This is a genomic window from Sagittula sp. NFXS13 (assembly GCF_040148795.1).
In the GTDB taxonomy this organism is placed as follows: Bacteria; Pseudomonadota; Alphaproteobacteria; order Rhodobacterales; family Rhodobacteraceae; genus Sagittula; species Sagittula marina.
In genome coordinates this window covers 55461-112353 of the sequence record NZ_JAGEMH010000007.1, presented here as the reverse complement: position 1 = coordinate 112353, position 56893 = coordinate 55461, and the positions used below count along the sequence as shown (strand labels likewise).

The following is a 56893-nucleotide window of genomic DNA, read 5'->3' as shown; positions in this document are numbered from 1 at the left end:
GTCATGCAGGAATTCGGCGTCGAGCATTATGTTGGCGTCTTCGATGCGCGCATGGTCCGCATCTACAAGCGGATCGGGTCCTCCCCTGAGATTCTGGGCCAAGAGGGCGAGGGTCGGTCCATGATCGCCGTGGGCCTTTGGGAGTTCACTGCCGAAGCGCAGGCGAAAGTGTCCAAAGCGGCCGGGATTTCCCCTGAACTGTCCAAGCGCTGGTTTGAACGCTCCTTCGGAGATATCATCGACGAGGCCGGTCTGGTCGCCGCCTGATCCGACCCGCAACCTGAACAAAAGCGCGCGATGCCGCCGTCGCGCGCTTTTTCGCATCTGGTCGCCGCCGGGCCGTGCAGATAGGGTGCGCGCCATGTCGAGCACAGCAATCACCTTCTCCGAAGATCAGGCCGAAGCCCATGACCGCGTGACGGACATGCTGCGCAAGGCGGGGGTCGATCTGGACAGCGGCGTCTGCCTGCCTGCCAAGGACAGCGACGCCCGTGTCATGGCCCTGATGGGCAAAGCGGGCTCCGGCAAGACCTTGCTTTTGTCGGAACTGGTGAAGGCACTGGAGGGCGTCGGAATCGAGATCGTCTCCGGCGATTACGAAAGCCGCAAGGCATCCGACTCGCGCACACTGGCCGTGCTCGCCCCCACGAACAAGGCGGCCTCTGTCCTGCGGATGCGCGGCGTGCCAGCCACCACCATTCACCGCATCATCTACAAACCGGTTTACGATCCGGAATACGAGAAGGTCGCGGACTGGCTGACAGGCGAGGGCGACGCGCCAGAGCTGCAAGACCTCACCGAGGAGGCACTGGCCCGCGCGCTGGCCTCTTACGAGATCCACAAATCCATTCCCGCCGCTCTGGCTGCGGCCGGTCTGCGGGGGTCGGATTTCATCACCGGATGGAAACGTCGGGATGAACCGCTCGACATCGGTTTCGTCGATGAATCCTCCATGCTGGATGCAAAGCAATTCGAAGATCTGCAAGAGATCTTTCCCAACCTGATCCTGTTCGGCGATCCCGCGCAGCTTGCCCCGGTGGGCCAGTCGGGACAGATGGTGTTCGACGGCATCCCGGAAAAGCACAAGCTGGAGCTGAAGCGCGTGCACCGGCAGGAGGCGGACAACCCGATCCTCGATCTTGCCCATGCGCTCGCCGATCCGCAGATGGGCTTCGAAGATTTCGAGAACATGGTGGAAGACATCTCTCGCCGCGATGATCGTGTGGTTTACGCGCAGCGGGTGGAGGTCGATCTGATGGCGCGCTCGCCGGTTCTGGTCTGGCGCAACGCCACGCGCATTCGGTTGCTCAACGCATTTCGCAACGTCCATAACGCGCCGCTCGACAGCTTGCTGCCCGGGGAGCCGTTGATCTGCGACGGCCTTGAGCTGCCGTTGAAACACCGTAAAAAGCGGCTTGATCTGGAGGCGCGGGGCCTGATCAAGGGCGCGCAGGTGATATACCTCGGACCGGGTCGAAAGCCGGGATTTTCCAAGCTGCATGTTGTGGGCGCGGTGGAGCCGCAAGTGTCTGCCGCCTCCATCGTCAAGATCGAGAAGCCCGATGAGGAAGAACCCTTCATCCCCTTTGCCGCGCGCATGGGCGCGACATTCCTGCACGGCGCGGCTGTGACGATCCACAAGGCGCAAGGCTCGCAATGGGAAAACGTTCAGGTCTTTGCGCCGGACCTGTACACCGCTGCCCGCATGGGGCGGATCGAGGCGGGCCAACCTTTGTGGAAACGTCTGGCCTACGTTGCGATCACCCGCGCGCAATCGCGGCTTTATTGGGTGGTGCGCAACCGCCTGTCCAAGCCGACGGGCGAGCTGCGCATAGATGACCTTGGCGGCACGCCCGCGCCGCTGGCGTTGGAGATGGAAGGCACGCCGGATCTGTGACTGGCGCGCCGAGGAACTGCGCCGTCAGGACACTTTGATCAGTGTCTTGCCGGTGTTTCCGCCGCTGAGCATGGCGATAAAGGCTTGCGGGGCGTTTGCCAGTCCCTCGGTCACGTCTTCGAGGTAGGCAATGTCGCCTGCGGCCACTTTTGGCGCGAGTTTTTCGACGAAATCAGGGTAGTCATCCCAATGATCGAAGATGATGAACCCGTTCACGGACAGACGTTTGGTCAGAATGCTGCGCCAAGCCATCGGCAGTCGGTCCTCTGTCGAATTGACGCCTGAGTACCACGCGATTGTGCCGCAAATCGGGATGCGCCCATGGTCATTCATGAGCGGCATGACGGCCTCAAGCACCTTTCCACCGACATTTTCCCAGTAGATATCTACGCCATCTGGACACGCCTCCGCCAAAGCACTGCGCATGGCGCTTTCGTCCGCATGGGCGCGGTGATCCACCGCCGCATCGAACCCGAAATTTTCCACGGCAAGGCGGCATTTTTCGGCCCCGCCCGCGACGGCCACGGTGCGCAGACCGGCGGATTTGGCCAGTTGTCCAACCATTGCTCCTACGGGGCCGGTGGCTGCGGCGATGACCAGCGTCTCGCCGGCCTTGGGCCGCCCGTATTCGCGCAATCCCGTCCAGGCGGTGAAGCCCGGCATCCCCAGAACGCCAAGCGCCGTGGATGGCGGCGCAGCCTTGTCCCACTTGAACGCGCCATCGGCGGGCAGTACCGCGTGGCTCGCCCAGCCGGTGGCGCCAACCACGATGTCGCCCTCGGCAAACCCGTCGACCTGCGACGCGATCACGCGCCCCACGCCTTGGCCGGGCATGGTATCGCCGATCTCCGTCGCGGCGGCGTAGCTTTTAACCGCATTCATCCGCCCGCGCATGTAGGGGTCGAGCGACAGGGTCTGAACCTCCACCAACATTTCGCCATTGGAAACCTCGGGCAGGGGGCCTTTTTCCAGCCCGAAATCCTCTGGCACGGGCGTGCCTTCGGGGCGGCGCGCAAGGGTGATGCGGGTCATTTGATCGGTCATGGGACCTCCTCTACGTCACGTCCTCGTGGGACGGGCATGAAAACCGGTTGCGCAGGGCCGCGCATCTTGCGCAGTCTAGGTCAACGACTGACGACGGCAAGGGAGGGCCAGATGCAGGGCATGATGATGCAGATGCCGTTGAGGATCATCGAGATTCTTGACTATGCTGCCACCGCGCACCCGAAGGGAGAGATCGTTTCCCAGCGCACAGAAGGCGACATTCACCGGCAAACCTACAAGGACACCTATAAGCGCACCGCGCAACTGGCGCATGGGTTGGAAAGCCTCGGCGTTGGCATGGGCACCCGTGTCGCTACTTTGGCGTGGAACGGCTATCGCCACTTCGAGCTGTATTATGCCATCAGCGGCATGGGGGCGGTCTGTCACACGATCAACCCACGGCTGTCTGCCGAGCAGATGCTGTATATCATCGGCCATGCGCAGGATAAGGTGCTGTGTGTTGACCTGACCTTTGTTCCGATCATCGAAGCACTGGCCGAACACCTGCCGGAAGACCTGCAACTGGTTGTGATGACGGACCGGGCCCACATGCCTGACAGCGCGTTGGACCTGCTGTGCTACGAGGATCTTCTCGACGGTCAAGCGGACAGCTACGACTGGCCGCTGGTTGATGAAAATACCGCCGCCTCGCTGTGTTACACCTCGGGCACCACGGGCCATCCGAAGGGTGCGTTGTATTCCCATCGCTCCACCGTGTTGCACGCATTATTTATCTCCGTGACGCTGCCGAAATCGCTGAACGAAGGTGGCCGCATATTGCCGGTTGTTCCGATGTTTCATGTCAATTCCTGGGGGCTGCCTTATGCGGCACCGCTGGTGGGGGCGTCGCTCATCATGCCGGGGCCAAAGCTGGACGGGCCATCGCTGTACCAATTGATGGAGTCCGAACAGGTCACTGCATCCTGGGGTGTGCCGACGGTCTGGCTGGGCTTGCGCGCCGAGGTCGAGGCGCAGGGCAAACCACCGGAGGCGCTGTCGCAGCTGGTAATCGGCGGCTCTGCTGCCCCACGTGCGATGATCGACTTCTTCGAGCGTCAGGGGGTCGACGTATGCCACGCTTGGGGCATGACGGAAATGTCGCCTGTCGGGACGCATGCACAGGTGCCCGCCGGGATGGACCTGTCTTTTGACGAGCGTGTGTCGCTGAAGGCCACGCAAGGCCGGCGTGTCTTTGGCGTCGAGATGAAGATCAATGACGAAGACGGCAATGCGTTGCCACAGGACGGCAAGGCCATGGGCGAGCTTTTCGTGCGCGGCAACGCGATCATTTCGGGCTATTTCAACAACCCGGAGGCTTCGGAAAAGGCGTTCGATGCAGACGGGTGGTTCGGCACGGGCGACGTGGCCAGCATCTCGGCGGATGGCTTTCTGACCATCCAGGATCGCAGCAAGGACCTGATCAAATCTGGTGGCGAGTGGATCTCTTCGATCGACTTGGAAAACATCGCCATGGCGCACCCCAAGGTCGCCAATTGCGCCGTCATCGCCGTGTCGCACCCCAAATGGGAGGAGCGCCCGCTGCTGGTCGTGGTGCCCAAGGACGGCGGCCCGACGCTGGAGGAGGTGCACGCCCTGATGTTGGAGCATGTCGCCAAATGGCAGTTGCCCGATGCGATGGAATTCGTCGACGATCTGCCTCTGACAGCGACGGGAAAAGTGTCAAAACTGACCCTTCGCCAGCGCTTTGACGGCTACGAGTTGCCCGATGCTGGCTGATGAACTGCGGTCAATGGCCCCCGCAGAAAGCGAGTGGTTCAAGCTGGACACGGCGCGGGTCAAGGCGTTTGCCGATGCGACCGAGGATTGGCAGGACATCCATCTGGACGCGGAGTTTGCGTCCAGATCAGCGTTTGGTGGCACCATTTCACATGGGTTCCTGACACTGTCGATGCTCTCAGCCATGTCTTATCAGGTGATGAAGGGGTTAGCTGGAGTGGCCTCCTCGGTGAATTATGGCTTTGATCGCATTCGCTTTGTTTCGCCCGTACGCGTCGGCCGACGTGTAAGGGGGCGCTTCTCCATTGCCGGTGTCGATGAACCGGAGGAGGGGGAAGAGGGCGGTTGGCTTGACGTGCATTGGGACGTGGAGGTCGAAATCGAAGGCGAGACACGCCCGGCGCTTGTGGCGAACTGGATAACGCGGGTCTACGTGGCATAATCGTGATGGGCTGCGGCGCGCGGGTCGCGCCGCAGCCGACGCGGGGCTGTGGTGAGGGAGAGAGATATGGATTTAGGCATGACCACGCGGGTCAAACCGCTGGTGGAGGCGGTGCGCCGCATGATCAGCGACGAAATCGCACCTTTGGATGCGGAGTTCCACGACGAGGTGGGCCAGCATCCAGACGGACGTTTTCATCACACGGACCGCCAGTTGGAGATCCTTGATGGCCTGAAAGAGCGGGCAAAGGAACGCGGGTTGTGGAACTTCTGGCTGACGGATTCGGATCGTGGGCTGGGGCTGACGACGGTGGAATACGCCTACCTCGCCGAGGAGATGGGCAAGGTCGGCATCGCGGCGGAAGTGTTCAACTGCAATGCGCCCGACACCGGCAACATGGAAGTGCTGGAACGCTACGGCGCGGATTGGATGAAGGCCCGCTGGCTGGCACCTTTGCTGTCCGGCGACATCCGATCGGCCTACGTGATGACGGAGCCGGATCTGGCGTCCTCTGATGCTGCACAACTTGAGTTTTCTGCGGTGAGGGACGGCGACGACTACGTGCTCAACGGGGAGAAATGGTGGATCAGCGGGGCCGGGGATCCACGCTGTGGCCTGTATATACTTATGGCTTGCACCGATCCCGAGGCGCCAAAGCACGCCCGGCATACCATGTTTGTCATGGACCCGGATCTGCCTGGGATCGAGGTGTTGCGCCCGATGAAAGTATTCGGCGCTGATGACGCGCCGCATGGCCACATGCACCTCCGCTTTACCGATGTGCGGGTGCCTGCGGCCAACATCGTTTTGGGCGAGGGGCGGGGCTTCGAGGTGGCGCAGGGGCGGCTTGGACCGGGGCGTATCCATCACTGCATGCGGGCCATTGGTCAGGCGGAAAAGGCGCTGGAAATGATGTGCCGCCGGGGTCAAGCGCGTGAGGCCTTTGGCAAGAAGATCATCGAGTTGGGGGCGAATTACGACATCATCGCCAATGCCCGGATGGAGATCGAGATGGCGCGGTTGCTGTGCCTGAAGGCAGCGTGGATGATGGACACGGCTGGTGTGCGTGCCGCGCAGCCCTGGATTTCGAAGATCAAGGTCGTGGCCCCGCTGATGGCGGGGAAGGTCATCGACGATGCCATGCAGATGCATGGCGCGGCGGGGATTTCGCAGGACTTTGACCTTGCGCACATGTGGACCCACGTGCGGACATTGCGGTTTGCCGACGGGCCGGACGCCGTGCATCGCCGGCAAGTGGCGCGGGCTGAGCTGAAGAAGTACAGCAATGACTGAGGACGAGCTGGCCCGCGTGTCCGGGTGGATGCAGGCGCATGTGGCGGACTTCGAGGGGCCGCTCGTGGCGGAGAAATTCGCGGTGGGCCAGTCCAATCCGACCTATCTTTTGCGCGCGGCGTCAGGGACTTATGTGTTGCGGCGCAAACCGGCAGGGGTGCTTTTGAAGTCCGCGCACGCGGTGGATCGAGAGTTTCGGGTGCAAGCCGCGCTGGCGCAGACCGACGTGCCGGTGCCGAAGATGCTGGCGCTTTGCGAGGATGAGACGGTGCTTGGCGTGACGTTCTATGTCATGAGCCATGTGTCGGGCCGCAATCTGGTGGACCCTAGCCTGCCGGAGGAAGTGCCAGAAACACGCGCGGCATTGATGGCGGAAATGGCGCGGGTTCTGGCGGCGATCCATGACGTGGACCTGGAGGCCGTGGGGCTTGCGGACTTTGGTGCGCCCGGCGACTACTACGCGCGGCAGCTTGGCCGCTGGAGCAAGCAATACCGCGCCAGCGCCACCGAAGCGCAGCCGGGCATGGATCGTCTGATGAGTTGGCTGGACGAGAACCTGCCGCAGGAGGACGGGCCGCGCACATTGGTGCATGGCGATTACCGTATTGATAACATGCTGTTTTCCGAGAACGGGCCGGATTGCCTTGCGGTGTTGGATTGGGAGCTGTCGACCGTGGGGCATCCCTTTGCGGATCTGGCGGGCGTGATTATGCAGTGGCAGTTGCCGACAGGTGTCGACGGGCGCGGGCTGGCAGGATTGGACCGGGCGGCGCTGGGCCTGCCGTCTGACGAGGGCTTCATCGAAATGTATTGCGAGAACAGAGGAATAGAGCGGCCGGACAATTTCGGGTTTTATGTGGCCTTTGCGTTCTTTCGCATGGCGGCGATCTTGCAGGGGGTGAAAAAGCGGGCGCTTGACGGCAACGCGGCGAACCCTGACAAGGCGATGAAGCTGGGTGCCTATGTGCCCAAATTCGCGGAACTTGGATGGGAGGCACGCAAGCAATATGGATGAGCGTTTCAAGGAAGAACCCTATCCTTTTCAGGCACATGTGGGCATGACTGTCGCCGATTGGGGCCACGATATGTGCCGCATCGCGCTGCCCATCGAGCACCATTTGATGAACCGTCACATGAACGTGCACGGCGGGGTCTATGCCTCGCTCCTGGACACTTGCATGGGCTACGCCGGATGCTGGACCGGCGATCCGGACCGGGTGCAGCTGTGCCTGACCCTGTCGCTGAATGTGCAGTTTATTTCCCGACCCAGAGGCGTGCTTTTGACCGGCGTGGGCACGCGCACCGGCGGCGGGCGGGCGACATTTTTCGCCGAGGGCGAGGTTCATGACGAGACCGGCGAACTGGTGGCCAAGGGCACGGGCGTCTTCAAGTATCGCAAGCCCTCCTGAGGCCGGTTAACGCGCCGCGCGGTGTGATGAACACTGCGACCGCACACAACATATCGACCCGTCTGGCCGCAATTCTTAACGGCGTTAACCAGAACGACCGGCTGTTCATGAATTGTTAGAGGACGAACCGACCGGTTCGCGCCGGAAAACCGGTCGGATGTTAAGCTTTGCGGGGCAGGGGCGTCCGACGTGGCGAAAAGCTGGTTAACGGGCGATTTTGTCGCAACCGCGTACCAGATCGCCGAGCGCAAAGGCAGGAACGGCGGCGCGGCATACCGATGGCATCAAGAAGGGGGAAGCGTCGTGGAAACTTACCTGAATTCACTCCGCCCGGTGCAGTTGCGTTTGGTGGCCGCCGTCGCCTTGCATGGAAAGCTGGGCCTTGCGGCCAGCGCCTGTAACATGACGACGCCTGCGGCCTCTCGCATGTTGGCCGAATTGGAAACGCAGATCGGGACGGAGCTGTTTGAACGACGGCCCAAGGGCATGTTGCCGACCCCTGCGGGCATTGTGCTGTCCAGACACGCGCGCAAACTGGTGCATGACATCGACCAGATGGCGCAGGATTTCATGTCTCATCAAGGCGGCACGGCGGGCACCGTGCGGGTCGGGGCGGTCACTGGCGCCGCGCTCGCTGCGGTGATCCCCGCGATCCTTGCGCTGAAGCGCGATACCCCGTTGGTGGATGTGCAGATGGACGTCGCGACGTCCTCTCAGTTGATGCGCGGGCTGGAACGGCAGGCCTATGATTTCACGCTCAGCCGGGTCGGCCCGTATGACTATTCGCGGGACTTTGACATTCACCCGGCCAACAACGAATCCGTATTTTTGATGGTGCGGCAAGGGCATCCGGTGGCTGAGCGCAACGGGGTGGCCCTGCGGGACCTGCGCAACCACATGTGGACCATGCAGGACAAGGGCGCACCGATCCGGCACGCGCTGGAAATCGCCTTTCATGAGGAAGGCACCGACCTGCCGGGAAACATCATCGAGACCGCCTCGGTCGTGGCGATCATGTCGCTGCTGCGCGATTCGGACGTGATTGCCGTGGTGACACAAGAGGTCGCGGACCTGCTGCTGTCCCCGCCCTACAGCGCCGATCTGGTCTTGTTGAAAACGACGCAACCGATCTCGATCGAGCCGTATCACATCCTCTGCCCCACCGACCGGCTGATGTCGCCGGCGGCGGAACGCCTGCTGTCCTTGGTCAAACAGCAGATGCGGGGCGAGGTGTTACCAATGCTGTCAAGGCGAGACGCCAAGAAGTAAATTGTTTGTTAACGCGACTCCCGCCTAAGGTGCTGTTACTTCAGGACTGATACCTTGGGAGGGGACATGAAGGTTCGTGCCACGATCCACCGGGATTTCGCGCTCGCGCAGATCGACAACCGACTTTACTCTGCGTTCATCGAACATATGGGCCGCGCGATTTACACCGGGATCTACGAGCCCGATCACCCTACCGCCAATGCCCACGGGTTTCGCCAGGATGTGCTTGACCTGGTGAAGGCGCTCGACATTCCGGCGATCCGTTATCCTGGTGGCAACTTCGTCTCTGCCTACAAATGGGAGGACGGCATCGGCCCGCAGGCGGATCGGCCCGTGCGGCTGGATCTTGCGTGGCGCTCGAAGGAGACCAATCAGGTCGGGATCAACGAATTCGCCCGCTGGGCCGATGAGGCGGGCATCGAGATGATGCTGGCGGTCAATCTCGGCACCCGCGGCATCGAAGACGCCCGCAACTTTGTCGAATACTGCAACCATCCTTCCGGCACCGCGTGGAGCGATTTGCGCCGCAGCCATGGCGTCGCGGACCCTTACGGTGTCAAGATGTGGTGCCTCGGCAACGAGATGGACGGCCCCTGGCAGATCGGCCACATGGAGGCCAAGGAATACGGTCGCCTCGCAGATGAGACGTCCAAGGCGGTGAAAGCCTTTGGCGGTGGCATCGAAACCGTGGTTTGCGGCTCGTCAAACGATGAAATGCCGACCTACCCCGATTGGGAACGGCAGGTGCTGGAGGAATGCTACGAGAACGTCGACTATATCTCGCTGCACAAATATTTCGGCAATTCCAGCCGCAACTCCCTGAATTACTTTGCCAAGATTGAGGAGACTGGGCGCTACATCCAGTCCATCGGCGGCGTCATCGACTACGTGAAGGCCAAGAAACGCGCCAAGAACGACGTTTTCATCTGCTTTGATGAATGGAACGTCTGGTATCACAACCGCGAAGAAGATTCGAAGAACTGGCATAGCTGGGACTGGCCGGAGGCGCCCGCGTTGCTCGAAGAGGATTACAACCTCGAAGATGCGCTGTTTGTCGGTGGCTTGCTGAACGAATTCATCCGCCGCTCTGACCGGGTCAAGATCGCCTGCATCGCGCAGTTGGTGAATGTGATCGCCCCGATCCGCACGCAAGCCGGCGGCCCGGCCTGGGCCACGTCGATCTACTATCCCTACCAGTTCGCCAGCCTGTACGGGCGCGGCACGGCGCTGAACGTGGCTGTTGACGGGCCGCGCTACGATGCAGAGGTGGCGCAGGATGTGAACTACCTCGACGTGGCGGCGGTGCTGGCACCGGGTGGCAAGGAGATCACCGTCTTTGCCATCAACCGTCATCTGGACACCGAGATGGACCTGAACATGGCGCTGCATGGTTTCACCAATGTGACCCTGATCGACCATCAGGTGATGGGCGGTGACGCATCGCAGGCGCGGGTCGCCAACACCTGTGCGCAACCCGATCTGGTGAAACCGCGCAAAGGCGACAAGCTGTCGGTGGAGGACGGCGGTCTGACGGGTCAACTGCCCGCCTTTTCCTACAGTGTCATTCGGCTGTCAGTCGGGTGAAACAGCGTGAGGAGGCAGGGAGCGCAGATTTGACAGGGGGGAGCGAGATGAACAGCACCGGCGTTCAATTGAGATCGGTGGAGAAGAATTTTGGCGCAGTGAAGGTCATCAAGGGCGTCGACATGGAGGTGCAGCGCGGCAAGTTCGCGGTGTTCGTCGGCCCCTCCGGCTGTGGCAAGTCCACGCTGCTGCGGATGATTGCCGGGCTGGAGGAGACCTCCGGCGGCAGCATCCACATCGGCGACCGCGACGTGACAGACGCGGACCCGGCCGATCGCGGCGTGGCGATGGTGTTCCAGTCCTACGCGCTTTACCCGCACCTGACGGTGTTCGAGAACATGGCCTTCAGCCTGCGGCTTGCGAAACGCCCCAAGGCCGAGGTGAAGCAGAAGGTGCAGGAGGCCGCGGCCATCCTGCAACTGACCGACCACCTGGACAAGAAACCCTCGCATCTGTCGGGCGGGCAACGACAGCGGGTTGCCATCGGGCGCGCCATTGTGCGCGCGCCAGAGGTGTTTTTGTTCGACGAGCCGCTGTCCAACCTGGACGCAGAACTGCGTGTGCAGATGCGTCTGGAGCTGGCGCGGCTGCACCAGAAACTTGGCGCGACGATGATCTACGTCACGCATGATCAGGTGGAGGCCATGACACTGGCCGACACGATCTTTGTGCTTCAGGGGGGCCATGTGCAGCAATCGGGCGCGCCGCTCGATCTGTATGACGATCCGTCCAACCGTTTCGTGGCGGGCTTTATCGGGTCGCCGTCGATGAACTTTGTCGAGGCCACGGTGGAGGCCGTCACCCCGACCGGCATCACCGCGCAGTTGACCGGCCAGCCTGATGCGCGCTTTGATATCGCTCTGACCATGCCCCCCGCGACAGGCACAGCGATCACGCTGGGAATGCGCCCGGAGCATCTGACCATCACGGACGGGGCGGGGCTGCGGGTCACCGTGGATGTGGCCGAGGAGCTTGGCGGCGTTTCCTACCAGCACGGCACGCTGGCCAGTGGCGAGCCGATGATCTTTCAGCAGACCGGCGCACGCCACGGGATGCACGGCACGGTGCAGACCGTTCTGCCAGACGCCCAACGGATATTTGTCTTCGATGCGGAGGGAGACCGCATTCGATAGGCACCGCGCGGCACGACACATAACAAGGAGGAGGACTTATAATGAAACTGTTCACGAAACTGGCGACAGCCACGGCGCTGACCATGGGGCTTTCGACCTCGGCCATGGCGCAGGTCGAGCTTGAATGGTGGGATTTTCTCGCCGGCGGCGACGGTGTCCGGATGAAGGCGCTGATCGACGAGTTCAACGCCGAACACCCCGACATCCAGATCAGCGGCACCACGCTGGAATGGGGGCTGCCTTTCTATACCAAGGTGCGCACGGCCACCGCTGTGGGCCAGGGCCCCGATATCATGACCTACCATTTGTCGCGCCTGCCGCTGGCGCTCGAAGAGGATGTGCTGACCCCGATCACCGATGCCGAGATGGACGCCGCTGGCCTGTCCAAGAGCGACTTTTTCGAGGCCTCGATCACTGCTGCGTCGACCGACGACGGGCAGCTTATGGCGGTGCCCTTCGACATCCACGCGGTGGTCGCATATTACAACAAGACCGCGTTGGAGGGCACCGAGTGGCTGGGCGAGGACGGCAACCTGACGGGCATCGATTCGATCGAGGACATGACCGCGCTGCTGCAATGGGCCAAGGCGGAGGGCTTCTCTGATCCCTTGAGCTTCCAGTCCGAAGGTGGCGGCGGCACGTGGCGGATGTTCTACACGTTGCTGCGCCAGCAAGGCGGCGAAATGATCACCGATGGCGAAGTGCTGGCCGGGGAGAACATGGACAAGGCGGTCAAATCCATTCAGATCCTGGCTGACTGGCGCGCCGAGGGGTTGATCCCCGAACAGGCCGCCTACGAGGCCTCCGTTGCGCTGTTCTCTGGCCAGAAAGCCGTGATGCATATCAATGGTGTCTGGGAAGTGCCGACCTTCAAGGACTCCGCCGCCGATGGGTCGCTGGGCTTTGACTGGTTCGCCAACGAGGTGCCGCAAATGCTGGACCAGCCCGCCACCTGGGCGGATTCCCATGCCTTTGCCATTCCGAACAATCCCAACATGACCGAGGAAGAGCGCGAAGCCGCCCTGACCGTGATCGGCTGGATGCAGCAACATTCGCTGGCATGGGCCGACGCGGGCCATATCCCGGCCTACAAACCCACGGTCGACAGCGACGAATATGCCGCGCTGGAACCCAACGCGACCTACGCGTCACTGGCGGAGAACGCGGCCTTTGATCCGCGGTCGAAAATCGCTGGCGTCGCCTCGCCCGTTTATGACGCGGTGGACAACCTGATCGCCCCGGCGATTCACGGGTTCCTCAGCGCCGAAGACGCGGCCGCCCAGATGAAAGATCAGCTTCAGGGTCTGATGAACTGAGCCACGCCACAGGATCGGGGGCGCGTTGCCCCCGGTCCACCCTTTGGACAGACCGGAGAGGGAGGCCGAGATGTCGCACTCCAATCGACGCAACCGCGAACTGCGGGCCGCTGCGCTGCTTGTGGCACCCTTTGTCTTCGTCTTCGCGGTCTTCTTTTTATACCCGACGTACAAGGTCGTGGCGCTCAGCTTTACCGATGCGCCGCTGATCGGCGAGGGCACCTGGATCGGCCTGGATAACTACGCCAAGCTGCTGGGGGATCGGCTGTTTTATACCTCGCTGTGGAACAACTTCTACTTCGTGCTGCTGACCGTCATTCCCACCACCGTCATTGCTTTGATGATCGCGCTGTCCGTGAGCAAGCTCAAAGGTCGGATGCAGGCGCTGGTGCTGACGCTTTTCTTTTTGCCCTACGTGCTGCCCGTTTCGGTCGTCACGATGATCTGGGCGTGGATGCTGGATTTCCAGTTCGGCATACTGCAACCGCTGATCGCCGCAGTGACCGGCAAGGCGGTGCCCGTGTTCAAGAACCCGCATTGGGTGATGCCGATGATCGCCGTCGTGACGGTGTGGTGGACCAATGGCTTCAACGTGCTGCTGCTGATCGCAGGGCTGCGCAACATTCCCGAAGATCTGTACGAGGCCGCCGCGCTGGACGGCGCAACCCCGTGGCAGCGGTTCTGGCGGGTGACGTGGCCGCTGCTCTGGCCCATCATCTCCCTGGTGCTGACGCTGCAACTGATCTTGCAACTCAAGCTGTTCGATCAGGTCTATCTGTTGTCGAATGGCGGCCCGTTCAACCAGTCTTATGTGGTGTTGATGCAGATGTACCGCGAGGCGTTTCAGCTGAACCACGGTGGCTATGCCTCTGCAATCGCTATGGTTCTGTTCCTCGTGATCGTCATTGTCTCGGTCCTGCAATTCCAACTTCTGCGTATCGGAGGGCGCAAATGACCGCCAAACGTGCCCGCAATTTCGCCTTTTCCGGCATCGTCCTGATCGCCGCGTGCATCTGGATCTTTCCGCTTTACTGGGCGCTGACCACGTCGTTGCGCAGCGAGAACAGGATCGTCTCCGACGGTGCCGGGTGGCTGATCGACGAGCTGAACTTCTCCGCCTACGCGCAGGTGTTGTCGAATTCCAAACTTCCCGTCTGGTACCTCAACTCCGTCGGCACCTCGCTCATCATCACGGTGATCGTTCTGGTCACCGGCATGATGTGCGCCTATGCGCTGTCACAGCTCAGATTCCCCGGTCGTCAGACATTGTATCTGTTGGTGGTTGCCAGCTTCATGGTGCCGGTGCCCGCGCTTTATGTGGCGCAGTTCGTGCTGATGAATGACCTTGGACTGGTTAACACGTGGTGGGGCATCATCCTGCCGCAGTTGATCGTGCCGGTGGTGGTGATCGTCTACAAACAGTTCTTCGACGCCATCCCGAGGGAAATGCGCGAGGCCGTTTTGCTGGACGGTGGCGGTGAGTTCACGTTGCTGTTCAAACTGTATGTGCCGCTGAACTGGGGTATTACGGCGGCGCTTGGGATCATCACCTTTATCTCGGCGTGGAACAACTTCTTCTGGCCGTTTCTGGTCTCTACGAGCGAGGGCATGATGACCATTCCCGTCGGCATCACGCAGGTCAATGACAGCTTTGGCGTGGCCTATGCGCGGATGATGGCGCTGGCCCTTCTGGCGGCAGCCCCCGTGATCATCGGCTACCTGATTTTCCAAAAGCGCGTGACCGAAGCGGTGATGATTTCCGCAGGCGTAAAAGGGTAGGGGTCACAGACGGCGCAACACCTCATCGCGCAGGCGTTGTGCCATCGGTGAAAGCGCATGGTGCCGCGATTGCAGCACCAGAAAGGGCGAGACCACGATGCTTTCGGTGGTGGTGATGACATCCAGATCCATGCCGGTCCGAGCCAGCATCTGCGCCACCTCCCGGGTCAGCGGCGCAATGGCGTTCGACCCGGTGATCAGGCTGAGCGCCACCAGGAGAGACGAGCTGTTCGTGACCTTGTCTGGTGTGTGCAGGTGACTGGAAAGAAAGGCATTTTCCAGTGCGTTCCGGATCGGGGAACCCGCCTCCTGGATGACGAAATCATAGGGCTGCGTTTCTGCCAGCGACACCGTTTTACCCGCCAAAGGATGCGACGCGCGCACCAGAAAAGAGATCACCTCCGTTCTGCCGGGATGCGCTTCGAAGGACCTCACCTGATTGTCGCCCACCAGCCGCGCCAGAACGAAGTCGAATCTCCCTTCATCCAGCCCTCGGATCAGAGTGACGGAAGGGGCGACTTCTATCGTGGGTTGAATATCGGGCACCTCCGCCCGTATCGCCGTCAGCGCGGGGACGAGCGCCGAGACCGCAGGGCCGGTCACCGTGCCCACCCGAACAACGCCGGCCTTGCCGCCGTGCAGCTTGCCCACTTCTGCGGCGAGGGCGTCGATTTCCGTCAGGATCACCCGCGCGTGGCGCACAAAGGCGGCGCCGATCTCGGTGGAGACCATGCCGCGCGGCAGCCGTTCGAACAGGGGCGCGCCCACATGTGTTTCGATCTCCGCCAACATGCGCGAGGCGGCAGGCTGCGACATGCCCACCGCTTCTGCGGCGAGTTGCAGCTTTCCCACGTCGTGAATGGCGCGGATCAGTTTCAGTTGCGGCGGTCTCAACCGCTGGATCAGGGGAGCACTCATGATGAAGACATACCAATTTTGTTAATCAGGTGGGCGGAAATAGCATTGGCTTGATATATAAAAGTGAAATAGCCAGTGGGGGCAAGGCGGAGTCGGAGGAGAAGACGCCGCCGCATGAGGAGGAAATTATGACCCTGAAGTCCATTCTGGTCAGCACCGCGCTGGCCACCACACTTGCGACCGGCGCATTTGCAGACGGCCTTGTCGGGATCGCGATGCCGACGAAATCCTCGGCGCGCTGGATCTCGGACGGCGAATCCATGGTGAAGCAGTTCGAAGAAGCGGGTTACGACACCATCCTGCAATACGCCGAAGACGACATTCCCAACCAGCTGGCGCAGATCGAAAACATGATCACCAATGGCGTCGATGCGCTGGTGATCGCGGCCATCGACGGCACGACCCTGTCCAACGCGCTGGAAAACGCCAGCTATGCGGGCATTGATGTTGTCGCCTACGATCGTCTGATCCGCGACAGCGAACACGTCAGCTACTACGCCACCTTCGACAACTTCCAGGTTGGCGTGCAACAGGCCGAAACACTGGTGTCGGGGCTCGAGGAACGCTTCCCCGATGCGGACGTCTGGAACGTCGAGCTGTTCGGCGGTTCGCCCGACGACAACAACGCCTACTTCTTCTACGATGGCGCCATGTCGATTCTGCAGCCGCTGATCGACGAAGGCAAGGTCAACGTCGTGTCCGGCCAGATGGGCATGGACACCGTGGGCACGCTGCGCTGGGATGGTGCGGTTGCTCAGGCGCGCATGGATAACCTGCTGTCGGCGCATTACACCGATGAAAAGGTGCACGGCGTGCTGTCTCCCTACGACGGTCTGTCGATCGGCATCCTGTCGTCGCTCAAGGGTGTCGGCTACGGCTCCGGCGACATGCCGATGCCCATTGTCACGGGTCAGGACGCCGAGGTTCCTTCGGTGAAATCCATCCTCGCGGGCGAGCAGTATTCCACCATCTTCAAGGACACCCGCGAACTGGCGCGCGTGACCGTGGGCATGGTCGAGGCGCTGCTCGAAGATTCCGAGCCGGAAATCAACGACACCGAAACCTACAACAACGGTGTGAAAATCGTGCCCGCCTACCTGTTGGAGCCGCTCAAGGTGACGGCTGACAACTGGGAAGAACGTCTGATCGACACCGGTTACTATACCGAAGACCAGATCAAGTAAGACCGGGGACGGAACTCCTCCCTGTCTCTGGTCCGTCTGGTCGCTGCGCCTCTATGGCAGCGACCAGACAATCCCATGATTTCACTCCTATTCCACGAGGTCGCCACCATGCAGGACACGCTGCTGGAAATGCGCTCCATTACCAAGACGTTTCCCGGCGTCAAGGCGCTGGACGACGTCTCTCTCAAGGTCCGGACCGGCGAGATCCACGCGATCTGCGGCGAGAACGGTGCAGGCAAGTCGACCTTGATGAAGGTCCTGTCCGGCGTCTACCCGGCAGGCAGTTATGACGGCGAAATTCACTACGATGGCCAGTTGGCGCAGTTCCGCAATATCTCGGACAGTGAAGCCAAGGGCATCATCATCATCCACCAGGAATTGGCTTTGGTGCCGCTGCTGTCGATTGCCGAGAACCTGTTTCTGGGCAACGAGAATGCAAAGGGCGGCGTCATCGACTGGCGTGAGACCAACCAGCGGACCGAAGGCCTGCTGCGCAAGGTTGGCCTGCGAGACGCGCCCACCACGCTGGTGGACAAGCTCGGCGTTGGCAAACAGCAGCTTGTGGAAATCGCCAAGGCGCTGGCCAAGGACGTGCGTCTGCTGATCCTTGATGAGCCCACAGCCGCCCTGTCGGAATCCGACAGTCAGGCGCTGCTGGATCTGATGCTGGAGCTGAAGGCGCAAGGCATGACCCAGATCATCATCAGCCACAAACTGAACGAAGTTCGCCGCGTCGCCGACACCGTGACCGTGATCCGCGATGGTCAATCGGTCAGCAGTTTCGACGCGGCCGAGGGCATCACCGAAGACCGCATCGTGCGTGACATGGTGGGCCGGTCGATGGAAAACCGCTATCCGTCGCGCAACGTGACCAGGGGCGAGATGCTGATGCGCGTCGCCGACTGGTCCGTCTACCACCCCGAGCACGATGACCGTCAGGTGATCCGCAACGTCGGTTTTGACGTGCGCGCCGGAGAGGTCGTGGGCATCGCCGGGCTGATGGGCTCGGGCCGGACCGAACTGGCCATGTCGATCTTTGGCCGATCCTGGGGGCAGAATATCTCCGGCACAGTCGAGATGCACGGAGCGCCTGTTGATGTATCGGACGTGCCGCGCGCCATCAACGCGGGGCTGGCCTACGTGACCGAGGATCGCAAGGGCCTTGGCCTGATACTGGACGACACGATCACCCGCAACATCACCCTGTCCAACCTGCCGGAGGTCGCGACGGGCGCCGTGCTCAGCCAGCACCGCGAAACCCAGGTGGCCGAGAAATACCGCCAGGATCTGGGCATCCGCACGCCGGGTGTCTTTCAGAAGGTGGTGAACCTGTCGGGCGGCAACCAGCAAAAGGTCGTGCTGTCCAAGTGGCTGTTTGCCGGGCCAGAGGTGCTGATCCTCGATGAGCCGACCCGCGGCATCGACGTGGGCGCGAAATATGAAATCTACGGCCTGATCAACGATTTGGCCGCCGCCGGAAAAGGCGTGGTCATGATCTCCTCGGAGATGCCCGAACTGCTGGGCATGTGTGACCGCATCTACGTGATGAACGAAGGGGCCTTCGTGGGGGAAATGCCCGCCGCCGAGGCCAGCCAGGAGCGCATCATGTCGCTCATCGTCAACGAATAAGAAGAGGGACCGCGCCAATGTCTGCGTCTGACACCACCACCACGACCAAAGGCGTCGGCAGCTACCTGAAAGCGCACCTGCGCGAATACGGTTTGCTGTTCGCCCTCATCGCCATCATGGCGTTTTTCCAGATCGTCACCGGCGGCACGCTGCTGAAACCGATCAACCTGACCAACCTTTTGCTGCAGAACAGCTACATCGTCATCATGGCGCTGGGGATGCTGATCGTCATCGTGGCGGGCCATATCGACCTTTCGGTCGGCTCTGTCATGGGGTTCATCGGCGCCCTGGCTGCCGTCATGGTGGTGAACTGGGACGTCTCCATCGGGATGACCATGCTGACCTGTATCGTGGTCGGCGGCATCATTGGCGGGGCGCAGGGCTACTGGGTCGCCTATTGGAACATCCCCTCGTTCATCGTGACGCTGGCGGGGATGCTGGTGTTCCGGGGCCTGTCGCTCTGGCTGCTCGAAGGGCAATCCGTGGGCCCGTTTCCGCGTGAGTTCCAGGTCATCGCCACCGGCTTTGTCCCCGACATCCTGCCGGGCAGCGACGCCTTCAAGGGGCTGTTTGGCACCCGCAACTTCAACGTGCTGGCCTTTGCCTGCGGCATCATTGCAGCCGCCTGGGTGGTCTGGTCCGGCCTGCGACAGCGTGCCCAGAACAAGGCCTACGGGATCGAGGATGAGCCCAGCAGCTTCTTCTATGGCCGCACCGCGATCATTGCCCTGGCGCTGGTGTTCATCCTCTACAAGCTTGCCACGTTCCGTGGTCTGCCCAACGTGCTTCTGACCATGGGCGTATTGACCATCGTCTACGCCTTCATCACCGAACGCACGATCCTTGGCCGCCGCATCTATGCGCTTGGCGGCAATGAAAAGGCGGCCAAGCTGTCGGGTATCAAGACCGAGCGCCTGACGTTCCTCGCCTTCGTGAACATGGGCATCCTTGCTGCCATCGCCGGTCTGGTCTTTGCTGCCCGCCTGAACACCGCGACGCCGAAGGCGGGGTTTGCGCTGGAGCTGGACGTGATCGCAGCCGTGTTCATCGGCGGTGCGTCGATGTCCGGCGGCGTGGGCAAGATCGTCGGCGCCGTGGTCGGGGCCTTCCTGATGGGTGTTCTCAACAACGGCATGTCCATCATGGGCATCGGCATCGACTACCAACAGATGATCAAGGGGCTTGTGCTGCTCGCCGCTGTCATCTTCGACGTCTACAACAAGAAGAAGGGCTGACCCAATGGCATTCACACCCGCCCCCTGGCCCCGCAAGCTGCGCTCTGCCGAATGGTATTCGGGCAGCACCAAGGACGTCATCTACCACCGTGGCTGGATGAAGAACCAGGGCTACCCCGACGACCTGTTCGACGGACGCCCGATCATCGGCATCCTGAACACATGGTCCGACATGACGCCCTGCAACGGCCACCTGCGCGAGCTGGCTGAAAAGGTAAAGGCCGGCATCTGGGAGGCCGGTGGCTTCCCGATGGAGGTGCCTGTCTTCTCTGCGTCTGAAAACACGTTCCGCCCCACGGCGATGATGTTCCGCAACCTCGCCGCCATGTCGATCGAGGAGCAGATCCGCGGACAACCTATGGACGGCTGCGTCCTGATGGTCGGCTGTGACAAGACCACGCCAAGCCTTTTGATGGCGGCTGCGTCTTGCGATCTGCCCTCCATCGTCGTGACCGGCGGGCCGATGCTGAACGGCTGGTTTCAGGGCGAACGGGTCGGCGCGGGCACGCACCTGTGGCGCTTTTCCGAGGCGGTCAAGGCAGGCGAGATGACGCAGGACGAATTCCTGTCCGCCGAAAGCGCCGTCACCCGGTCGTCGGGCACCTGCAACACCATGGGCACCGCCTCCTCGATGGCCGCCATGGCAGAGGCTTTGGGCATGGCGCTGTCCGGCAACGCGGCTATCCCGGCGGTCGATTCACGGCGCAGCGTGATGGCGCAGCTGTCGGGGCGCCGCATCGTGCAGATGGTCAAGGACGACCTGAAGCCCTCCGACGTGTTGACCCGCGAGGCGTTCGAGAACGCCATTCGCTGCAACGGCGCCGTGGGTGGGTCCACCAACACGGTGGTGCATATGCTGGCCATCGCAGGGCGTGTCGGCGTGGATATCACGCTGGACGACTGGGACCGGTGCGGGCGCGGCATCTCGACCATCCTGAACCTGCAACCATCAGGCAAATACCTGATGGAGGAGTTCTTTTACGCGGGCGGTCTGCCGGTTGTGCTCAAACGCCTCGCCGAAGCGGACAAGCTGCACAAGGACGCGCTTACCGTGTCGGGCGAAACTGTGTGGGACGAGGTCAAGGACGCCAGGAACTGGAACGAGGATGTGATCCGTCCGGTGGACAACCCGCTGACGGAGAAGGGCGGCATCGCCGTGCTCAAGGGCAACCTCGCCCCGAACGGCGCGATCCTGAAGCCCTCCGCCGCGACGCCCGCGCTGATGCAGCACAAGGGCCGTGCCGTGGTTTTCGAGGACATCGACGACTACAAGGCCAAGATCAATGATGACGCGCTCGACATCGACGAGACCTGCATCATGGTGCTGAAGAACTGCGGACCCAAGGGCTACCCCGGCATGGCCGAGGTCGGCAATATGGGGCTGCCGCCAAAGGTGCTGAAGAAGGGGATCAAGGACATGATCCGCATTTCAGACGCGCGTATGTCAGGCACCGCTTATGGCACCGTGATCCTGCACACCTCGCCGGAGGCCGCTGCCGGCGGGCCGCTGGCGGTCGTTCAGAACGGTGACATGATCGAGGTCGATGTGGAAGGACGTCGCATCCATCTCGATATCTCTGATGCGGAACTGGCGGAACGTCTGTCGCATTGGCAGCCGATCCATGATCGCGCCGACAGCGGCTATGCCTGGTTGCACCAGCAGCACGTGCAAGGCGCGGACACCGGCGCGGATCTGGACTTTCTCAAGGGAAACCGGGGCGCTCCGGTCGGAAAGGACAGCCACTGATGAAGGTCGCGCTTGTAGGTATTGGCAAGATCGCGGTGGATCAGCACGTCCCCGCGATCACCAACAGCCCCGATTGGGAGCTGGCCGCCACGGTCAGCCGCCATGGCTCGGTCGATGGGGTCGAGGCCTTCACCGATCTGGGCGAACTTTTGGAGACACGGCCGGAAATCCGCGTGATCTCCCTGTGTTTGCCACCTGTGCCGCGCTTTGCCTACGCCATGCAGGCGTTGCAGGCGGGCCGTCACGTCATGCTGGAAAAGCCCCCCGGCGCCACGCTGGCGGAATGTCACGCGCTGGAGGCCGCGGCCAAGGCGGCGGGCCTGACGCTTTACGCCACATGGCATTCGCGTGAGGCCGACATGGTCCCGGCGGCCAAGGCCTGGCTGGCGGACAAGGTGCTGAAAAAGCTCACCGTGACGTGGAAAGAGGACGTGCGCCGCTGGCATCCCGGTCAGGACTGGATCTGGGAGCCGGGCGGTTTGGGTGTCTTTGATCCCGGCATCAATGCGCTGTCCATCGTGACCGAAATCCTGCCCCACGACATCCACGTCACCGATGCTGTTCTGGAGGTGCCGGAAAACCGCCAGACGCCCATCGCGGCGCAAATCGGTTTTCACCACCCGCAAGGGGCCGATGTTTCGGCCACCTTCGACTGGCGTCAGGACGGCGACCAGATCTGGGAGATCGAAGCTATCACCGACGGCGGCACCCTGCGCCTGTCGGGCGGTGGCGCACAGATGGAGATCGACGGCCAGCCCAGCGGCGAAGCCGCGGCGCTCGACGGTGAATACCCGCGCCTCTATGACCGCATGTCGGCGTTGGTGCAGAAGGGCGGATCGGATGTGGATCTGCGGCCGATGACGCTGGTGGCCGACGCCTATACGCTGGGCCGACGCGACACCGTTGCTGCCTTTCACGAGGACGGCTGATGCCCGCGGATACCAACATCAAGTCAATCGACGCGATCCAGATCGCCAATGGTCCGGTCCGGGCCGAGCTGATGTGCTATGGCGCAACTCTGGTGTCCCTGCATATGGACGGAGTGGAGCATTCGCTGGTGCTCGGGAGTGCGGATCGGGCGGCGTACCTTGGGCCGATGCAGTACTTCGGCGCGATCGTCGGTCCTGTTGCCAACCGCATCGCCGGGGGCCGCGCGCCCCTGGGCGACACGGTTCTGGATCTGCCCACAAACGAGAATGGCAATGCGCTGCACGGCGGCCCGGATGGGGTGTCGCAGCGGATCTGGTCTGTCACCGACCACAGCGCGCACAGCGTCACCTTTGCCCTGACCCTGCCCGATGGCAAGGACGGGCTGCCCGGGCCGCTGGGCGTTTTGGTCACCTATGCCATCAAGGCGGATGGAGCGCTGACCATCGACATATCCGCCACGACAAAGGCCCTGACACTGTGTAACCCGGCATTTCACGGCTATTGGTGCCTGTCGCCCAACGGCCTGTCCGATCACTGTTTGTCCATCGACGCAGATCACGTCCTGCCGGTGGACGACGCCATGCTCCCCACGGGGCAGATCGCGCCTGTCGCCGACACGCCCTTTGACCTGCGCGCGCCCACACCGCTGCCGACGGGCACCGATCTGGACCACAACTTCTGCCTCAATGGCACCGGGATGCGTCCCGTCGCCCGGTTGGAGACAGACCAGCTTGCCCTGGTGATCGAAACCGACGCACCGGGCCTTCAGGTCTATGACGCCGCGCGGCTCGACACGGCGCCCTTCGACGGCCATCACGGTGCGCCCTATGGCGCCCACGCGGGCATCGCGATGGAGCCGCAGCTCTGGCCCGATGCCCCCAATCACCCGGACTTTCCGCCGATCACGCTGCGCCCCGGCGCAGCTTTCACGCAGTCCTCCCGCTTTCGTTTCATCCGCAAGGAGACACCATGAAACATCCGCTGACAGGTATCCTCCCCGTCGCCCCGACGCCGTTCTTTGATGATGGCAGCATCGACACCGAAGGCATGAAGCGTGTCCTCGATTGCATGATCGACCAGGGTGTCGACGCGATCTGTATTCTCGCCAACTATTCCGAGCAGTTCGTGCTGTCCGACGAAGAGCGCGCCATTCTGACGAAGGTTTCGTTGGAACATGTGGCCGGCCGCGTGCCGGTGATCGTGACGGTCAGCCATTTCAGCACGCAGGTCGTCATCGACCGCGCGAAATCCGCCGAGGCGCAGGGCGCGTCGATGCTGATGATGATGCCGCCCTATCACGGGGTTGGCCTCGCCCCGGCAGAGGCCGGCATCTTCGAGCACTTCGCTGCCGTTTCTGATGCGATCAGCATTCCGATCATGGTGCAGGACGCGCCGCTGTCCGGCGTCACCCTGTCCGTGCCGCTGTTGGTGCGCATGGCGCGTGAGATCGAAAACGTCAGCTATTTCAAGATGGAAACCCCCTTTGCCGCCGACAAGCTGGCCGCATTGATCGAGGCCGGTGGCGACGACATCGTTGGTCCGTTCGACGGTGAAGAAGCGGTGACGCTGCTGGCCGATCTGGATGCTGGCTGCACCGGAACAATGACTTCGGCCTTGCAGCCGGAGCTTATCAAACCCATCCTTACAGAGTACCGCGCAGGCAATGTCGATGTGGCGCTGGCCCATTGGCGCGACTGCCTGCCGCTGATCAATCACGAGAACCGCCAGTGCGGCCTGCGGGCAGCCAAGGTGGTGATGAAAGAGGGCGGCGTGATCACCTCCGATCATGTGCGCCACCCGCTCAAACCCATGTCGGCGCGCACGCGCGACCGGCTGCTTCAAATGGCTGCTGATCGCGACGTGATCGCGCTGCGCTGGGGCAAATGAAAGGCATTCCAATGACATACACTCCACATGGCAAACACCTGATCGCTGGCGAATGGGTCGCCTCCGATGAGACTTTCACGTCGCAGCCCGTGACAGGCGAGGCGATGACTGTCTCTGCCGGGGGCGCGGCGGAGGTCGATCGCGCGGTCAAGGCCGCCGAAGAGGCCTTTGCCGTTTATGGCTACACCAGCCGCGAGGACCGCGCGAAATTCCTCGACACCATCGCTGACGAGATCGACGCCCGCGGCGAGGACATCACCCGCCTCGGCACATCCGAAACCGGCCTGCCTGAGGCGCGTCTTCAGGGGGAGCGCGGCCGCACCTGCGGCCAGTTGCGCATGTTCGCCGAGCACATCCGCAAGGGCGAATACCTCGACCGGCGCCATGACGTGGCGCTGCCCGACCGCGCGCCGCTGCCGCGTCCCGACTTGAAGATGGTGCAGCGCCCCATCGGTCCCGTCGGCGTGTTTGGTGCGTCGAACTTCCCGCTGGCGTTTTCCACCGCGGGCGGTGACACCGCCTCCGCGCTGGCCGCGGGCTGTCCGGTCGTGGTCAAGGGCCACCCGGCGCACCCGGCCACCGGCGAAATCGTTGCCGACGCCATAGCGGCGGCCATCGAGAAATGCGGCATGCCAAAGGGCACCTTCTCCCTGATCCAGGGCACCAGCCACGAACTGGGCGGTGCCTTGGTCAAACATCCGCTGATCAAGGCTGTCGGCTTCACCGGATCGCTGGGCGCGGGCCGTGCGCTGTATGACATTGCCGCATCGCGTCCCGAACCGATCCCCTTCTTTGGCGAGCTCGGCTCCATCAACCCGGTCTTTGTTATGCCGGAAGCGTTGACTGCGCGCGGCGCAGACCTTGGCGCGGCATGGGCCGGTTCGCTGACCATGGGCGTGGGTCAGTTCTGCACCAACCCCGGCATCGTCGTCGCCCCCGAAGGCGCGGCGCTCGACGCCTTTACCGCAGCGGCACAAACCGCGCTGGCGGATGCGGGCCAATCCGTCATGCTGACCGAGGGCATCGCCGAAAGCTACCGCAAGGGCGTGTCCGAGGTCTCCGCCGCCGCAGGTGTGCAGGAGCTGGTCGCTGCCTCTTGCGAGAACCGCAAAGCGGCCCCGGCCGTTTACAAAGTCAGCGCAAAGGACTGGCTGGCCAATGAAACCTTGTCCGAAGAGGTCTTTGGCCCGCTTGGCATCGTGGTCACCACCTCTGGCGTGGACGAAATGCTTGACGTTGCGCGCAGCCTGAAGGGGCAGCTGACCGTGACGCTGCAAATGGACGATGCCGACACCGATACGGCGAAACCCTTCGTTCCGGTGCTGGAACGCAAGGCCGGTCGCCTGCTGGTCAATGGCTTCCCCACCGGCGTCGAAGTGGCGGACGCCATGGTTCACGGCGGTCCTTATCCTGCCTCGACCAACTTTGGCGCGACCTCCGTCGGGACGTTGGCGATCCGCCGGTTCACGCGCCCGGTGAGCTATCAGAACATGCCGGACGCGCTGCTGCCCGCTGATCTGGCCTGAGACCACATAGCGATTTAATCGCTGACCGCGCCCTGCCGCCATAACGGTGGCAGGGCGTTTTTTATTGCAGCCGGCTGTTTCAGTGTCCCGAGAGTTCGGAGATCAGGGCAGGCAGATCACGCCACCTGGAAAACTGGCGGATGTGTGGGAGAGCCTCGGGGGGGCTGTTGCGGTAGCCTTCGGTAAAGAGCAGGAAGCGCACATTGGCGGCCTGCGCCGTTTCGCAGTCGGTTTCCGAATCGCCGATATAGAGCGCTTGCGCCGGGTCGGCGCCGTCGAGTGCGGCATGCAGCATCTCTGGCTCCGGCTTGCGCGTGGCGAGGCTGTCGCCGCCGATCACCACGTCGAAATAAGGGGCGAGGCCGGTGCCGTCGAGCGCTGTCCGGGTCGCGGCGAAGGGTTTGTTGGTGCACAGCGTCAGCCGATGTCCGGCGGCCTTCAGCGTGTCGAGCGCCGCAATCACATCCGGATAGAGCTGTGACGGATCGGAGGGCGTGTCCACGTAGTAGCGCATCGTGCGGGTATAGAGATCGTCCTGCAACGCCGGATCTGCGCCCAGATGGGCGAGCACGTTTTCACACAGGACCGGCAGGCCGCGCCCGACGAATCCGGGGGTCTCTGCCACGGTGATTGTCGGCAAGCCCATATCCGAGAGCGCCTGCGCCACCGCGTGATGGATATGCGGCACGCTGTCGAGCAGCGTGCCGTCGAGGTCAAAGGCAATGGTGGTCACGAGAGCGACGCCCGGATCGCCCGCATATTGTCGCCGTAGACCGAGGAGTTGCTGACGGAGCCGCCCTTGAACACGGCCGATCCGGCGACCAGCACGTCGGCACCGGCCTCGACCACCAGCGGCGCGGTCTCGGGCGTGACACCGCCGTCGATCTGGATGTGGATCTCGCGGTCACCGATCCAGTCGCGGATCTGTCGGACTTTGGCGGTCATGTCGATGAACTTTTGCCCGCCAAAGCCGGGGTTTACGGTCATCACCAGCACCATGTCGGCGAGCGGAAGCAGGTCGCGAACGGCCTCTGCCGGGGTGCCGGGATTGAGCGCGATGCCCGCCTGCATCCCTGCGGCCTTGATCGCCTGCAGGGTGCGGTGCGGATGCGGCCCTGCCTCGACATGGGCGGTGAGCATGTCGGCCCCGGCGTCGGCGTAGGCGTCGATATAGGCGTCCACCGGGGAAATCATCAGGTGGACGTCCATGAAGGTTTTCACATGCGGACGGAAAGCTTTGACCGCGGGGGGACCGAAGGTCAGGTTCGGCACGAAATGCCCGTCCATGACATCGACGTGGATCCAATCCGCGCCTTCCTTTTCGATCGCCTGAATCTCGCGACCAAAGTCGGCGAAATCGGCGGAGAGGATGGAGGGGGCGATCTTTACTGTGCGGTCAAAAGGCATTGGGGCGCTCCTGGCTGGGTCGCCTCGCGTTTAGTAGCCCGCGGCGCGATCGACAAGATGGTGCAGGGTCTCACCCCGTTCTGCGCGGGCGATGTTGTCGGCAATGACGCGCGCGGCGCTGTCGGGCCGGGTGGCAGAGGCGATATGCGGCGTGACGGTGACCTTGGGGTGGGCCCAGTAGGGGTGGTCTTTGGGCAGCGGTTCGGTTCGGAAGGTGTCCAGCGTGGCGTGGCCCAGTCGGGGCAGGGCGGCCAGCAGCGCGTCGTCGTCGATCAGCGTGCCGCGTCCGGGGTTCACGATCACCGCGCCGTCGGGCAAGGCCGCGAGGGCGTCGGCATCCAGCGTGTTTTCCGTCGCGGGGGTGTCGGGCAGCAGCAGCACGACGATCTGTGCGCCGAGGAGCGCATGGCGCAAACCGTCGGGACCGGACAGGCATGTGATGACGGGGATGTCCTTTTGCGAGCGGCTCCACCCGGTGACGGAAAAACCGATCCGGGAAAGTTGGCTGGCACAGGCTTGTCCCAGCACCCCGAGACCAAGGATCGTGACGGGGCGGTCCTTGGCCACCGGGGGGGGCGTGTCATCCCATGTCTGATTGGGGTTCACGATGTGCGCATCCATCCCGAGGTGATGGCGCAGCACATGACCGGTGACCCATTCGACCATGCCCTGTGTCAGCCCCTCGGCATCGACCATGCGGGTCAGGGGGGCTGTCAGGGTGGGATTGTTCACCACCTGCTCCACCCCGGCCCAGAGATTCATCACGGCCTTCAGCCGGGTGTAGGGGGTAAAATCCTGCACCGTCGCGTTGGGCGCATATATGATGTAGTCGACCTGGTCTGCGGGCACGTCGGTGGCGAGCGTGTAGTCAAGGCCGGTGGCGTCGAGCGCGGTGGTCAGATGTGTCTCGTATTTGGTCCAGGCGCTTTGGCTGGCGGCGAAGAGGATATTGGTCACGGGGGGCTCCTGTCTGGGGGCGCTGTGAGGCGCTGCCCCGTCAGGCTTTCGGCCGTGTCGCCCCGGGCATGTTCTCCGGCCCAGAGAAGCAGCGGGCCAGGGAAATCGCAAGCGGTTAGCGCGGTCTGTGGACGTGAGCGCTTTGGACCAGTCCGAAGGCCAGCATGAGCACCAGCATTGCGGAGCCGCCGTAGGACACCAGCGGCAGAGGCACACCGACGACGGGGGCAAGGCCCATGACCATGGACATGTTGACGGCGTAGAACAGAAAGAAGGTCAGCCCGATGCCAAGGATCAACAGCGACGAAAAGCGATCCCGGTTTTGCAGTGCCGCGGTGATGCAGAAAAACAGGATCAGGACATACAGCGCGAGCAGGGAAATGCCGCCGACGAAGCCGAACTCCTCTGCAAGTGTGTTGAAGATGAAGTCGGTGTGCTTTTCGGGCAGGAAGTTGAGACGGCTTTGCGTGCCTTGCATGAAGCCGCGCCCGGTCCAGCCGCCAGAGCCCATGGCGATCTTGGCCTGCGTGATGTGGTAGCCCGCGCCAAGCGGATCGGATGAGGGGTCGAGGAACGTGTCGATGCGGCGGAACTGGTAGTCCTTGAGCAGTTGCCAATCGGTGCCGCGCGATTGAAACACCGCGTAGATCCCACCGACGCCCGCACTGATGACCGTGACGAAATAGGCCCAGTGAACGCCGGCCAGAAACATCATCAATCCGCCCGCGATCATCAGCAAAAGGGCCGTGCCAAGGTCAGGCTGCATGAGCGTCAGGGCGGTGGGCGCAAGGATGATGATGATGGGAAGGGCCACCCATAGCGGGCGCGACGTGCGCGACAGCGGCAGCCAGTCATAATATGCGGCCAGAAACACGACCAAGGAAATCTTCATCAGTTCCGAGGGTTGCAGCCGCATGAAGCCAAGGTCGATCCAGCGTTGTGCGCCCATGCCGACGGATCCGAAAAGTTCTACCAGCACCAGCAGAAGAAACGCCAATGCGTAGAAGACCAGCGCCATGTTTCGCCAGAACCAGATCGGCACCATGCCGGCGAGGATCATCACGGCCAATCCCAACACATACCGCTTTGCCTGCGGTTCGGCCCATGGGGTCCACGACCCGCCCGCCACCGAGTAGAGCATGAGAAAGCCGATACAGGCCACGGACGACAGCAAAAGCACGAGGGGCCAGTTCAAAGCCAGGACCTTGCGCCAGCCGGAGGGGACCGTTTTGACGTTGTATTCAAGATACGTCATGTTGCGTTTGCCTTGTCTGTGCGGATGCCTGTGTGTTCAGGGCGCGCAGATGTTCCGATGGAAACCGCTTTCGCGGCTGCGCGCACAGGCCGGATGGATGACGCCATGGCATGATGCATGTGCCGAGCGGCAGACGGCTCCGCCGCCAAGCCATGACAGACGCGTGTCCTCGCGGCAGGTGACACCTCATAAATCTGACGCGTCATGCACGGCTCGCGCTTTGGTCGCGGCGTTGCTGGCGTTCGCGGGCGAGCCGTTCCTGCTGCGCCTTGATCTGGCTGCGGTCCTTTGACGGGTAGGCGTCCAGCGGCGGGTCGCCATTGTACAGTGCCTGAAGCGTCACATCGCGTCCGATGGGGGCTGCGGTCTTGGACCCGCCGACGCCGTGTTCCACCACGACGGACACCGCGATGCGCGGGTTGTCGTAGGGGGCGAAGTTCACGAACAGCGCGTGGTCGCGGTCTTCCCAGGGGTCGGCCTCCGAGGTGATGCGGGACACAACCTGCGCGGTGCCGGTCTTGCCCGCCAGCCGCATACCGTCGGCGATGATTCGCGTGCGGTAGGCCGTGCCGCGCCGGTCGTTGGACACGGCGTACATCCCCCCTTGAACCATCTTCAGATGGTTTGGGTTCAGCCCCAGATCCTCGCCACCCATATGCGGCGTCTCGATGCCGTCGATGGAGCGCACAAGCCGGGGGCTGACCGAGCGCCCGGTGGCGACACGCGCCGTCATCACCGCCAGCTGCACGGGGGAGGCCAGCACAAAGCCTTGGCCGATGGCGGCGTTGACGCTGTCGCCGATGACCCAATTTGCGCCACGCTCGCGCTCTTTCCAGGCCTTGTCTGGCACAAGACCGGAGGTGACGGCGGACATCGGAAGCGGAGGCGCTTCGCCCAGACCCATGCGGCGGGCCATGTCGGCGATGCGCTCGATCCCGACCTTCAGCGCCAGGTCATAGTAATAGACGTCGCAGGAATGCTTCAGCGAACCTTCGAGGTTGATGTGTCCGTGGCCGGACCGTTTCCAGCAGCGGAAGGCGCGGCTGCCGACCTCGTAGCTGCCAGAACAATAGACGGTTTCATCGGGTCCGATCAGACCGGCATCCAGCGCCGCCAGCGCGGTCACCATCTTGAACGTCGAACCGGGCGGGTAGGCGTCCTGTACCGTCTTGGAGGCCAGCGGACGGTGGTCGTTCTGGTTCAGCGCATCAAAAGCGGTGTGGGAAATCCCCCGCACAAACAGGTTCGGATCGTAGGAGGGGGCGGAGGCACAGGCAAGAATGTCGCCTTTGGTCAGGTCGATCACCACGACAGAGGCGCTTTCCTCGCCCAGACGTGCCTGCACGTAATCCTGCAGCTCGGTGTCGATGGTCAACTGGATGTCGGAGCCGGAGGTGCCCTCGCGGCGGCCAAGCTCTCGCATCACGCGACCGACGGCGTTGACCTCCACCTGTTTGGTGCCAGCCTCACCGCGCAGCATTTCCTCGTGTTTTGATTCAACACCGACCTTTCCCACCTGAAAGCGCGGGATTTTCAAAACGGCGGGCGGGTCTTCGTAACGGCTCAGATCGCGTTCAGACACCGGCCCGACGTAGCCCGCAACATGGGCGAAGAGATCGCCATGAGGATAGAGGCGCGACAGGCCGACCTCTGTTGTGATGCCAGGCAGGGCGGGGGCGTTGACTGCGACGCGAGAGATATCTTCCCACGAGACACGTTCTGCGATGGTGACCGGGAAGAAGGGCGGCGTGCGCTCCATCTCCGCAAAGGCGCGGTTGAGGTCGTTTTCGTCCAGTTCGATCAATTGGCTGAGCCGCCCGATGACATCGGCAACGTCGCCTGCGTCCTCACGTTTCATCGTGATGCGGTAGGTCGGTTCATTGTCCGCGACCACCACGCCGTTGCGGTCAAAGATGCGCCCGCGTGCAGGGGGCAGCAGATCGAAACGGATGCGGTTCTCTTCGGCGAGCAGGCGGAATTCGTCCGCCTGATCCACCTGAAGGTGGTGCATGCGAAAGCCCAGCACAGAGGCGAGGCTCATTTGAAGGCCGCCGAGAATCAGCCCGCGGCGCGAAATGCGGCGGGCGCTGTCGGCGGTTTCCTTGGGGCTGCGTCTCATGGTGATGTCCGGCGGTTTAGTGGGTCAAAGGCTGCGTCCGGCGTGATCGTATTCCCCCGGCGCAGAGCGTCTGACGCCAAAGGCGATATAGGACACGGCGGTCACGAGCGGATAAGCCATCACGGTCATACCATATTGAATCACGCTTAGGGACAGCATTCCCTCAGATATCATCAAGATTGCGAGAGTCAGCCGATAGAGCACGGTGATCGTCAGCAAGGCCGTGGCAAAGGCCAGCCATTCCGCGACAAAGGTGTTTTTGCGCAGATCCCGGGCCCGCGATTTCAGAAACTCGGCCGCCAGAAGCACCAGTAGCGACCAAAGTCCAGGAGGACGCTGCAACAGCAGATCACACAGCAACATCACGCCGGCGATGGACAGGGCGGGGACGTAGTCGGGACGTCTGAGCGCCCAGGCCAGCGTCAGTGCGGTCAGAATATCCGGCCCGGCCAGGCCCGCAGGCAACATGCGCAGGGGCAGCAGGTGCACGAAGATGATCAGCAGCGCCAGCGCCGGATACAGCGCGCGCAAGGTCCAGAGGCGGGCGGGACTGTTCTCAGCCATCGGAGGCGGGTGCTTCGACGGGGGCTGGCTCGGGCGGGGCGGAATCCGGCAGGTCCTCGGGCAGAATCAGCCCGGACGGGTTGGAGACGCGACGCGCACCATGGTCCCGCAGGACGCGCAGGAATTCGAGCCGCTCATAGTCGGCAGCAAGGCGCACGCGCAGGCGGCCTCCGGGGTCTTCTGCGACCTGGCCGATCAGCAGACCGGGGGGGAAGACCTCTCCGTCGCCGGTGGTGACGATGCGGTCACCGGGGCGCACGAGGTCGGGGTTTTCCAGAAAGTCGATGGGGGGCGCCGCGGTGTTGTCGCCCGCGATCAGCGCGCGCTGGCCGGAGGGCTGAATTTCAGCCGGGATGCGGCTGGTGGCGTCGGTGAGCAGAATAACCCGGCTGGTGTTGCGGCCCACGCCCGACACGCGGCCCACAAGGCCGATGCCATCCATGGTCGCCCAGCCATCCACGATGCCATCGCGGGAGCCGACGTTGATCAACGCGGATTGCCGAAAGGGAGAGCCGGAATCAGCCAGAACCACGGCGGTGATGTAGGTCAGTCGCGGATCAAGGCGCACGTTGTTCAGGTCGCGCAGGCGGGCATTTTCCTGCTCCAATTGCAGGGCGGCCTCTTTCCATGCGGTCATCTGGCGCAGCTCGCGGCGCAGCTCGTCGTTTTGCTGGCCCAGCCGCTTGTAGCTTTGCACATCCCGCACCAGCTTGATCGTGCCGGTGACCGGGGCCATGGCCCAATCCATGTTGGGCACAACGCGGTCGATGACCTGCGCACGAAACCGTTCCATGCGCGGGCTGTCGATACGCCAGAGCAGGAAGATGCCCAGCAGCACAATGACCAGCACCGCAAGAAGCAAACGCTTCAGCGGTGTGGTGAAATCATCGGAGTTTGAGCGGTCGCTGGCCATGGGGCAGGTTACCGAAACCGGAGGGCATGTCGCAAGGCGGGCGGAAGGGGCGCAGGGTCAAAGATGAGGAACGCCCCCGGTGATCAGCTGTCGTAGTCGATGGCGTGACGCAGGAGCTTTTCGTACTCCAGAGCTTTTCCAGTGCCGAGTGCCACGCAGTTGAGCGACTCGTCCGCGATGGACACGGCAAGGCCGGTCTGTTCGCGCAGGGCAAGGTCGAGATCGCCGAGCAACGCGCCGCCTCCGGTAAGCATGACGCCACGGTCGACAATGTCGGCGGCGAGGTCAGGCGGGGTCGCTTCGAGCGCCTGCATGACCGCGTCGCAGATCGACTGAACCGGCTCTGCGAGGGCTTCGGCGATTTGCGCCTGGCTGATTTCGGTTTCCTTGGGCACGCCGTTGAGCAGGTCGCGACCGCGGATCTGCATCGAGGAGCCGCGCCCGTCGTCGGGCATACGTGCCGTGCCGATGGAGGTCTTGATCCGCTCGGCCGTGGATTCGCCCACCAGCAGGTTCTGCTGACGGCGCAGGTAGTTGATGATCGCCTCGTCCATGCGGTCGCCACCGACACGCACGGAACGCGCATAAACGATGTCGCCGAGCGACAGAACGGCCACTTCGGTCGTGCCGCCACCTATATCGACCACCATGTTGCCCGTGGGATCGGTGATGGGCATGCCCGCACCGATGGCGGCCGCGATGGGTTCCGCGATCAACCCTGCCTTGCGCGCACCCGCGCTGAGGACAGACTGGCGGATGGCGCGCTTTTCAACGGGGGTCGCGCCGTGCGGCACGCAAACGATGATCTTCGGCTTCGAGAAGGTGGAGCGGCGATGCACCTTGCGGATGAATTCCTTGATCATCGCCTCGGCGGTGTCGAAATCGGCAATGACACCTTCGCGCATCGGGCGGATCGCCTCGATGGAGCCGGGCGTGCGGCCCAGCATTAGCTTGGCGTCCTCGCCCACGGCGAGCACCTTTTTCTGACCGTCCTTGATATGATATGCGACGACGGAGGGCTCCGACAGGACGACGCCCTTTCCCTTGACGTAGACCAGCGTGTTCGCGGTCCCGAGGTCGATGGCCATGTCCGAAGAGAACATGCCCAGGAGTCCATCCATGCCAAACATTGTCTACTGCCTCATTGCGCCGAGTGCGCCGGTAAGCGGATCTTCCGGTCGCCTATTGCCTGAAGGGCCGCCACCCCGTTTGGGGTGCAACCGCTGCCCTTATAGGCGTGGGCCACGGCAGGCGAAAGGGGCGGTTCCGGCTAAATCAGCGGGGAATTGCCGCATAATGCGCGTACTGGCTGCGGGGCTACCGTTTACAGCACCATCGCCAGTCGTTTCACGGGCTGGGTGCGATCCGGGATCGTTGCCGACTTTTTGTAATGCTGCATTTCGCGGCACCGGCCCGCGGTGGGCTGTTCTCCGCCGTCGTCCTTCTGTCACGCTGTCGGTTTTGAGCATCCAGAAGTCGGGCACGATCTTCGTTCAGACGCCGTTAGGGTCATAACGGGTAAAAGTGAATCGCAGCCGGAGCCTCGCCCGATGAAAACACATGTCAAAGCCCTCGTCGTTGGTGGTGGTGCCGTTGGCACCTCCATCGCGTACCATCTCGCCAAGGCGGGCTGGGACGACGTCATGCTCCTGGAGCGTGACGAGCTGACGTCCGGCTCCACCTGGCACGCGGCAGGTCTGCTGCCGTATTTCAACATGTCCTTTGCCACGACCCACATCCACGATTATTCGATCAAGTTCTATAAGACGCTTGAGGAGGAAACCGGGTTGGACGCGGGCTTTTTCATCGTCGGCAACCTGCGCATGGCGCAGACCAAAGAGCGCATGGACGAATACATGGTCTATGCCACCACGGCGGAAACCTGCGGTGTGCCTTACGAATGGATGACCCCCGCGCAGATCAAGGAGCGGTGGCCGCTGGTCAATGTCGAGGGCCTGGAAGGCGCGATCTATCACCCGACCGACGGCTACATTAACCCCGCTGACGTCACCATGGCGATGGCCAAGGGCGCCCGTCAGCGCGGTGTCGTGATCGAGCGCAAGTGGCAGGTCGACGGCTACGAGTGGACTGGCTCCGAGTGGAAGGTCACGCTGACCAAGATGGGGGAAAAGGGCGGCAACCTCGTGCCGACCGAAGAGACCCAGGTCATCACCGCTGAACACGTCGTGACCGCCACCGGCAACCACGCGCAGCGCACGGCGAAGCTGCTGGGCATCAAGATCCCCGCCATCCCGGTGGAGCACCAGTTCATCGTCACCGAGCCAGACCCGGAGCTGGTGAAATACCGCGAAGCCGGCAACGAGCAGCATCCTGTTCTGCGGGATGCGGATGCCAAGTGGTACGTGCGCGAAGAGCGCGGCGGCTGGATCCTTGGCCCCTATGAGCTGAACGCGCCTGCTTGCTTCCAATATGGTGTGCCGGACAGCTTCCGTGCCGACCTCTTCCCGCTCGACCTGGAGCGGATCGAGGAGGAATACATGTCGATGATCGAGCGTATCCCCTCGACCGAGACTGTCGGCCTGAAGGACGATTTCAACGGCCCGATCTGCTACACGCCGGATGGCAACCCGCTGATCGGCCCCGCGCCGGGTCTGCGCAACATGTGGCTGGCAGAGGGCTTTTCCTTTGGCATCACCGCCGCCGGTGGCGCGGGCTACTACCTTGCGCAGATGATGGTCGAGGGTGAGGCCGACATCGACATGGCATCGCTCGACCCCAAGCGCTTTGGCGACTGGCAGACCATCGACTGGGCCGTGGAGAAGAACGAAGAATCCTACGAGCACGTCTACATCCTGCACCACCCGGATGAGGAACGCCCGGCGGCCCGCCCGCTGCGCACGGCACCGGCCTATGAGCGTCAGAAGGCGCTTGGGGCGCAGTTCGGCTGTGTCAACGGCTGGGAGCGTCCGAACTATTACGGTCCGCTCGACGCGCCGGAGAGCTTTGACCACGACGCGCGGTCCTTCCGTCGCGGCGGCTGGTGGAAATACGCCATGGAAGAGGCCAAGGCGATCCGTGAAGGCGTGGGCCTGATCGACGCCACAGCCTTTGCCAAGCATACCGTGCGCGGCAACGGGGCGACCGAGTTCCTCGACCAGTTCACCTGCAACAAGCTGCCGAAAATCGGCCGTATCAACCTGACTTACGCGCTGACGTCCGCAGGGACCACTCGGACCGAATACACGATCGTTCGAAATGGCGAGAACGATTACTACCTGGTGTCTGCGGGCGCTTGGCAGGCCTATGACCACGATTACTTGGTGAAGGCGGCCGAGGACTTCATGGAGCAGACCGGCAAGCTGGTCATCATCCAGGACGTGACGACGCAGTGGGGTGTCTTTGCCATCGCCGGGCCGAAAACCCGTGATGTGCTCAACGAGGTCATCCGCGACGCCGATCCGGCGACCGCGCTGTCCAACAAGCGCTTCCCCTGGCTGTCGGCGCGCCAGATCGAACTGGGCATGTGCCCGGTCAACGCGATCCGCGTGGCCTACACCGGTGAGCTCGGCTGGGAGTTGCACCACCCGATCGAAATGCAGGCTTACCTGTGGGATCTGCTGATGAAAGCGGGCGAAAAGCACGGTCTGAAGCCGGTCGGCGCGCGTGCTCAGAATTGGTTGCGTCAGGAGAAAAGCTACCGAGCGTTTGGCAACGAGTTGGGTCGTGATGCGACACCGGCGGAGGCCGACCTGCCGCGTTTCATCGACAACTCGAAAGAGTTCTACGGCAAGGCCGAGATGGAAGCCAAAGGCGTGCGATCCAAGTGCTGCACCCTGCTGATCGATGGACCGGAGGATGCTGACCCGTGGGGCCGCGAAGTGCTGTACACGCCAGAGGGCGAGCGCGTCGGGCGTCTGACGTCGGGCGGCTATTCGGTGGCGTTCGAGCAAAGCATCGGCATGGGCTACATCAAGCCCGAGCTTGCGGTCGAAGGGACGAAGCTTAAGGTCAAGATGTTTGACAAGCTTTGGGATGCAACGGTCACATGCGACAGCCCCTACGATCCGAAGAACGAAACCATCCGCAAGGACGGCTGAAGGGCGGCGTGCCAACGCGCCTGATCCTCAGTCTTGTGCTGGCCGTCGCCCTTGTGGCGGCGGCCTTCGCGTCTGTTAACCCGGCCACGCGTGCGGCGCAGGGCTATGCCCGCCAGATCGCCGCCACAAGCGCGGGCACCTACCTGACGCTGCGCACGCTGAATGCGTTTCTGTCCACCGCCCAGGAGGTGGAGGTCGGCGGCAGCCTTGTGGTCCAGGGCACGGCGCAACCTTTGAAATGGCTGGAACCTGTCGATGACACCGTGGAGCGTGTGGCGCAGGTGGTGTTCGTGGTGATGGTCGCGACCGGGGTCCTGTCGGTGGCGCTGGTGCCGGTGACCGGGCTTGGCTGGGCGATGCTGGCGGGGGCGGCGGCTGTGGCCCTGTTCGCCAGAAGGCACGCGGTCGCCGGGCGCATCGCCAGAGCGCTGGGACTGTACGGCGTGTTCTTTGGCGCGATGCTGCCAATTGCACTGATACTGTCGTCGGCGCTGGCCGATCGGATGGCCGCGCTGCAACGGGCGGGCAGCGACCTGGACCGCTATCGCACGATGGCCGTGGCGATTTATGAGCGGTCGGACGAGTTGGTCAGCAGTTTGTTGGCGCTGGTCTCTGTCTTTGTGTTCAAGCTGTTTGTTTTGCCTGCGCTGTTGCTGGGGGCAGGGTGGGCCGTTTTGCGCGCCTGTCTCCGGCCGTGAGGACTGGATGAACCGATTGGATGCCATTGCAGGACGGGCTAATGTCCGGGCGATAGCGAAGGAGATGATGAAATGACGTTGAAGGTTTATCTGTCGGGTGAGATTCACACCGATTGGCGCGACCAGATCATGAACGGCGCGGCAAGCCTTGGCATCGAGTTTGACGCGCCCGTGACCGACCATGCGGCCAGCGACGATTGCGGAGTCGCGATCCTTGGGGCCGAGGACGACAAGTTCTGGCATGACCGCAAGGGCGCGCAGATGAACGCCATTCGCACCCGGCGCGGGATCGAGACGGCGGACGTGGTCGTGGTGCGCTTTGGCGACAAGTACAAACAGTGGAACGCGGCTTTCGATGCCGGCATGGCGGCGGCGCTGGGCAAGTCCTTGATCATCTTGCAGCCCGAAGAGCACGACCATGCGCTGAAAGAGGTGGATGCCGCGGCGCTCGCCGTGGCCCGCACGCCAGAGCAAGTGGTGCAGATCCTGACCTATGTGATCAACGGCACGCTGCCCGCCTGAGCGTTGCCCGTCAACAAAGAGGTGTCGCAAAAGCCGGTTTTCATCTGGGGGCCGGCCTTTGATCACGCTAAAAGCGTGACGTAATCCGGCGCGAAGACGTCGGCCGGGACATGTGGGGACTGATACATGATTAACGAATTCAAGGATTTCATCGCCAAGGGCAATGTCATGGACATGGCCGTGGGGATCATCGTGGGCGCGGCCTTTACGGGGATCGTGCAGTCTTTGGTGGGGGATATCATCAACCCGATCATTGCGCTGTTCACCGGTGGGATTGATTTCTCGGGCTGGTTCTATGCGCTCGACGGCGAGACCTATGCCTCGCTGGAGACGGCGATGGAGTCCGGGGCGCCGGTCTTTGCGGTGGGCAAGTTTGCAATGGCGGTGATCAACTTCTTCATCATCGCCTTTGTGGTGTTCATGTTGGTGAAGATGGTGAACCGGATCAAGGCGGCGGCTGAGAAGCCGGACGAGGTTGCCCCAGAGGTACACAGCGGCCCATCGCAACTGGACGTGCTGCTGGAGATCCGAGACGCTTTGAAAAAGTGACGGCCTCGGGACGCATTCCTGAACACCAGTGATGCGCCGTTACGGAAAGGTCGGGGAGAGGTCCCCGGCCTTTTTGTTGCGTCTGCGTCAGACTGGCAGGGCCGTGGTCTTGAACACCGTGCGCAGCGCAAAGGATGATTGCATCTGGGCGACGCCGGGCAGGCGCGTCAGGTATTGGCGATGGATGCGCGCGAAATCCTCCGTGTCCTGGGCGATCACCTTCAGGATATAGTCGGCGGTGCCCGCCATCAGGTGGCATTCAAGAACGGCGGGAACGCGCTGCACGGCGGTTTCAAAGGCATCAAGAACGTCGTCCGCCTGCGTCGAGAGCGTGATCTCTACAAAGACCGTGGTCGGCAGGCCCATCTTGCGCGCATCGACGAGGGCCACATAGTCGCGAATGTAGCCGTCGATTTCGAGCCGCTGCACCCGGCGATGACAGGCGGAGGCGGACAGATTGACATGCTCCGACAGCTCGGCGTTGGACATGCGCCCTTTGCGCTGAAGCACCTTGAGGATGCGCCGATCTGTCTCGTCTAGCGTCATTTGCGAAGAATCCTCCGGCCAAAGCGGTTTCACGTCGAAGGATCGTGCGCCCTGTGGCGCGGTATTGACCGTGTTTCGAAGCTATTTGCAAGGGGGCTGTGTCACGCTTAGCCGCAATACAACCAAGGCCACAAGGCCATCATTTCGCACCAACAGGAGCTTACCATGCTGATCGGATGCCCGACAGAGATCAAACCGCAGGAATTTCGCGTAGGCGTCACACCCGCTGCCGCACGAGAGGCCGTGACCCATGGTCATGACGTTCTGATCCAGTCTGGTGCAGGTGTCGGGGCGGGTTTCTCTGACGAGGATTACAGCGCCGTCGGTGCCCGGATTGCCACGACGGCGGCGGAGGTTTTTGCCGAGGCGGAAATGATCGTGAAGGTAAAGGAACCGCAGGCAGCGGAGCGCGCCATGCTGCGCAAGGGCCAGCTGTTGTTCACCTATCTGCATCTGGCCCCCGATCCCGACCAGACGCGCGATCTGCTGGCATCCGGCGCAACATGCATTGCCTACGAGACCGTGACCGATGCCCGTGGCGGCTTGCCGCTGCTGGCGCCCATGTCCGAAGTCGCAGGTCGTTTGGCGCCGCAGATGGGCGCGTGGTCGCTGCAAAAGGCCAACGGTGGGCGCGGTGTGCTGATGGGGGGCGTGCCGGGCGTCACACCGGCGAAGGTCGCGGTGATCGGTGGCGGCGTGGTGGGCACCTTTGCCGCACGAGTGGCCGCTGGCATGGGCGCGGATGTCACGGTGCTGGACCGCTCCTTGCCGCGGATGCGCTACCTTGACGATACGTTCGGGAACGTCTTCCGCACGCGCTACGCCTCTGGCGAGAATACCGCCGAGATGGTGGCCGAGGCCGACATGGTGATCGGTGCGGTTCTGGTGCCCGGTGCCGCCGCGCCCAAGCTGGTGTCGCGCGCGCAATTGGCGACGATGAAGCCCGGCGCGGTGATCGTCGATGTGGCCATTGACCAAGGCGGTTGTTTCGAGACCTCCAAGGCCACGACGCACCAGGACCCGATCTACGAGGTGGATGGTGTGGTGCATTACTGCGTGGCGAACATGCCGGGCGCCGTTGCGCGCACGTCGACCATCGCGTTGGGCAATGCGACGATGCCCTACATGCTGGCTTTGGCGGACAAGGGGTGGCGCACGGCCTGCAAGGCGGACCCGCATCTGGCAGCAGGTTTGAACGTGCACGCAGGCCAGTTGACCAATGCGCCGGTCGGCGAGGCGCTGGGCATCGAAGCCATCACGCCGGAGATGGCGCTGAGCCAGGCTTGATTGATTGTGGGGCGCTTGCTGCGCCTCGTGACCTTCGGGGGGCTTCGCAAGTGATGAAGCAAGGGCGCGCCGGTGGGTGCGCCTTTTTGCTGTCAGGCGTCAGGAGGTTTCGGTTTGTCGTCGTATTCGCCGGACAGGATGCGCCGCGCATCGCCTTCGGGGTCGTCGTACTGGTTCGACCGGATCGTAAAGATAAAGAACAGCAGGCCCATGCCGCCGAGGATCAGTGAGATCGGGATGAGGTAGGTGAGGATGTTCATGCGGGCTCCTTTCAGCGCAGACGCAGCGCGTTGAGCGAGACGGTAATCGAACTGGACGACATGGCCAGTGCGGCGATGAGGGGGGAGCACAGACCGGCCACTGCCAGCGGCACGGCGATGATGTTGTACCATGTGGCAATGGTGAAGTTTTCGCGGATGCGTTTCGTGGCTTTGGCCGCCGTGGTCAACGCATCAGGGATCGGGGCGAGGCTTTGGCCCAGCAGGACGATATCAGACGCGACGCGCGCGGCGTCCAGCGCCGAGGCGGGGGAAATCGAGGCATGGGCCGCGGTCAGTGCTGCGGTGTCGTTGAGCCCGTCGCCGATCATCAGCACCTTGGCGCCTGTGTCGGTCAAGGCCTGAATGCGTTGGGCTTTGTCCTGTGGGAGGGCTTCGGCCACCCATTGCGTGATGTTCAGCCGTTTCGCGAGGGTCTCGACCGGGCTGGTGGTGTCGCCCGACATGAGGATCACGGACTTGCCTTGGGCTTGCAAGGCCGCGACGGCCTCTGCCGCGCCGTCGCGCAGGCGGTCGTTAAAGAGGAATGGCTGTGGCTTGGCGCTGCCGATCTGGAGCCACGCGGCGGTTTGGTCGGTCGCTGTGCCGCCGACCCAGAAGGCGCGGCCAAGGCGCATGGTCTGACCGCGCCATTGGCCTTCCGTGCCGAAACCGGGGACTTCGCGCAGGTCGGTGACCTCGGCCGGGGCGATATCCTGCGTGGCTTGCACGATGGCGCGAGAGAGCGGGTGGTTGGAGCCTTGGGACAGGGCCTGTGCGATCGCGAGATCGGCACTGGTAAAGTCGTCACGGTTGGTCAGCTCGGGCGTGCCTGATGTCAGCGTGCCGGTCTTGTCGAAGACGACGGTGTCGACCTCGGCCAGTCGTTCCAGCGCGGTAGCGTCCTTGATGAGCAGGCCTTTGCGGAAAAGGCGGCCAGACGCAGCTGTGGTGACCGCCGGAACCGCCAAACCCAGAGCGCAGGGACAGGTGATGATGAGAACGGCGGCGGCGATGTTGAGCGCGACGCGCAGGTCGCCGCTGTAGGCAAGCCAGCCAAGAAAGGCGAGGGCAGACAGGATGTGAACGCCCGGCGCGTAAAGCTTGGCCGCGCGGTCGGCCAGAGAGGTGTAGCGGGACCGGCCGGATTCCGCGATGGCCACCAGATCGGCCATGCGGTGCAGGGAGGTGTCGCGGCCCACGGCAGTGGCGCGCACGGTGAGCGGGCCGGTCAAATTGACCTCTCCCGCGCTGACGTTTCGTCCCGGTTGGGCGAGCACGGGCAGCGTTTCCCCAGTCAGCAGCGCCCGATCAAGTTCGCTGGTGCCCTCGGTGATTTCGCCGTCCACGGGCATCCGACCACCTGGGCGGACGAGGATCAGGTCGCCGCGTTTCAGGTCGGCAACGGCGACGGTTTCCTCGCCCGTGTCGGTCAGGCGGGTGGCGCGGGGCACTTCGAGCGCGGCCAGCTCTTCGGCGGCGGAGCGCGCAACGGAGCGGGTGCGGTGGTCCAGATACCGCCCGGTGAGCAGGAAAAACGTCAACGTGATGGCGGCGTCGAAGTAGGCGTGTTCGCCCGACAGCGAGGTTTCGTACAGCGAGGTGACAATGGCCAGCGCGATGGCGAGGCTGATCGGCACGTCCATGTTGAGGTGCCCGGCCTTCAGCGCGGTCCAGGCGTTGCGAAAAAACGGCTGGCCAGAGAAGGCGATCGCAGGCAGCACGATGGCGGCGGAGATCCAGTGAAACATATCGCGCGTTTCGCCCGCTGCGCCGGACCAGACAGCGATGGACAGCAACATGACATTCATTGCGGCAAAACCGGCCACGGCAAGACGCATCAGCAGGTCGCGCCCGGCGCGGTCCGTCGCCGTCGCAGCCAGCGCGGTGGTGTCGAGTTCATGCGCCTCAAAGCCTGCGGCTTCGACCACCGGGACGAGGTCCGCGGCGGTCAGTTCGGGGGTGGCCTCGATATTGACGCGTTTCAGCGTCAGATTCACCCGGGCAGAGCGGACGCGTGCATCGGCCTTCAGCGCGCGTTCCACGGAGGACATGCAAGCGGCGCAGTGAATCGTCGGCAGCGAAAGGATGATGTGCGTCTCTGTCGGGGCCTGATATTCGGCAAGCTTTTCGGCCGCGGGCGCGGCGGCGCAGGCGGGGCAGGCAGAGGCGGTGGGGCGCATCATGGCGGTCATAGGTGTCGTCCGCGAAAGTGTGGGTTGGCCGGGGAATATCCCCGGCCCGTGGGGGCCTCTCAGCGGCCCATTGTCATCTCGAGGCGCTGTTCAAAGACGGTGCCATTTTCGGCCTGCGCCTTGATCCACAGATCCCAGTTGCCCGGTGCAAGGTCCGCATCGGCCACATAGGCGGTGCCGTCCCAATCGAAGGCGGGGCTTATGTCGTCCACCACGTTGGTCGGGCGGCCCAGGGTGGTCTCCAGGCTGGTCACACGGACGGGATAGCCCTTGGCATCGTTGATGGTGAGAACAACGCGACCGTCTTGCAGACGCGCGGCGACCTCCCACCCCAGGGCCAGTTGCGCGTCGCGGCGTGTGTCAAAGGTCTGGGAGGCGAGATAGGAATTGTCGCTCTCCAGCCCCGGAAAGGTGCGCACGGCGTTCACGGCCAAGGCGATGTTCACGCTGATGATGATGCCAAAGGCACCGACGAAGCCCGCCAGGACATGCCAGCCCTTGATACGAAATCCGGTGTCTTTCGGGTCAGTGGTCATCATCAATTTGTCCGTCCGTTGAAAATGGTGTCGGTGTGCGCCCGGTCGCCGTTGGTCAGATCTTCGACCCAGAAGCGGAATTCCGTGCGCTCGGCCTCTGCCGCGTCGGAGCCGCTGGGCGCCAGCACATAGACCCGTGTAAGATAAGTTTCGTTCGCCGGAACGTCCACTGTCTCGTAAGGTGTCCCCTCGACCTGAACACGCAACGCGCTGTCGCCGGTCAGGGTGATGCGGAATGGGCGATCCTCGCCATGCTTGTTCAACAGGCGCACGTCGTAGGTGTTGCGGATCGTGCCGTCTGACAGCGTGACAAAGGTCGGATTGCGCACCGGGGCGACCGTCATCTCGATCTCTGGCCGAATGAACAGCGCAAAGACAAGGCCGATGCCCACCAGGCTCCAGAGCGTGGTGTACAGGATGGTGCGGGGGCGGAAGACGTGTTGCCAGATGGGGCGAGGCGCATGGCCCGCACGCTCACGAGGTTCGTCCGAAAACGCAAGATAGTCGATCAGGCCGCGCGGCTTGCCCAGCTTTTCCATGACGTCGTCGCACGCATCAATGCACAGCGCGCAGGTGATGCATTCCATCTGCTGCCCGTCACGGATGTCGATCCCCACTGGGCAGACGTTCACGCAGGCATTGCAGTCAATGCAATCGCCGAGGCCCTCTCGGGATTTGCCTTTGCCCCGCGGTTCGCCTCGCCATTCGCGGTAGCCCACGGTCAGCGTGTCCTCATCCATCATGGCCGCCTGAATGCGGGGCCACGGGCAGGCATAGATGCAGATCTGTTCACGCGCAAAGCCGCCAAAGAAAAAGGTGGTCAGTGTCAGGAACAGCATCGTCGTGTACGCGACGGGATGCGCGTTGAGCGTCACCAGATCGCGCAGCAGGGTGGGCGCGTCGGCGAAATAGAATACCCATGCGCCCCCGGTGGCGAGGCCGATCAGAAACCAGGTGACCCATTTGGTGAGCCGCAGGCGGACCTTGCGAAAATCCAGTTTCTTTTGGCGATGAAGGCGCAGGCGCGCGTTGCGGTCGCCCTCGATCCAGCGTTCCACCAGAATGTAGAGGTCGGTCCATACGGTCTGCGGGCACGCATAGCCGCACCAGACGCGGCCAAGAGCGGACGTGAAGAGAAACAACCCAAGCCCGGCCATGATCAGCAGGCCTGCGACAAAGTAGAACTCGTGCGGCCAGATCTCGATCCAGAAGAAGAAGAAGCGGCGGTTGGCCAAGTCGATCAGCACCGCCTGGTCCGGCAGTTGCGGACCACGGTCCCAGCGGATCCATGGCGTTAAATAATAGATACCCAAGGTGAAGATCATTATGATCCACTTGAGATTGCGAAAATTCCCCGAAACGCGACGCGGGAATATAGGTTCACGCGAGGCGTAAAGCGAAGGCGCAGGAGAGTTGTTGTCTGACACGGGGGGAATCGCTCCGTAAGGACGTATTTTCAGGCCCGTTCTCACAGAGCTGCGTTTGCCCGGCTTTGACCTGAATCAATAACTGACTCTGTGATCTAGGTTTTTGCCGCTTCGCGTCGGAGCCATGTCAGAAAGGCTTTCAGCGGAGGGCGTGCAACCCCGGGGCGGGTGACGATCCAGTAGCCCTTGGACCGCGTGTCCTCGAACAGAACGCGCAGGCGTCCAGCGGCGATATCGGGTTCCGCAAACACGCGGGCGAGGATGGCGATGCCCTGGCCCTGACGGGCGGCTTCCAGCATCAGGTTTCCGGGCAAGCTGGTGTACCCAAGGCCGCTGTCCCGCTCGATACCATATTGTGCGAACCAGGAGGTGGCTTCGTTGGTGCCGAACTCTTGCAGCCAGTGAAACCCCTGAAGATCCGCAGGCGTGTCGATGCGGCGGTCGTCGATCAGGCCAGGGGCAGCGACGATCGCAATGGGGGAGCGGACGAACAGCTCTGCCTCCAGCCCCGGCCAGTCGCCATTGCCGTAGCGCAGCGCCATGTCGATCCCGCCGGGTGAAAGCGGGCGCAGATCAGCGGAGGGGTCGATCATCAGGCTGATCGCCGGGTGGGCGGCGCGAAAGCTGGCCATGCGGGGCAGCAACCAGGCAGAGGCGAAGGTTGGGGTGGTCGACAGTTGCAACGCGCGTTCTGCGTCTGCCCCGGTCAGGGCCTCGACGGCGGCAGAAATCTGGCCGAAGCCTTCGTCGAGGGCACGGGCGAGGATCTCGCCATCCGGTGTCAGGGACATGCGTCGCCCACGGCGTTCCAGCAAGGCGATCCCCATGTGCTTTTCGAGCACGCGCAACTGCTGGCTGATCGCGGCATGGCTGACATTCAACGCAGCCCCGGCGGTGCTGACAGAGTCACTGCGGGCATAGGCCGCAAAGGCGCGGAGGGCGGAAAGCGGGGGCAGGCGGTGCCAGTCCATGAGATGCCTTATGTAATACAAGCTTACAAAGCGGATGTCTTGTTGGCTGGCATGAAAAGCCGTTCTGCGTCAAGTCTGGAGCCATCGGATCGCCACGGACAGGAGGCAATGATGTTTGGAATTCTTGCAAAGACTGCGCTGATCGCAACACGGATGACCGGCCTTGAAGAGCCGGTCGCCCCGCATCGTCTGCGGGCGGACCTGCCGAAGCTCGGGCTACGGGAACAGACGCGTCCGGGTCGTCGAGCGGTCGAAAACTCGGATGGTCGTGATGATTGATCCTGTGCTGCTTCGCGCCCTTCAGTTGAAGGACCCGGAAACGCAGCGGCTTTGGCTTCGGCTGGTGCGCCGGTCCAGGCTGCGTTGAATATAGCTAAGGAAAAAACGCCGGTGTCCCAGGAAACGCGCGAACAGGACAGGACACCGGCGCATACACCCCGATCTTGCCATCGGGTGTCTGTGTGGGCGGGGGAGGATCCCGTGCCCTAGGCGTTGAATACGTCAGGTCTGTCTGGATGGGCCTTGACGTAAATCAAGTTGCTGCCGCGCTGTGAAGTTTTTTCGGCAAAATCGCTTTGGTCTGCGGGGATGTCACGGTCGGCAGGTTCATCCCGGAAATGAAGCCGTTGCTGGTGACGCAGTTGCGACCGGCGTTCTTTGACGCATAGAGCGAGAGGTCGGCGCATTTCAGCCAGGCTTCCGGGCCGGGCAGGTCGGGATCGAGCTCTGCCACACCGAAGCTGGCAGTGACGGCAGGAAGATCGGTCCAGGCGGCGCTGCCCGTGGCGACACATTCGCGCAGACGCTCGGCCTGAATTGCACCTGTGTCGGCGCGGGAGCCTGGCAGGATGATGGCAAACTCCTCGCCGCCGACACGGTAAAGCCGGGCCTGCGCGCCGATGGTGGATTGTACCAATCCCGCAATTTCTGTCAGCACCTTATCCCCGACATCGTGACCGTAAGAATCGTTCACGGATTTGAAGTGGTCCACATCCCAAAGGATCAAGGTCGCGGTGGACCCATTCCGGCGCACCAATTGAAACACGGTGTCGAGATCGAGATGGAATTGACGGCTTGAGGCCGCTCCGGTGAGCCAGTCCTCGGTTGCGGCACGTTCCAGCGCGTGAATCTGAGCCTCTTGGGCCAGAAGGTGCGAGACGGCAGTGCCGATGGAGCTGACGAGGTCTTTTTCGCCGGGCGTGTGAGGGGGGCGAGGCAGGGGCGTCAGGAAGCTCAGCACGCCGGCAATCTCTCCGCCGACCACCAAACGCGTGGCGATTGAACCGCGCACGCCGATTCCGGGCAACAGAGGATGGGGTCTGACGGTCCCTGCTTCATTGGTCTCCATCAGACCGGGGGAGTGGATCGCTGCAGAGCAGTCGTTGTCGACAGCAGGGTAAGCAATTCCCTTGAGCGATGGCGTGAGGGTGGAGCGGGACTGAAACACTTTCAGGACATCCTGCTGCCTCAGCGCCACGAGACCGATGGGCATACAAAGCAATTCGCAGGCGAGGCCAAGCAGATCGTCGATCTTGCCCGAAGGGGTCTTTTCCTGATCGGTGAGAATGTCGAACATACGCTGACGTGCGGTTTCGATCTTGTTCGGAAGCGTCTGATCCCGCAGCAATTTGACGTAACACAACACGGTGTCGTCCGTGCTGAGCACCGGCCACGTCATGACTTCGACCTCTATCAGCAAGCCAGTTTTGTGGACCAAAGCGGTCTGGATGCCGCTGGCAGATGGAACGCCGATCATGCTTTCGTAAGGGGCGACGCTGCGCCCAAGGGCGGGGCGGCTTTTGTACAGTTGCGCTGCGCTTCTGCCGTGCAAGTCGCCGGAGGTGAAGCCGCTCATCGCCTCGAAGGCCACGTTGCACCAAAGCACTTTTTGATTGGCATCCGTGATCAGCACGGCGTCGGGAAAATCCTGGAAAGCCGCCTCCACATGATCGCACGTCAGATCGCATTCGATTTGTGTAATTGAAGGGTTTCCAGGCATCGCATCATCTCACTCAATACATTGACGATTTTTTGTCGACATTATTTGAGATTTCGTAAACGACATCGGGATAATTTTATCGAAAAGCCGCCCCCGACGGAGCGGGGACGGCCTGGTTTTGGTCAGCGATGTCTATCGGTGGGTTATTCCGAGGCTTCCCCGCCACCCAAGCCGTGTACATAAAGCGCAACGGCGCGGACCTCAGCTTCGGACAAGTCGGCCCCGCCCATCGGGGGCATTTGGCCGTAGCGCGCGTTCATGACTGTCTCGTAGATGGTGTCGTAGTCACCGCCATACAGCCAGATCTGGTCGGTCAGGTTCGGCGCGCCTTGCATCCGGTCGCCAGTGCCATCTTCGGCGTGGCAGGCGGAGCAGTTGTTCTCGAAGACCACTTGACCGTCAGCAACAAGATCGGGCTCAGGCACATCCATCCCGGACAGGGACATCACGTAGTTGACCACGGAGGCGATCTCTGGCCGTTCCAGCAGACCGTCACGTCCAAAGGCCGGCATTTGCGACTGGCGCAGCCAATCCTCGTCCGTGGGCTGGCGGATGCCAGTGTGGATCGTGGTGTAGATGTCCTCGATCGAGCCGCCCCAGAGCCATGCGTCGTCTTGCAGGTTCGGATAGCCTTTTGCCCCCGCCGCACCGGAGCCATGGCACTGCGAACACCATGACTTGAAGATCGCTCCGCCCGCATTGTTGGCGTAGCGGTGCAGGTCGGACCCACTGTCAGAGGCCAGCGCCACGAGGTCGGCATTGGCCAGCTCCGCGTTGATAGACGCGTTGGCCTCTTCGGCGCGGGCGATCTCTTCGGCCACCTGTCCTCGGGTGGAGTAACCGAGCAACCCGGCGGTCGCGGAGCTGATCCCCGGCCATGCCGGATAGGCGATGGTGTACCCGATGGCCCAGACGATGCAGGCGTAGAAGGTGTACAGCCACCATTTGGGAAGCGGCTTGTTGTATTCCTCGATGCCGTCCCAGCTATGGCCGGTGGTTTCGTAATCGTGGCCCGGCTTGATGTTTTTCTTGTCGTCGCTCATCGCGTGAGCCTCCTTAAGTGTCGGACGGGTCGGCTGCGGCGGGGCGATCTGCCCCGTCCTCCGCAGCGGGCCTGTCATCGTGCCGGAAGGGGATATTTGCCGCGTCGCTCTGGCCGGTGCGCGATCCGGGCAGCAAAGCCCAGATCACAGCGGCAGAGAAGAAGACGAACATCGCGAGCAAACCCCAGCTGTCGGCGAAGTGGCGCAGGAAATCATAAGTGCCCATATCGCCCTCCTTAGCGGCTTGCGTCGGGTGTGAAGGTCGAGAAGTCGACCAACGTGCCCAGCATCTGAAGATAGGCAATCAGCGCATCCATCTCGGAGACGCCCGGCTCCCCATCGAAGTTACGGATGTTGATCTCGGGCGACCCGAAACCTTCGGAGTACCGCGCCTGAAGGTCGTCGTATCCTGCACTGTCGGGATCGCCCTGTGCCAGGAAGTCCGCGCGGGAGCTTGCCAGCATGTCCTCGGTATAGGGCACGCCGACCATGGCGTTGGTGGCCATGATGTCACCGATGGCCTCCGCATGGATCATGCCGCTTGCAAGGCTGACGCCATCGTCCAGCATCCGGTCCGACAGGAAGCCATATTTCGGCATCACCGATTCCGGCACCACGGATTGCGGGTCGGTCAGGTGATCGACGTGCCACTCATCGGAGTAGCGGCCGCCCAGACGGGCCAGATCCGGCCCGGTGCGTTTCGACCCCCACTGGAAGGGGTGGTCGTACTTGCTTTCGACCGCCAGCGAGTAGTGGCCGTAGCGTTCGACCTCGTCGCGCATCGGACGGATCATCTGGCTGTGACAGTTGTAGCACCCTTCGCGCAGGTAGATTTCCTTGCCCGCCAGTTCCAGCGGGGTGTAGGGGCGCATGCCCTCCACATCCTCGATGGTGTTTTCGAGGTAGAAGAGCGGCACGATCTGTACCAGCCCGCCAATGGTCACCACAAGAAAGGCAAAGACGGCCAGCAGGGTGACGTTTTTTTCCAGGATCGCGTGTTTGTTGAGAATACCCATGATCGCTGCTCCTTATTCAGCCGGAGTCGCGGCATGTGCGGCGGCAGTGCTTGCCTCCACAGCAGGCGAGCGACGCGCGGTCATGTAGAGGTTGTAGCACATGATGAGAGCGCCGGAGACATAGAGCAGGCCGCCCACCGCACGTACGATGTACATCGGAAGCTTGGCGCTGACGGTGTCGGCAAAGGAGTTCACGAGGAAGCCATTTGCATCCACTTCACGCCACATCAGGCCTTCCATGATGCCGGTCACCCACATGGCGGCGGCGTAGAAAACGATGCCGATGGTCGCGAGCCAGAAGTGCCAGGAGACCAGCGACAGCGAGTACAGGCGTTCACGGTTCCAGAGCTTGGGCACCAGATAATACAGCGCGCCGAAGGTGATCATGCCGTTCCAGCCAAGCGCGCCGGAGTGGACGTGACCGATGGTCCAGTCGGTGTAGTGCGACAGCGAGTTGACCGCGCGGATCGACATCATCGGGCCTTCGAATGTGGACATGCCGTAAAAGCCGACAGAAATCACCATCATGCGGATCACCGGGTCGGTGCGCAGCTTGTCCCATGCGCCGGACAGCGTCATCAGACCGTTGATCATGCCGCCCCAGCTGGGCATCCACAGCACGATCGAGAACACCATGCCAAGGGTCGCGGCCCAGTCTGGCAGCGCGGTGTAGTGCAGGTGGTGCGGACCGGCCCAGATGTAGAGAAAGATCAGCGCCCAGAAGTGGATGATCGACAGCTTGTAGCTGAACACCGGACGTTCGGCCTGCTTCGGAATGAAGTAGTACATCATGCCGAGGAAGCCCGCGGTGAGGAAAAAGCCCACGGCGTTATGGCCGTACCACCATTGCACCATTGCGTCTTGGACGCCAGAGAACACCTGCACCGACTTGGACCCCCAGATGGAGACCGGGATGGCGAGGTTGTTAAAGATGTGCAGCATGGCAACGGTGATGATGAAGGACAGGTAGAACCAGTTCGCCACGTAGATGTGCGGCTCCTTGCGCTTTACGATGGTGCCGACGAAGACGAGGAAGTAGGCGACCCAGACGATGGTCAGCAGCCAGTCGACATACCATTCGGGTTCCGCGTATTCCTTGCCGTGCGTCGCGCCGAGGATGTAGCCGGTCGCGGCCAGCACGATCACCAGCTGGTAGCCCCAGAAGACGAACCAAGCGAGGTTGCCGCCCCAAAGCCGCGCTGCCGATGTGCGCTGCACCACGTAAAATGACGTGGCGATCAGCGCGTTGCCACCAAAGGCGAAAATCACGGCGGAGGTGTGCAGCGGCCGCAAACGGCCAAAGTTCATGTAGCCCTCGGCCCAATCGAAATTCAGCACCGGAAAGGCAAGTTGGGTGGCGATGAACGTGCCGGCAAGAAATCCGACCACGCCCCACAGCGCGGTTGCAACGACGCCAAAGCGGATGACGCCGTCCATATATTGTGTTTGATCGACAGGCTTGACCGGTTCGTCGGTATTCCGAAGAATGATGACGAAGGCGATTGCGGCGGCCAGCATGACTGTCAGCGCGTTCACCAGGTAAGCCACATCCTGTGCAAAATTGGCTGCAACCGCGGCAAAGATCGCGATCACGCCAAGCACGATGAGCTTGAGGTAGTTCTGCATGTTTCGTCCCTTTGTCTGACCCGTTCCAGATCCCTGCGATTCGAGAGACCGCTCGGGCGGTTTTTTAGACTGCGCCCCTCTTGCCGTGTTTTGGCCAAAGGGATCTTTGATCTGCATCAATCGAAGCGGACGAGTTGTTTGACGCGGGTCAATGTGTGCCGAAGCAGGCGGCGTTACGATGTGGGTGAGTTCGAACAGGAGATCACCGGACATGGCTTACAAGACGCTGCTGACCGTCGTTACGGATCAGGAATTGATCGCACCCACTCTGAACGCCGCCATCTCGATGGCCGAAGCATTTGATGCCCATCTGGATGTGATGTGCCTTGGCGTGGACCGCACACAGACCGGCTATTACTACGCCGGGGCCAATGCGATGGTGCTACAGGAATCCCTGTCCCGCGCCACCACGGAGGCTGAAGAGCTGGTCGCTGATGCGCGCCAGGTTCTTGGCCGCTCCGACGTGCGCTGGGCGGTCGATCACGGGGTGGCACAACTGGCCGACGTGGGCCGCCACGTGGCGGCGCGGGCGCGGTTTGCGGATCTTTGCATCCTTCCGCAGCCTTACGGCGAAGGGCGCGGGGTTGAGCTGGAACCGACGTTGGAGGGCGCATTGTTTGAGGGCGGGGTGCCTGTCATCGTCAGTCCGGCGGCGCCCGTCTCTGCCACAGTTGCGCCCAAACGCGTTGTTCTGGGCTGGAACGAAAGCAGCGAGGCGTTGCGGGCCGCGCGCTGTGCCCTGCCGATGCTGATGGCGGCGGACGTCGTGCATGTGGTGGTCATCGACCCTCCGCAGCATGGGCCAAACCGCTCCGACCCCGGCGGGATGCTGTCGCAATATCTGGCACGGCACGGGGTGAAGACCGAGATCGACGTGCTGTCCAAAACCATGCCGCGTGTCTCGGATGTGCTGACACGCCACGCCGCCGACGTGGATGCCGATATGGTGGTGATGGGGGCCTACGGGCACTCGCGCTTCCGCGAGTCGATCCTGGGCGGGGCGACCCGGCACATGCTGGAAAAAGCGACCTTGCCGGTGATGATGGCCCACTGAGGACGCCGGTCAATCAGCCTCCCGTTCAGACGGGGCCGCGAAAATGCTTGCCACGGCAGGTGTTTGTGCGGTCCCGCGGCAGGCTTGGGATTGGAGGCCGGTTCACGTTGGCGCTTGGACAGGGGGCAGGGCGATCCGGCCTTCGCTGATGGGAACGGCGGTTCCAGAGACACGGATTTTCGAGATTATGCCGGCGTCAACGCGGATGGTCAGGCCGATCTTTGAGGGGCGGCCCATCTCGATGCCCTGGTGCAAGGAAAGCCGCGTGTCGCCGTCCCCCAAGGTGGCGCTGGCGTGCAATTGGGCAGCCAGAATAGCGGAGGCCGAACCCGTGGCGGGGTCCTCTGGAACACCGCCATCAGGAGCGAACATGCGGGCGCAGAAATCACAGTCCTCGGCTGGCGTATACAGATAGGCGCCCTCCATCCCCGACATCGCCATGGCGTCGTCCCAGGCGGGTCTGCTTGGCTGCGACGCGGCCAGCGCCGTGGTGTCGGCCACCGGGATGTACAGATACCCGGGGCCGCCACGCCATATCCCTGCACGATGCGCGCCAAAGCCGATTTTGTCGGCCGTCAGACCCACGGCCTCTGCCAGCAGCGCATCGCCAGGCAGCGTTCCGGTTTTGGGCCAGTAGGGTAAAACTGGCGCTGTGAACTGCGCGCTCATCTTACCGGCGCGGCGAGACACGTCGACCGGAACCAGCCCGGCCTGTTCCTCAAGGGTGATCACCGTATCGAAATCGCCATCAGGGGCGCTTTTCAACGCCAGGAAAATCGCGCAACCGATGGTCGGGTGACCAGCGAAGGGAATCTCGTCGTTGGGAAAGAAGATCCGGACCTTTGCGGTGTGGCCGGGATCGTCGGGCGACATCACGAAAATCGTCTCGGAGAGATTGAACTCGCGCGCGATGGTCTGCATCTGCGCAACGCTCAGCGCGTCGGCCTGCTCGACGATGGCCAACGGGTTGCCGGCATATGGCTGATCGGTGAACACATCGCAGGTGGCGAAGGGCAGGTCAGACAAGCAACCCACCATCGGAATCGTCGCCTGCTTCTTCCATCAGGCGTTCCATGTCTGGCACGGTCACATGCCGCTTGCCTTCGAGCGAGATCACACCGTCCTTGCGCAATGCCGAAATCTGACGAGACACGGTTTCAAGCGTCAAGCCAAGGTAATCGGCCATAGCCTCGCGCGTCAGCGGCAGATCGAAGACGATCGGCCCCTCGATGCCGGAACCCGCCTTGAGATGCAGGGTAGCGTCACGGCGCGCGATGATTGTCAGCAGCGACGCGATCTTTTCCCGCGCGGTCTTGCGCCCCAGCACCAGCATCCATTCGCGGGCCGCGTCCAGTTCATCCAGCGTCATTTCCAACAGGCGCTGCGCGATGTGCGGTGTGTTCGCCATCATCTCCTCGAACGGGGTTTTGCGGAAGCAGCACATCACCAGGTCCGTGGTCGCCACAACATCGTAAGCGGCAGTGGCACGGCCAGGACGGCCGACAAAATCCGATGGCAGCAATAGGCCGACCATCTGGGTGCGCCCATCTTCCATCGTCTGGGTCAGCGACGCGATACCAGAGACGACGGAGCCGACGAAATCCATCTTGTCACCGGACCAGATCACCATCTGACCGGCTTCGAACTTGCGATAATACTTGATCTGTTCGAGACGCTCGAGCTCGTCGGTTTCACACCGTGCACAGACGGCGCGGTGCCGAATGGGGCACTCTTCGCATTCCTGACTTATAGTAAGGCTTCGCTCGTTAAACATGACGTCACCGCCTTTACAGTTTGATCTGGCGTTTTGATCTGGGTCAAAGCCCCGGATCGTCTTGCTGGCTAATGGTACGCTTATGGCGAAGCGAACACAACTCGGGCGGCTAGGCCTCTTTGATGCCAAAGTGCCGCGTTACACCTCATATCCGACGGCACCACACTTTGCTGGGGACGTCGGTCCATCTCGATTTAGTGAATGGGTTCAAGCCATTCCTGAATACGGGGAGATTTCTCTTTACTTACATGTCCCTTTTTGTCGCAGGCTGTGCTGGTTCTGCGCCTGTCGGACTCAAGGAACGGCAACGGCCAATCCTGTTCGTGCATACGTTGAAACGCTGGAGGCCGAACTGGCCCTTTTGCGTCAACATTTGCCACGTGGGGTAAAGCTGTCGCGCCTGCATTGGGGCGGGGGCACGCCAACGCTGCTGGAGCCCGACCTGATGAAGCGGCTGATTGCCGCGGTGCGCCAGACGGCTGATTTCGGCGAGAGCGCAGAGTTCTCTGTGGAGATTGACCCGAACGAGATCGACGCCGCGCGGCTGGATGCCTTGGCCGAGGGCGGGATGAACCGTGCGTCCATCGGGGTGCAGGACTTCGACCCGCTTATCCAGGAAGCGATCGGCCGCGAGCAAAGCTACGACGTGACGCGGGCGGCCGTGGACATGATCCGCGAGCGGGGCATTGCCAGCCTGAACACCGATATCCTGTTTGGCCTGCCGCATCAGAACACCATCCGGATCACCGAGACGGTGCAAAAGCTCCTGTCTTTCGCGCCTGATCGCGTGGCGCTTTATGGCTATGCGCATGTGCCCTGGATGGCGAAACGACAGCAGATGATTCCGTCTGACAAGTTGCCCACGCCAGAGGAACGGCTGGAGTTGTTCGAAACCGCGCGCAAGTTGTTCCGCTGGGATGGCTATTCAGAGATTGGCATTGATCACTTCGCCGCCCCGAGCGACGGTTTGGCCATTGCGCAGAAGACAGGAAAGCTGCGGCGCAACTTCCAGGGCTACACGGATGACACGTCCGATGTTTTGATTGGCTTGGGTGCTTCGTCGATTTCCAAGTTTCCCCAAGGGTTTGCCCAAAACGCCTCTGCCACGTCCGAGTATACGAGCGCGGTCCGGGACGGGCGTTTTTCCACAGCGCGCGGCCACACCTTCAAGGGGGAGGACCGACTGCGCGGTCGCTTGATCGAGGCGTTGATGTGCGATTTCCGTATCAACGCGGCGGAGATCACGCACGATTTCGACATCTCCCGCGCGCGCCTGTTCGAGATGTTCCGCGCGACCAACGCGCAGTTCGAGAACATTCTGGAGATCACGGAGGATGGGATATACGTGCCCGCCGATGCGCGTCCTTTGACCCGCATTATCGCCCGCAGCTTTGACGCCTATGACCTGAGCAAGGCGGGGCATTCCTCTGCCATTTGACGTGGGGCGCCCGGCAGAGGAGGCCGGGCGCATTAGTTAAACCACTTCGAAGGCGGCGTTCAGCAGGGTGCGGGTATACTCGGTCTTGGGCGCATCAAAAATCTCTTGCGCGGTGCCGGCCTCGATGACGTCACCCTGCTTCATCACCAAAACCTTGTGGGACATGGCGCGCACGACCTTCAGGTCGTGGCTGATGAACAGGTAGGCGAGGTCGTATTTGCGTTGCAGATTGCGCAGCAGGTCGACGATCTGCACCTGCACGGTCATGTCGAGCGCCGAGGTCGGTTCGTCGAGAACGACCAGCTTGGGACGCAGCACCATGGCCCGCGCGATGGCGATACGCTGACGCTGGCCTCCGGAAAACTCATGCGGATAGCGGTGCATGGCGGCGGGGTCCAGGCCGACCTCCACCATGACCTCGGCCACCTGCTGCCGGTATGTTCGCTTGTCCGCCGAACCGTGCACGTGCAGCCCTTCGGCGATGATCTGTTCACAGGTCATGCGTGGGCTGAGAGATCCAAAGGGATCCTGAAACACGATCTGGATTTCGGACCGCAGACGGCGCAGTTCCTTTGTGGACCAATCGCGCACGTTCTGGCCGCGATAGCGGATGTCGCCTTCAGATTGGATCAGCCGCATGATGGCCAGTGCCAGCGTCGTCTTGCCTGATCCGCTTTCGCCCACGACCCCGACGGTTTCGCCCGCGCGCACAGCGATGGAGGC

The 56893-nt window shown here is 62.5% G+C and carries 53 protein-coding genes (2 of these 53 only partly in view); 29 read left to right on the top strand and 24 right to left on the bottom strand.

Annotated features, from left to right (window positions below; genetic code table 11):
* A protein-coding gene (locus tag J4E08_RS14995; RefSeq protein ID WP_183966048.1) for an acyl-homoserine-lactone synthase crosses the window boundary here: on the top strand, nt 1-267 show its 3' end. The gene continues 372 nt to the left of window position 1, outside the view; only the last 267 of its 639 coding nucleotides appear in the window; the start codon falls outside the window, past its left edge; its stop codon occupies nt 265-267.
* Between the two features lie 94 nt (nt 268-361).
* Nucleotides 362-1897, top strand: a complete 1536-nt coding sequence (locus tag J4E08_RS14990) for an ATP-dependent DNA helicase (RefSeq protein WP_349539190.1) — start codon at nt 362-364, stop codon at nt 1895-1897.
* Nucleotides 1898-1921: 24 nt separating this feature from the next.
* On the opposite strand, the gene J4E08_RS14985 is transcribed toward J4E08_RS14990, so the two are convergent.
* Complete coding sequence (locus J4E08_RS14985) at nt 1922-2941, bottom strand: NADP-dependent oxidoreductase (RefSeq protein WP_349539189.1); 1020 nt, start codon at nt 2939-2941, stop codon at nt 1922-1924.
* 111 nt (nt 2942-3052) lie between these two features.
* Here J4E08_RS14985 and J4E08_RS14980 point away from each other — a divergent pair, with 111 nt between their 5' ends.
* The 11 genes from J4E08_RS14980 to J4E08_RS14930 all read left to right on the top strand — a co-directional run bounded on the left by J4E08_RS14980 (nt 3053) and on the right by J4E08_RS14930 (nt 14903).
* Nucleotides 3053-4678, top strand: coding sequence for a long-chain fatty acid--CoA ligase (locus J4E08_RS14980; RefSeq protein WP_349539188.1), 1626 nt, complete (start codon nt 3053-3055; stop codon nt 4676-4678).
* Entirely contained in the window at nt 4668-5120 is a 453-nt protein-coding gene (locus tag J4E08_RS14975) for a MaoC/PaaZ C-terminal domain-containing protein (protein WP_349539187.1), read from the top strand. Before J4E08_RS14980 ends, J4E08_RS14975 begins: the two co-directional genes overlap by 11 nt.
* A 66-nt stretch (nt 5121-5186) precedes the next feature.
* A complete protein-coding gene (locus tag J4E08_RS14970; RefSeq protein ID WP_349539186.1) occupies nt 5187-6413 on the top strand; it encodes an acyl-CoA dehydrogenase family protein in 1227 nt (408 codons plus the stop codon).
* Complete coding sequence (locus J4E08_RS14965) at nt 6406-7428, top strand: phosphotransferase family protein (RefSeq protein ID WP_349539185.1); 1023 nt, start codon at nt 6406-6408, stop codon at nt 7426-7428. Before J4E08_RS14970 ends, J4E08_RS14965 begins: the two co-directional genes overlap by 8 nt.
* Entirely contained in the window at nt 7421-7822 is a 402-nt protein-coding gene (locus tag J4E08_RS14960; protein ID WP_349539184.1) for a PaaI family thioesterase, read from the top strand. Before J4E08_RS14965 ends, J4E08_RS14960 begins: the two co-directional genes overlap by 8 nt.
* Before the next feature lie 303 nt (nt 7823-8125).
* On the top strand, nt 8126-9091 hold the full coding sequence (locus J4E08_RS14955) for a LysR family transcriptional regulator (RefSeq protein ID WP_349539183.1): 966 nt from the start codon (nt 8126-8128) through the stop codon (nt 9089-9091).
* A 66-nt stretch (nt 9092-9157) separates the two neighbouring features.
* Nucleotides 9158-10675 (top strand): arabinosylfuranosidase ArfA, encoded by a 1518-nt coding sequence (gene arfA / locus J4E08_RS14950; protein ID WP_349539182.1) that lies wholly within the window; start codon nt 9158-9160, stop codon nt 10673-10675.
* A gap of 47 nt (nt 10676-10722) precedes the next feature.
* Entirely contained in the window at nt 10723-11808 is a 1086-nt protein-coding gene (locus J4E08_RS14945) for an ABC transporter ATP-binding protein (protein ID WP_349539181.1), read from the top strand.
* 41 nt (nt 11809-11849) lie between these two features.
* Nucleotides 11850-13124 carry an extracellular solute-binding protein gene (locus J4E08_RS14940; RefSeq protein ID WP_349539180.1) on the top strand — a complete coding sequence of 425 codons (1275 nt, stop codon included), beginning with the start codon at nt 11850-11852 and terminating at the stop codon, nt 13122-13124.
* Nucleotides 13125-13194: 70 nt separating this feature from the next.
* Nucleotides 13195-14079 carry a carbohydrate ABC transporter permease gene (locus tag J4E08_RS14935; protein WP_349539179.1) on the top strand — a complete coding sequence of 295 codons (885 nt, stop codon included), beginning with the start codon at nt 13195-13197 and terminating at the stop codon, nt 14077-14079.
* Nucleotides 14076-14903, top strand: coding sequence for a carbohydrate ABC transporter permease (locus J4E08_RS14930; protein WP_183966074.1), 828 nt, complete (start codon nt 14076-14078; stop codon nt 14901-14903). The genes J4E08_RS14935 and J4E08_RS14930 overlap by 4 nt, the downstream gene beginning before the upstream one ends.
* Before the next feature lie 3 nt (nt 14904-14906).
* Here J4E08_RS14930 and J4E08_RS14925 read toward each other — a convergent pair whose 3' ends face one another.
* Nucleotides 14907-15821, bottom strand: coding sequence for a LysR family transcriptional regulator (locus J4E08_RS14925; protein WP_183966076.1), 915 nt, complete (start codon nt 15819-15821; stop codon nt 14907-14909).
* 128 nt (nt 15822-15949) lie between these two features.
* Here J4E08_RS14925 and chvE point away from each other — a divergent pair, with 128 nt between their 5' ends.
* From chvE to J4E08_RS14885, 8 genes are all read left to right on the top strand, one after another.
* Complete coding sequence (chvE, locus tag J4E08_RS14920; RefSeq protein WP_349539178.1) at nt 15950-17005, top strand: multiple monosaccharide ABC transporter substrate-binding protein; 1056 nt, start codon at nt 15950-15952, stop codon at nt 17003-17005.
* Between the two features lie 75 nt (nt 17006-17080).
* Nucleotides 17081-18634: a multiple monosaccharide ABC transporter ATP-binding protein gene (mmsA, locus tag J4E08_RS14915; RefSeq protein WP_349539177.1), complete on the top strand. Its 1554-nt coding sequence runs from the start codon at nt 17081-17083 to the stop codon at nt 18632-18634.
* Nucleotides 18635-18651: 17 nt separating this feature from the next.
* A complete protein-coding gene (mmsB, locus tag J4E08_RS14910; RefSeq protein ID WP_183966079.1) occupies nt 18652-19869 on the top strand; it encodes a multiple monosaccharide ABC transporter permease in 1218 nt (405 codons plus the stop codon).
* Between the two features lie 4 nt (nt 19870-19873).
* Nucleotides 19874-21616 (top strand): L-arabinonate dehydratase, encoded by a 1743-nt coding sequence (gene araD, locus J4E08_RS14905; protein WP_349539176.1) that lies wholly within the window; start codon nt 19874-19876, stop codon nt 21614-21616.
* Nucleotides 21616-22545, top strand: coding sequence for a Gfo/Idh/MocA family protein (locus J4E08_RS14900; RefSeq protein WP_183966083.1), 930 nt, complete (start codon nt 21616-21618; stop codon nt 22543-22545). Before araD ends, J4E08_RS14900 begins: the two co-directional genes overlap by 1 nt.
* Nucleotides 22545-23519, top strand: a complete 975-nt coding sequence (locus J4E08_RS14895; RefSeq protein WP_349539175.1) for an aldose epimerase family protein — start codon at nt 22545-22547, stop codon at nt 23517-23519. The genes J4E08_RS14900 and J4E08_RS14895 overlap by 1 nt, the downstream gene beginning before the upstream one ends.
* Complete coding sequence (locus J4E08_RS14890; protein ID WP_349539174.1) at nt 23516-24433, top strand: dihydrodipicolinate synthase family protein; 918 nt, start codon at nt 23516-23518, stop codon at nt 24431-24433. The genes J4E08_RS14895 and J4E08_RS14890 overlap by 4 nt, the downstream gene beginning before the upstream one ends.
* An 11-nt stretch (nt 24434-24444) precedes the next feature.
* The gene (locus tag J4E08_RS14885; protein WP_349539173.1) at nt 24445-25959 is read left to right on the top strand and encodes an aldehyde dehydrogenase (NADP(+)); all 1515 of its coding nucleotides are present in this window, start codon (nt 24445-24447) and stop codon (nt 25957-25959) included.
* Between the two features lie 79 nt (nt 25960-26038).
* Here J4E08_RS14885 and gph read toward each other — a convergent pair whose 3' ends face one another.
* From gph to J4E08_RS14845, 8 genes are all read right to left on the bottom strand, one after another.
* A complete protein-coding gene (gene gph / locus J4E08_RS14880) occupies nt 26039-26692 on the bottom strand; it encodes a phosphoglycolate phosphatase (protein WP_349539172.1) in 654 nt (217 codons plus the stop codon).
* Nucleotides 26689-27366 carry a ribulose-phosphate 3-epimerase gene (gene rpe, locus J4E08_RS14875; protein WP_349539171.1) on the bottom strand — a complete coding sequence of 226 codons (678 nt, stop codon included), beginning with the start codon at nt 27364-27366 and terminating at the stop codon, nt 26689-26691. Before rpe ends, gph begins: the two co-directional genes overlap by 4 nt.
* Nucleotides 27367-27396: 30 nt before the next feature.
* The gene (locus J4E08_RS14870) at nt 27397-28323 is read right to left on the bottom strand and encodes a 2-hydroxyacid dehydrogenase (RefSeq protein ID WP_349539170.1); all 927 of its coding nucleotides are present in this window, start codon (nt 28321-28323) and stop codon (nt 27397-27399) included.
* Nucleotides 28324-28438: 115 nt separating this feature from the next.
* Nucleotides 28439-29578 carry a rod shape-determining protein RodA gene (rodA, locus tag J4E08_RS14865; RefSeq protein WP_349539169.1) on the bottom strand — a complete coding sequence of 380 codons (1140 nt, stop codon included), beginning with the start codon at nt 29576-29578 and terminating at the stop codon, nt 28439-28441.
* Between the two features lie 202 nt (nt 29579-29780).
* The gene (gene mrdA, locus J4E08_RS14860) at nt 29781-31697 is read right to left on the bottom strand and encodes a penicillin-binding protein 2 (RefSeq protein ID WP_349539168.1); all 1917 of its coding nucleotides are present in this window, start codon (nt 31695-31697) and stop codon (nt 29781-29783) included.
* A 24-nt stretch (nt 31698-31721) separates the two neighbouring features.
* Entirely contained in the window at nt 31722-32261 is a 540-nt protein-coding gene (locus tag J4E08_RS14855) for a rod shape-determining protein MreD (RefSeq protein WP_183966101.1), read from the bottom strand.
* Nucleotides 32254-33174, bottom strand: a complete 921-nt coding sequence (gene mreC, locus J4E08_RS14850) for a rod shape-determining protein MreC (protein WP_183966103.1) — start codon at nt 33172-33174, stop codon at nt 32254-32256. Before mreC ends, J4E08_RS14855 begins: the two co-directional genes overlap by 8 nt.
* A gap of 83 nt (nt 33175-33257) precedes the next feature.
* Nucleotides 33258-34304: a rod shape-determining protein gene (locus tag J4E08_RS14845; RefSeq protein ID WP_183966105.1), complete on the bottom strand. Its 1047-nt coding sequence runs from the start codon at nt 34302-34304 to the stop codon at nt 33258-33260.
* A gap of 420 nt (nt 34305-34724) precedes the next feature.
* Between J4E08_RS14845 and J4E08_RS14840 the strand changes: the two genes are divergently transcribed.
* The 4 genes from J4E08_RS14840 (at nt 34725) to mscL (ending at nt 39001) form a co-directional block, all read left to right on the top strand.
* On the top strand, nt 34725-37232 hold the full coding sequence (locus tag J4E08_RS14840; RefSeq protein WP_349539167.1) for a GcvT family protein: 2508 nt from the start codon (nt 34725-34727) through the stop codon (nt 37230-37232).
* Nucleotides 37181-37930, top strand: coding sequence for a hypothetical protein (locus J4E08_RS14835; protein WP_349539166.1), 750 nt, complete (start codon nt 37181-37183; stop codon nt 37928-37930). Before J4E08_RS14840 ends, J4E08_RS14835 begins: the two co-directional genes overlap by 52 nt.
* 72 nt (nt 37931-38002) lie before the next feature.
* Nucleotides 38003-38452 carry a YtoQ family protein gene (locus J4E08_RS14830; protein WP_349539165.1) on the top strand — a complete coding sequence of 150 codons (450 nt, stop codon included), beginning with the start codon at nt 38003-38005 and terminating at the stop codon, nt 38450-38452.
* Nucleotides 38453-38578: 126 nt separating this feature from the next.
* The gene (gene mscL / locus J4E08_RS14825) at nt 38579-39001 is read left to right on the top strand and encodes a large conductance mechanosensitive channel protein MscL (protein WP_349539164.1); all 423 of its coding nucleotides are present in this window, start codon (nt 38579-38581) and stop codon (nt 38999-39001) included.
* An 87-nt stretch (nt 39002-39088) separates the two neighbouring features.
* Here mscL and J4E08_RS14820 read toward each other — a convergent pair whose 3' ends face one another.
* Entirely contained in the window at nt 39089-39547 is a 459-nt protein-coding gene (locus J4E08_RS14820) for an Lrp/AsnC family transcriptional regulator (protein WP_349539163.1), read from the bottom strand.
* Between the two features lie 165 nt (nt 39548-39712).
* Between J4E08_RS14820 and ald the strand changes: the two genes are divergently transcribed.
* A complete protein-coding gene (ald, locus tag J4E08_RS14815; RefSeq protein WP_349539162.1) occupies nt 39713-40834 on the top strand; it encodes an alanine dehydrogenase in 1122 nt (373 codons plus the stop codon).
* Nucleotides 40835-40926: 92 nt separating this feature from the next.
* On the opposite strand, the gene ccoS is transcribed toward ald, so the two are convergent.
* The 5 genes from ccoS to J4E08_RS14790 all read right to left on the bottom strand — a co-directional run bounded on the left by ccoS (nt 40927) and on the right by J4E08_RS14790 (nt 46220).
* Nucleotides 40927-41094, bottom strand: coding sequence for a cbb3-type cytochrome oxidase assembly protein CcoS (ccoS, locus tag J4E08_RS14810; protein ID WP_183966119.1), 168 nt, complete (start codon nt 41092-41094; stop codon nt 40927-40929).
* Nucleotides 41095-41105: 11 nt separating this feature from the next.
* Nucleotides 41106-43286: a heavy metal translocating P-type ATPase gene (locus tag J4E08_RS14805; protein ID WP_349539161.1), complete on the bottom strand. Its 2181-nt coding sequence runs from the start codon at nt 43284-43286 to the stop codon at nt 41106-41108.
* Between the two features lie 59 nt (nt 43287-43345).
* A complete protein-coding gene (locus J4E08_RS14800) occupies nt 43346-43825 on the bottom strand; it encodes a FixH family protein (protein WP_349539160.1) in 480 nt (159 codons plus the stop codon).
* Complete coding sequence (gene ccoG, locus J4E08_RS14795; protein ID WP_502949283.1) at nt 43825-45147, bottom strand: cytochrome c oxidase accessory protein CcoG; 1323 nt, start codon at nt 45145-45147, stop codon at nt 43825-43827. The genes J4E08_RS14800 and ccoG overlap by 1 nt, the downstream gene beginning before the upstream one ends.
* A 197-nt stretch (nt 45148-45344) precedes the next feature.
* Nucleotides 45345-46220, bottom strand: coding sequence for a LysR substrate-binding domain-containing protein (locus J4E08_RS14790; protein WP_349539157.1), 876 nt, complete (start codon nt 46218-46220; stop codon nt 45345-45347).
* Nucleotides 46221-46331: 111 nt separating this feature from the next.
* Between J4E08_RS14790 and J4E08_RS14785 the strand changes: the two genes are divergently transcribed.
* Entirely contained in the window at nt 46332-46499 is a 168-nt protein-coding gene (locus J4E08_RS14785) for a hypothetical protein (RefSeq protein WP_349539156.1), read from the top strand.
* Between the two features lie 253 nt (nt 46500-46752).
* Here J4E08_RS14785 and J4E08_RS14780 read toward each other — a convergent pair whose 3' ends face one another.
* The 5 genes from J4E08_RS14780 to ccoN all read right to left on the bottom strand — a co-directional run bounded on the left by J4E08_RS14780 (nt 46753) and on the right by ccoN (nt 51904).
* Nucleotides 46753-48219 carry a sensor domain-containing diguanylate cyclase gene (locus tag J4E08_RS14780; RefSeq protein ID WP_349539155.1) on the bottom strand — a complete coding sequence of 489 codons (1467 nt, stop codon included), beginning with the start codon at nt 48217-48219 and terminating at the stop codon, nt 46753-46755.
* A gap of 143 nt (nt 48220-48362) precedes the next feature.
* Nucleotides 48363-49262, bottom strand: coding sequence for a cytochrome-c oxidase, cbb3-type subunit III (gene ccoP / locus J4E08_RS14775; RefSeq protein ID WP_349539154.1), 900 nt, complete (start codon nt 49260-49262; stop codon nt 48363-48365).
* 13 nt (nt 49263-49275) lie between these two features.
* Entirely contained in the window at nt 49276-49488 is a 213-nt protein-coding gene (locus J4E08_RS14770) for a cbb3-type cytochrome c oxidase subunit 3 (RefSeq protein WP_183966132.1), read from the bottom strand.
* Between the two features lie 10 nt (nt 49489-49498).
* The gene (gene ccoO / locus J4E08_RS14765; protein WP_349539153.1) at nt 49499-50278 is read right to left on the bottom strand and encodes a cytochrome-c oxidase, cbb3-type subunit II; all 780 of its coding nucleotides are present in this window, start codon (nt 50276-50278) and stop codon (nt 49499-49501) included.
* A gap of 12 nt (nt 50279-50290) precedes the next feature.
* Nucleotides 50291-51904, bottom strand: coding sequence for a cytochrome-c oxidase, cbb3-type subunit I (gene ccoN, locus J4E08_RS14760; protein ID WP_183966136.1), 1614 nt, complete (start codon nt 51902-51904; stop codon nt 50291-50293).
* A gap of 211 nt (nt 51905-52115) precedes the next feature.
* Here ccoN and J4E08_RS14755 point away from each other — a divergent pair, with 211 nt between their 5' ends.
* Entirely contained in the window at nt 52116-52958 is an 843-nt protein-coding gene (locus tag J4E08_RS14755) for a universal stress protein (RefSeq protein ID WP_349539152.1), read from the top strand.
* Between the two features lie 102 nt (nt 52959-53060).
* Here the strand turns inward: J4E08_RS14755 and J4E08_RS14750 are convergent, their stop codons facing one another.
* Complete coding sequence (locus J4E08_RS14750) at nt 53061-53996, bottom strand: PhzF family phenazine biosynthesis protein (protein WP_349539151.1); 936 nt, start codon at nt 53994-53996, stop codon at nt 53061-53063.
* The gene (gene fnrL, locus J4E08_RS14745; RefSeq protein ID WP_349539150.1) at nt 53977-54732 is read right to left on the bottom strand and encodes a transcriptional regulator FnrL; all 756 of its coding nucleotides are present in this window, start codon (nt 54730-54732) and stop codon (nt 53977-53979) included. Before fnrL ends, J4E08_RS14750 begins: the two co-directional genes overlap by 20 nt.
* A gap of 82 nt (nt 54733-54814) precedes the next feature.
* Here fnrL and hemN point away from each other — a divergent pair, with 82 nt between their 5' ends.
* The gene (hemN, locus tag J4E08_RS14740; RefSeq protein WP_349539149.1) at nt 54815-56170 is read left to right on the top strand and encodes an oxygen-independent coproporphyrinogen III oxidase; all 1356 of its coding nucleotides are present in this window, start codon (nt 54815-54817) and stop codon (nt 56168-56170) included.
* A 36-nt stretch (nt 56171-56206) separates the two neighbouring features.
* On the opposite strand, the gene J4E08_RS14735 is transcribed toward hemN, so the two are convergent.
* A protein-coding gene (locus J4E08_RS14735) for an ABC transporter ATP-binding protein (protein ID WP_349539148.1) crosses the window boundary here: on the bottom strand, nt 56207-56893 show its 3' portion. Its footprint extends 903 nt past the window's final position; the window shows 687 of its 1590 coding nt (coding positions 904-1590); its start codon lies beyond the right edge, outside the window — the gene reads right to left on this strand; its stop codon occupies nt 56207-56209.

Bases quoted from the DNA above. Each gene is read 5' to 3' on its own strand.
- ccoN (WP_183966136.1), bottom strand. From the start codon at position 51,904: ATGCAGAACTACCTCAAGCTCATCGTGCTTGGCGTGATCGCGATCTTT.
- J4E08_RS14980 (WP_349539188.1), top strand. From the start codon at position 3,053: ATGCAGGGCATGATGATGCAGATGCCGTTGAGGATCATCGAGATTCTT.
- J4E08_RS14800 (WP_349539160.1), bottom strand. From the start codon at position 43,825: ATGATGACCACTGACCCGAAAGACACCGGATTTCGTATCAAGGGCTGG.
- rodA (WP_349539169.1), bottom strand. From the start codon at position 29,578: ATGACGTATCTTGAATACAACGTCAAAACGGTCCCCTCCGGCTGGCGC.
- J4E08_RS14840 (WP_349539167.1), top strand. From the start codon at position 34,725: ATGAAAACACATGTCAAAGCCCTCGTCGTTGGTGGTGGTGCCGTTGGC.
- J4E08_RS14945 (WP_349539181.1), top strand. From the start codon at position 10,723: ATGAACAGCACCGGCGTTCAATTGAGATCGGTGGAGAAGAATTTTGGC.
- J4E08_RS14755 (WP_349539152.1), top strand. From the start codon at position 52,116: ATGGCTTACAAGACGCTGCTGACCGTCGTTACGGATCAGGAATTGATC.
- J4E08_RS14940 (WP_349539180.1), top strand. From the start codon at position 11,850: ATGAAACTGTTCACGAAACTGGCGACAGCCACGGCGCTGACCATGGGG.
- J4E08_RS14975 (WP_349539187.1), top strand. From the start codon at position 4,668: ATGCTGGCTGATGAACTGCGGTCAATGGCCCCCGCAGAAAGCGAGTGG.
- J4E08_RS14960 (WP_349539184.1), top strand. From the start codon at position 7,421: ATGGATGAGCGTTTCAAGGAAGAACCCTATCCTTTTCAGGCACATGTG.
- J4E08_RS14965 (WP_349539185.1), top strand. From the start codon at position 6,406: ATGACTGAGGACGAGCTGGCCCGCGTGTCCGGGTGGATGCAGGCGCAT.
- J4E08_RS14890 (WP_349539174.1), top strand. From the start codon at position 23,516: ATGAAACATCCGCTGACAGGTATCCTCCCCGTCGCCCCGACGCCGTTC.
- J4E08_RS14770 (WP_183966132.1), bottom strand. From the start codon at position 49,488: ATGGGCACTTATGATTTCCTGCGCCACTTCGCCGACAGCTGGGGTTTG.
- mmsB (WP_183966079.1), top strand. From the start codon at position 18,652: ATGTCTGCGTCTGACACCACCACCACGACCAAAGGCGTCGGCAGCTAC.
- J4E08_RS14750 (WP_349539151.1), bottom strand. From the start codon at position 53,996: ATGGTGGGTTGCTTGTCTGACCTGCCCTTCGCCACCTGCGATGTGTTC.
- ald (WP_349539162.1), top strand. From the start codon at position 39,713: ATGCTGATCGGATGCCCGACAGAGATCAAACCGCAGGAATTTCGCGTA.
- ccoP (WP_349539154.1), bottom strand. From the start codon at position 49,262: ATGAGCGACGACAAGAAAAACATCAAGCCGGGCCACGATTACGAAACC.
- J4E08_RS14970 (WP_349539186.1), top strand. From the start codon at position 5,187: ATGGATTTAGGCATGACCACGCGGGTCAAACCGCTGGTGGAGGCGGTG.
- ccoG (WP_502949283.1), bottom strand. From the start codon at position 45,147: ATGATCTTCACCTTGGGTATCTATTATTTAACGCCATGGATCCGCTGG.
- J4E08_RS14845 (WP_183966105.1), bottom strand. From the start codon at position 34,304: ATGTTTGGCATGGATGGACTCCTGGGCATGTTCTCTTCGGACATGGCC.
- mreC (WP_183966103.1), bottom strand. From the start codon at position 33,174: ATGGCCAGCGACCGCTCAAACTCCGATGATTTCACCACACCGCTGAAG.
- J4E08_RS14925 (WP_183966076.1), bottom strand. From the start codon at position 15,821: ATGAGTGCTCCCCTGATCCAGCGGTTGAGACCGCCGCAACTGAAACTG.
- mrdA (WP_349539168.1), bottom strand. From the start codon at position 31,697: ATGAGACGCAGCCCCAAGGAAACCGCCGACAGCGCCCGCCGCATTTCG.
- J4E08_RS14855 (WP_183966101.1), bottom strand. From the start codon at position 32,261: ATGGCTGAGAACAGTCCCGCCCGCCTCTGGACCTTGCGCGCGCTGTAT.
- J4E08_RS14820 (WP_349539163.1), bottom strand. From the start codon at position 39,547: ATGACGCTAGACGAGACAGATCGGCGCATCCTCAAGGTGCTTCAGCGC.
- J4E08_RS14805 (WP_349539161.1), bottom strand. From the start codon at position 43,286: ATGACCGCCATGATGCGCCCCACCGCCTCTGCCTGCCCCGCCTGCGCC.
- mscL (WP_349539164.1), top strand. From the start codon at position 38,579: ATGATTAACGAATTCAAGGATTTCATCGCCAAGGGCAATGTCATGGAC.
- araD (WP_349539176.1), top strand. From the start codon at position 19,874: ATGGCATTCACACCCGCCCCCTGGCCCCGCAAGCTGCGCTCTGCCGAA.
- J4E08_RS14830 (WP_349539165.1), top strand. From the start codon at position 38,003: ATGACGTTGAAGGTTTATCTGTCGGGTGAGATTCACACCGATTGGCGC.
- J4E08_RS14900 (WP_183966083.1), top strand. From the start codon at position 21,616: ATGAAGGTCGCGCTTGTAGGTATTGGCAAGATCGCGGTGGATCAGCAC.
- fnrL (WP_349539150.1), bottom strand. From the start codon at position 54,732: ATGTTTAACGAGCGAAGCCTTACTATAAGTCAGGAATGCGAAGAGTGC.
- J4E08_RS14790 (WP_349539157.1), bottom strand. From the start codon at position 46,220: ATGGACTGGCACCGCCTGCCCCCGCTTTCCGCCCTCCGCGCCTTTGCG.
- ccoS (WP_183966119.1), bottom strand. From the start codon at position 41,094: ATGAACATCCTCACCTACCTCATCCCGATCTCACTGATCCTCGGCGGC.
- ccoO (WP_349539153.1), bottom strand. From the start codon at position 50,278: ATGGGTATTCTCAACAAACACGCGATCCTGGAAAAAAACGTCACCCTG.
- J4E08_RS14780 (WP_349539155.1), bottom strand. From the start codon at position 48,219: ATGCCTGGAAACCCTTCAATTACACAAATCGAATGCGATCTGACGTGC.
- J4E08_RS14785 (WP_349539156.1), top strand. From the start codon at position 46,332: ATGTTTGGAATTCTTGCAAAGACTGCGCTGATCGCAACACGGATGACC.
- rpe (WP_349539171.1), bottom strand. From the start codon at position 27,366: ATGCCTTTTGACCGCACAGTAAAGATCGCCCCCTCCATCCTCTCCGCC.
- arfA (WP_349539182.1), top strand. From the start codon at position 9,158: ATGAAGGTTCGTGCCACGATCCACCGGGATTTCGCGCTCGCGCAGATC.
- hemN (WP_349539149.1), top strand. From the start codon at position 54,815: ATGGCGAAGCGAACACAACTCGGGCGGCTAGGCCTCTTTGATGCCAAA.
- J4E08_RS14835 (WP_349539166.1), top strand. From the start codon at position 37,181: ATGCGACAGCCCCTACGATCCGAAGAACGAAACCATCCGCAAGGACGG.
- J4E08_RS14895 (WP_349539175.1), top strand. From the start codon at position 22,545: ATGCCCGCGGATACCAACATCAAGTCAATCGACGCGATCCAGATCGCC.
- J4E08_RS14985 (WP_349539189.1), bottom strand. From the start codon at position 2,941: ATGACCGATCAAATGACCCGCATCACCCTTGCGCGCCGCCCCGAAGGC.
- J4E08_RS14935 (WP_349539179.1), top strand. From the start codon at position 13,195: ATGTCGCACTCCAATCGACGCAACCGCGAACTGCGGGCCGCTGCGCTG.
- chvE (WP_349539178.1), top strand. From the start codon at position 15,950: ATGACCCTGAAGTCCATTCTGGTCAGCACCGCGCTGGCCACCACACTT.
- J4E08_RS14885 (WP_349539173.1), top strand. From the start codon at position 24,445: ATGACATACACTCCACATGGCAAACACCTGATCGCTGGCGAATGGGTC.
- mmsA (WP_349539177.1), top strand. From the start codon at position 17,081: ATGATTTCACTCCTATTCCACGAGGTCGCCACCATGCAGGACACGCTG.
- J4E08_RS14990 (WP_349539190.1), top strand. From the start codon at position 362: ATGTCGAGCACAGCAATCACCTTCTCCGAAGATCAGGCCGAAGCCCAT.
- J4E08_RS14930 (WP_183966074.1), top strand. From the start codon at position 14,076: ATGACCGCCAAACGTGCCCGCAATTTCGCCTTTTCCGGCATCGTCCTG.